This is a genomic window from Nonomuraea sp. NPDC052634, from assembly GCF_040678535.1.
Lineage (GTDB): Bacteria > Actinomycetota > Actinomycetes > Streptosporangiales > Streptosporangiaceae > Nonomuraea > Nonomuraea fastidiosa.
This window is the reverse complement of sequence record NZ_JBFATY010000005.1, coordinates 340,693-396,775: the sequence shown is the minus strand read 5'-3', so window position 1 is coordinate 396,775 and position 56,083 is coordinate 340,693. Positions and strand designations below refer to the sequence as shown.

Genomic DNA, 56,083 nt, shown 5'->3' with positions numbered 1-56,083 from the left:
CATGCGGCAGCTAGGCAAGTGGCTGGCCCTGTTCGCAGGGGCCGCGATCATCACGATGGTCTGGCGGGAACTGCCCGCCATCAAGCGCTACATCACCATGCGACGGATGTGAAAGGAAACGAGGCGGCCGATGTGCCTGGGCATTCCCGGCGAGATCGTCGAACTCATCCCCGGACAGCCCGAACTCGCCAAGGTCGAGGTCGCGGGCGTCCGCCGGGTCATCAACGTCGGGCTGGTCGACCAGGACGGCATACGTCCCGGCGAATGGGTGCTCGTGCACGTCGGCTTCGCCATGTCCAAGATCGACGAGCGGGAGGCGGCGGCCACGCTGGAGCTCCTGCGCGGTCTCGGGCAGGCGTACACCGATGAGCTCGAAGCGCTCGCGGAATCCGACATCACCTGAGAGGCGGGACAGTGCGGTTCGTCGATGAGTACCGCGACGCCGGCGAGGCCAGGAGGCTGGCCGCGCGCATCCGGGACCTGTGCGAGCCCGGACGGCGCTACACCTTCATGGAGGTGTGCGGCGGTCACACGCACACGATCTACAAGCACGGGCTAGAGGACTACCTGCCCGAGTCGGTGTCGCTGGTGCACGGCCCCGGCTGCCCGGTCTGCGTCATCCCGATGGGGCGGGTGGACGACGCGATCGCCATCGCCCGAGAGCCCGGCGTGATCATGACGTCGTTCGGCGACATGATGCGGGTGCCCGGCGGGCAGGGCTCGTTCTTCGACGCCAAGGCCGCGGGCGCGGACGTCCGCATGGTGTACTCGCCGCTGGACGCGCTCAAGATCGCCCGGCAGAACCCGGACCGCACGGTCGTCTTCATGGCCATCGGGTTCGAGACCACCGCGCCGTCCACGGCGATGACCGTGCTGCGCGCCGAGGCCGAGGGCATCGGCAACTTCGCGGTCTTCTGCAACCACGTGACGATCATCCCGGCGATCAAGGCCATCCTGGACTCGCCGGACCTGCGCCTCGACGGCTTCATCGGGCCGGGCCACGTCTCCACGGTCATCGGCTGCCGGCCGTACGAGTTCATCGCCCGCGACTACGGCAGGCCGCTGGTGTGCGCGGGGTTCGAGCCGCTCGACGTGCTGCAGTCGGTGTACATGCTGCTGCAACAGCTCGCCGACGGCCGGGCCGAGGTGGAGAACCAGTACACGCGGGTGGTGCCGTGGGACGGCAACCGGCGGGCGCTGTCGGCCATCTCCCGGGTGATGGAGCTGCGGCCGCACTTCGAGTGGCGCGGGCTGGGCTTCATCGCGAACTCCGCGCTGCGGATGCGGGAGGCGTACGCGCGCTACGACGCCGAGACGCGTTTCTCCGTGCCTGGCGTACGGGTGGCCGACCCCAAGGCGTGCCAGTGCGGCGAGGTGCTGAAGGGCGTGCTGAAGCCGTGGGAGTGCAAGGTGTTCGGCACCGCCTGCACGCCGGAGACGCCCATCGGCACCTGCATGGTGTCGTCGGAGGGCGCCTGCGCCGCGTACTACAACTTCGGCCGCTTCACCCGCAGGCGCGAGCCCGTGCCGGTGACCCTGGGGAGCCGCACATGAGCGACAGGGTCCCCACCACGGCGGCGTGGGCCGAACGGGCGCTGGCCGAGTCCGGCCGTCACGAGCCCGCCTCCCGCGAGGAGCAAGTCCTCGAACGGATCGAACGTGCCCGCAACCGCAAGCCGAAGATCACCGAGGAGCGGGTGACGCTGGCGCACGGCGCGGGCGGCAAGGCGTCAAGGACGCTGATCGAGGCCGTCTTCGTGGACGCCTTCAGCAACCCGGCGCTGCGGCCGCTGGACGACGGCGCGACGCTCGACCTCGGCACCGGCCGGCTGGTGTTCACGACCGACGCGTACGTGGTCTCCCCGCTGTTCTTCCCCGGCGGCGACATCGGCGATCTCGCGGTCAACGGCACCGTCAACGACCTGGCGGTCTGCGGGGCCAGGCCGATGGCGCTGTCGGCGGCGTTCGTCCTGGAGGAGGGCTTCCCGATCGCCGACCTGCGCAGGATCGCCGCCTCGATGGCCGCCGCCGCCGAGCGGGCCGGGGTGCGGGTGGTCACCGGCGACACCAAGGTGGTCCAGCGCGGCAAGGCCGACGGCTGCTACGTCACCACGGCCGGCGTCGGCGTGCTCGATCGGCCGGTCACGCTGGGCGAGCCGCAGGTCAGGCCGGGCGACGCGGTGATCGTGTCGGGGCCGATCGGCGAGCACGGCATCACCGTCATGATCGCCAGGGGCGACCTGGACATCGAGGCGGACCTGACCTCCGACACCGCGCCCGTGCACGACGCCGTCGCGGCGCTGCTCGACGCGGTACCGGTGCGGATGGTGCGCGACGCCACCAGGGGCGGGGTCGCGACCGTGCTGAACGAGGTCGCGCGCGGCGCGGGCGTGGCCGTGACGGTGGACGAGCGCGCCGTTCCCGTCCGCCCGATCGTGAGCGGCGCCTGCGAGCTGCTCGGCCTTGACCCGCTGTACGTGGCGTGCGAGGGCAGGTTCGTGGCCGTGGTGGACGGCGAGCACGCCGAGGCCGCGGTGGCGGCACTGCATGCTCACCCGGTGTGCGAGGGCGCGGCGGTGGTGGGCTCGATCGAGCCTGGACCGGCCGGGATGGTGCTGCTCAACACCGCCTTCGGCGGCACCAGGATCGTGGACATGCTGGTCGGCGACCCGCTGCCGCGCATCTGCTGACGCTGTAAGAGAAGACTCGCTGACGCCGTACAAGAAGACTCGCTGGGCCGTACGGGAGATCCGCTGTGGCCGTACGGGAAGATCAACGGCGGTCGTCGGCCGCGGCGACGACCGCCTGCCCGAGCGCGATGCCGCCGTCGCCCGGCGGCACCCGGGAGTGCGTCAGCACCCGGAAGCGCGCGCGTTCCAGGCCCGACACCACGGCCTCAAGCAGCACCATGTTCTGGAAGACACCGCCGGACAGCGCCACCGTGCGCAGCCCGGTCTCCTCGCCCAGCACCTCGACCGCGCGCACCACCGCATCGGCCAGCCCGCGATGGAAGCGCGCGGCGATCCGCCCCGCGTCCACCCCCGCCGCGGCGTCCTCGGCCGCCGCCGCGACCAGGTCGCCCGCCGCGATGACCAGAGGGTCGCCCGCCACCAGCCGGACGGGGTACGCGCCCCGCTCCCCGGCGTCCACCCTGGCCTCAAGCTCGGCGGCCGCCTGCCCCTCGTACCCGATCACGTCGCAGACGCCCGCGACCGCCGCGACCGCGTCGAACAGCCGCCCGGCGCTGGAGGTGAGCGGCGCGTTCAACCCCGTTCGCGCCATCTGGACGACCGCCGGCCACAGGTCCCGATGCCGCTCGGTCAACGCCGGGACATTCCCGTGCACGCGGTCGAGCCAGGCCGCCGCCATCCGCCACGGCTGCCGCACCGCCGCCGCGCCGCCCGGCATCGGCACCGTCTCCAGATGCCCCGCCCGCCGGAAGGAGGCGAGGTCGGCGACCAGCAGCTCGCCGCCCCACAGCGTGCCGTCGGTGCCCAGGCCGAGCCCGTCGAACGCCACCCCGATGACCGGCCCGCCGTGACCGTGCTCGGCCAGGCAGGAGGCGATGTGCGCGTGATGGTGCTGCACGCCGACCAGGTCCACGCCCTCGCGCTCGCGGGCGTACGCGGTGGACAGGTACTCCGGGTGCAGGTCGTGGGCGACCACGGCGGGGCGTACGCCGAAGAGCCGGCAGAAGCGCTCGACGCCCTCGGTGAAGCAGCGCAGCGTCTCGTAGCTCTCCAGGTCGCCGATGTGCTGCGACAGGAACGCCTGGTTCCCCTTGGCCACGCAGAAGGTGTTCTTGAGCTGGGCGCCGCAGGCCAGCACGTGGCGGGGGAAGCGCCAGGGCACGGCGATGGGGGCGGGCGCGTACCCTCTGGACCGGCGCAACGTCAGCGCGCGCCCGCGGAAGGCGCGCACCAGGGAGTCGTCCGCGGGGGCCTCGATGCGCCGGTCGTGCACGAGGAAGCCGTCGGCCACGCCCGCCAGCCGCCGCAGCGCCTCCTCGTCGCGGTAGGCGATCGGCTCGTCGGTGAGGTTGCCGCTGGTCAGCACGTACGGCGCGGACAGGCGGTCGGAGAGCAGGTGGTGCAGCGGCGTGTACGGCAGCATCACCCCGAGATCCCGCGCCCCCGGCGCCACCGCGTCGGCCACCGGCGCGCCGGGGCGGCGCGGAGCCAGCACGATCGGGCGGCTCGTGCCGGTGAGCAGCCGCTCGGCCGCCTGGTCCAGGTGGATCAGCGTCCCCGCCGCCGCGACGTCCGCCGCCATCACCGCGAACGGCCGCCGCTCGCGGCGCTTGCGTGCCCGCAGCGCGGCCACGGCGGCCTCGTCGGCGGCGAGCACGGCGAGGTGGTAGCCGCCCAGCCCCTTGACGGCCACGACCCGCCCCGACTCCAGCCACCGGGCCGCCACCTCGATCGGGTCGCCGTCCACCGGCCGGCCGTCCGCGTCTAGGGCGCGCAGCGCGGGACCGCACGCGGGGCAGCACACCGGCTGGGCGTGGAAGCGCCGGTCGGCGGGGTCGGCGTACTCGCGCGCGCAGGCGGCGCACATCGCGAAGCCGGCCATCGTCGTCGCGCACCGGTCGTACGGCACGCCGGTGACGATGGTGAAGCGCGGCCCGCAGTCGGTGCAGTTGGCGAACGCGTACCGGTAGCGGCGGTCACCGGGGTCGCGCAGCTCGCGCAGGCAGGCGGCGCACGTCCCCGCGTCCGGCGACACCAGCGCCACGCCCGCAGCGGGCCCCGCGCCGGACAGGGCACGCCGGCTGGGCACGATGCGGAAACCCGGCTCTCCGACGGGCTCGGCGGGCTCCACTCGTACGCGCTCGACCTGGGCGAGCGGCGGCGCCTTGCCGGTCAGCCCGGCGGTGAACGCCTCCAGCACGCCGGGCTCGCCCTCGGCCTCGATGAACACCCCGCCCGGGTCGTTGCCGACGAACCCCGACACCCCGTACGTACCGGCCAGACCGCACACGAACGGCCGGAACCCCACGCCCTGTACCAGCCCCTCAACCCGCACCCGGATGCGGCGCGTCCTCGCCTCGGACATCGGCCGTCACGTCTCGCCGGTCAGCACCCGCTGGGTCAGCTCCCACAGCACGTGGCAGAGGGTGATCTGCGCCTCCTGGATGCGGTGCACGGACGCCGACGGCACCACGAACAGGTACGACACCCGGTCGTCCTGCGCCATCGGCCCGCCGTCGTACCCGGCCAGGCCGACGGTGAGCATGCCGAGCCTGGACGCCTGCGCCATCGCGTTGAGCACGTTGGCCGAGCCGCCGCTGGTGGACAGCCCCATGGCCACGTCGCCGCGGCGGCCAAGCGCGGCGAGCTGCCGGGCGAAGACCAGCTCGTACCCGACGTCGTTCGACAGCGCCGTGAGCAGCGCGACGTCCTGGGCCAGCGGGATCGCGGCGACCGCGCGCCTTCGTGCCGGTGGTGCGGTGAAGAGCTGCGCGATCGCCTGGGCGTCGGTGCTGCTGCCGCCGTTGCCGAGGGCGAACAGCCGCCCGCCCGCCTCGAACGCCGCCGCCATCGCCCGCGCGCACGCCACCAGCCGCTCGCCGTGCAGATCGATGAGCGACCTGCGCAGCTCGACGATCTCGGCGGCCTTCCTCCGCGTGGACGCGCACAGGTCCGCGACGACGGCCTCCCGATCGGTGGGCGCGGGCGCGAGGAACGGATAAAGCGCCTCGATCCCGCCGGGCTCGCCGACCGTGCTCACGGCCGCCTCCTCGCGATGGCCTCCTTGGCGTGCACGAGCACGACGTCGCCGGGCCGCGCGTCCACCAGCGCCACGCTGACCTCCTCCTCGGTCCCCGCCTCTGTCTCGACCAGCGCCAGGTCGTCGCCGAGCAGCCGCAGCACGCGCACCGGCACGGCCACGTCGGAGCAGGTGACGCAGACCTCGTCGCCGCAGTGGCCCGTCATCGTCGGCTCGGGAGGCCGGTCGGCCGGTCCCGTGCGCTCGGCCGGCTCCGTCATCGGGCCGCCTCCAGCTCGTAGAAGACGTGCACCAGCTCCCACAGCACGTGATAGATCGTCATGTGCACCTCTTTGACGATCAGCGGGTCGTCGGAGTGTACGGCGAGCACGTGGTCCGCCTCGGGATCCGCCTGCCCGCCGGTGAGCGCCACCGTGAGCAGCCCCAGCTCGCGCGCCGCCGCCAGCCCTTCGCGTACGGCGGCGCAGTCGCCATCCGCCGAGAGGCCGAGCGCGATGTCGCGCGGCCCGGCCAGCAGTCTGAGCTGGGCGGCGAAGATCTCGTCCAGGCTCCGGGTGCGGGCGATCTCCGTAGTCACGGCCATGTCGGTGGCCAGGGAGACGGCGGGCAGCGCCGGCTTGCCCACGACGACCGGATGCGCGAACTCGACGGCGACGTGCTGCGCGTCCGCCACCGACCCGCCGGTGCCGAACACCAGCAGCGTGCCGCCGTCGCGGAACCGCTCCGCCATCTCCTGGCAGGCGCGGACGATCCGCTCGGAGTCCTCGCCGAGGGCGGTGGCCGGTGCGGTCCGCCGCTCGATCGCGGCGGACACGGCGGTCATGGCGATCATGTCAGGGGCCGTGCCCACGACGCCTCCTCCCACTCTTCGCGTCCGGCAGGGGAACGCTCGGAAAGCTCGGGGCCGCCCGCTTCGCCGCTGATCCGCGTCCACCTGTCCAGGCAGGTCTCCAGCAGCCCGCGTACCTCGGTCAGCCGCCGCATCCACGCCTGCAGCTCGGCCATGCCGCCGGTGGTCAGCTCGTAGCGCCTGCGCGCGGGGCCCGCCTCCGATGCGACCCAGTCGGAGGCCAGGTGGCCGGCGCGTTCGAGCGAGCGCAGCGCGCGATAGACCTGGCCGGGCTCGGCGTCGGACGCCCCCAGCCGGGCCAGCCGTTCGATCAGGTCGTACCCGTGACCCGGCCGCTCGCAGATGAGCAGCAGCAGGAACGGAGCGAGCAGACCGCGGACGTCACTGCCCGACATCGTCCCCCTCCTTCGCCACGGTCGTCAGGACAGGACGCTAGGCCGCCGCACGCCACGAGCAGGGGCGGCGCGTCCGGCGTTTGCCCGGATCTTCGCCGTACGCAGGCCGAGAATTGCCCAGCGGCTCAGGATCCCCCGCAGGCCGAGGGACAGAACCGCACCTCGGGGAAGCGCGGCGACGGCTCGTCCAGGAGCGGCTGCGGCCTCCCCTTCAGGTGCCGGTCGAGGAACGCGGCCACGTACGTACGGGTGATCTCGGCGGCGCGGGCGGCGGGCAGGACGGCGGCGGGTTCGACGCCGAGCGCGTCGCCCAGCAGCGGCGCGTCCGTGAACGACGCGTGCTCGGCCCCGGTCACCACGAGCCACCGCTTCCACCCGCCCAGCAGCTTCCAGTCGCGATCCCACGAGGTGTCGCGGCCCCCTGAGGCGTGCTGCGGCGAGCCCAGGAACATGAACGGCCGGGAGAAGCCCTTGGGGATCCTGGCGTAGGTGGTGCCGTCCATGTCGATCCCGGCACGTACCCGGGAGTCCTTCGCCATGGCGGCCAGAGCGCTCGCGCCGCCGATCGACTGCCCGACCATGGCGATCCTGGAGCGGTCGATCCGTTCTCCGCCCTTCCACGCCGTGGGGAGCCGGTCGAGCACGAAGGAGACGTCGGCCGCCCGGCCCGCCACCACGCCCGTGCCGAAGCCGGGGTCGGTGTCGCTGTCGCAGGCCAGGCATTCGGCGATGCGCCCGTCGGCGAGTGTCGTGGCGTGGCTCTCGTACGCGTGGTCGATGCCGGCCACCACGTACCCGCGGGCGGCCAGGTCCTCGGCGAGCGAGGTGAGCGTGCTGACCGGGTTGGTGAAGCCGGGGGAGAGCACGACCAGCGGCAGCCGCCTGCCCGCGGGCCGGGCGTTCTCGATGGCGTGGGTGCGGGTCCCGCTCAGCAGGTCCGCCGGCACGCCCGCGATCCGCCTGCCCTTGAGCAGCAGCTCCGCCTCCTTCCGCGTCATGTACGGCGCGCGCCGCCCGTCACCGCGCTCGGCCGGGTACCACAGGGTGACCTTCAGCTCCCTGGCCTCGGCGTCGAGGTTCCACGGGTCGGGGCGGGAGGCGTCCTTGAGATGCAGGACCGTGCTGCCGACCGGATGCCCGCCGGTGGGGGCGGGCAGTTCGGCGGGTGCGCTCGGAGCGGTCGGCCGGGCGGCGGATCGGGGCGGCGCGGGCCCAGAGCAGGCGGACACGGCGAGCACGGCGAGCACAGCGAGCACGGCCGGTCCGGCCGGCAGACGTCTCATCGGGAGGTCCTCTCACTCGTGCAGCAAGGTCAGGGCCTTGTCCAGGGCGGGGTCGCGCCCGGCGGCCGCGTCCTGCGGGGTCAGGGGCACGTGGTGGTCGGGGGCCACGCCGACCTTGTCGATCACCTCGCGGTTCGGGCCCAGGTGATGCCTGCTGGGGAAGGCGAGCGTGGTGTTGTCGCGCAGCAGGTAGCTCTGCGCAGGGCCGGAGATGGCCCCGGCGGTCCTGGTGCCGACCAGCGTGCCCGCGCGCAGGTCCTTGATCGCTGAGCTGAAGTGCTCGCACGCCGACGCACAGCCGCGGTCGGTGAGCACCGCAAGCGGCAGCCCGACCGGCTCCACGGTGTCGTCGGTACGCGAGGCCGAGCACGCGCCGTCCACCGTGCACTGGTAGGCGGTGACCTTGCCGTGCACGAACGCGCTCACCAGCCGGACCGCCTCCACGGGGCTGCCGCCGCCGTTGCCCCGCAGGTCCAGCACGACGCCGTGCAGCGTTCTGCCCTCGCGCAGCCTGGCGATCGCCCGCAGCACCCGGTCGGCGGAGTCGGGGGCGAACCCGCGCATCCGCACGTAGGCGACGACGCCGTCCACCAGCTTCGACCGCACCACCTGCAGGTCGGCCGGGTCCTGCGGGAACAGGCCGGGCTTGAGCGTCACGCTCCAGCGGCGGCCGGTGCTCGGCCGGTGCAGCCGCAGCCGGACCGGCCGCGCGTCCGGATACCGCGGATACAGCCCGGCGATCGCAGGGCCGGCCTTGCCGTCGATGAAGGGCGCCGAGTCGTTGACCGACTCGATGACGTCGCCGGGACGCAGCCCCGCCTTCCGCGCCGCGCCGCCCAGTACGGCGGTGACGAACAGCGGGGGCACGGCGGTCTCCGCGCTGCCGGTCGCCTGGGGGCGGGTGACGTTCGCTTCGAGGCCCAGGCCGTAGCCGTCGCCGTCGTAGGCGTCGGGCGGACGTTCGACGCCGTGCGTCCAGCGGGCGTGATCGTCCCCGAGCGCGGCCACGATGGCCTCCAGGGTGACGACCGCCAGCCGGTCGCGGAGGTCGTCCGGCACCTGGCCGGTGACCCTTCTGTAGGTGGTCTCGAAGGCGGTCCAGTCGGCTTTCCTGTCGCCGGTCAGCGCCGGCATGGTGGCGTCGGGCACGTCGCGCCCGTTCCGGATGATCTCCTGCGTCAGCGCGGCGAACCCGGCGGTCAGCAGCGTGCGCGCGTCCAGGGTGGCACCGGCGTAGTAGTTGCCGAGGATGCAGAAGTACGCCTGCTCGATCACGTCGATCGTGGTGGCCGTCTCCGGCCCCGGCTGTCCTTGGGGCGGCGCGCAGACCGTACCGGAAGCCGCGTTCGCGTGGCTGCGGGGCGGCGCGGGAGTCGTGCAGGCCATCGCGAGCAGGAGCGCGAGCCCGGCCGTTGCGGTTCTGACGGCGGTCATGACGTACGCCTGCGGACCCACCGGAAGGCCCACCAGGTCAGGCCGAGCGTGAGCAGGGCGTAGATGCCCGTCTCGATCCACTGGAACGGCCAGAAGCGCTCAAGCGGCTGGTACGTCGCCCGCTGCCGGTAGCCGAGCCGGTTGATCTCGGCCATGCAGGTGCCGGCCACCGGAGATCCCCCCGGCGCGCAGGGCCCCGAGGTCGTGGAGACCGGGACGGCCGCCTCGCCGCCGTCGGAGATCGTCCGTCCCGACGGGTCGATCAGCTCGTTCGACAGCACCCAGGCGCCCGCCTGCCCCGGCACGGCCGACCTCAGCAGGACCCGCACGGGCCCGCCGCCCCCGCGCTGGATGGCGAGGCTGTCCACGTTCTCCAGGCCGAGCTCCGAGGTCGCCACGGCCGGGGGCATCAGGTGCGGGCGGACCAGCAGCGGCATGCCGAGCTGGAGCGCGGCGAAGACGGCCAGCGTGAGCGCCATGGCGGGCAGCGTCCGGCGCGCCATCATGCCGGCCGTCGTGCCCAGGACGAACGCGAACGCCGCGTACCCCATCGGCGCGATGCCGCGCGCCCCGAACACCAGCGGAGCCATCAGCGCCAGGTTCTCCGATGCCGACTCGTCCAGAGGACCCGACCACCAGGTCACCATGAGCCCGCACAGACCGGCGGCGGCCACCGCGATCAGGCCGGTGAGCCCGAGCTTGACCGCCAGCCAGCGGCGGCGGGTGATGCTCTGGTTCCACACCAGCAGATGCGTGCCCGCCTCCAGCTCGCGGGCCACCAGCGGCGCACCCCAGAACAGCCCGATCAGCGCCGGCAGCACCAGCACCACGAGGCTCACCGCCAGGAACTCCAGCTCGTACGAGCCGAAGAACTCGTTGTAGAAGTCGGCGCAGGTGCCCTGACGGGTGCACTCGGCGATCCCGGAGGCGTAGCGGCCGGCCAGGCCGGGGCCGGTCGCGACCAGGACGGCGGCGAGCACCGCGAGCGCGGCGGCCGTCACCGCGACCGAGCCGCGCAGTTGCCGCCAGGTCAGCCAGATCATCACCGCACCTCCAGCGCTGCGGGCCGGTGGCCGCTCGCCTGCTCGTCCATGTAGGCGAGGACGAGGTCCTCCAGGCCGAGCCGGGTGACCGTCCACGCGGGGTCGAGGACCGGGTCTTCGGTGCGGATCACGTACGTGCTCTGCCGCTCGGTGTGCCGCGCCGAGACCACGTCCTGGCCTGCGGGCAGCCGGCCGGGATCGCGGCGCGGCCCGGTGATCCGGAAATGGGTGGCCAGCAGCTCATCGACCTCCCCGGCCACCCGCACCCGCGAGCCTGCCAGCACGATCAGGTAGTCGCAGATGCGTTCAAGATCGGAGACCAGGTGCGAGGAGAGCACCACGCTGAACCGCTGCTCGGCCGCGGCCTCCATCAGGCCCCTGCAGGAACTCGCGGCGGGCCAGCGGATCGAGCGCGGCCACGGGCTCGTCCAGGATCAGCAGGTCGGGCCGCTTGGCCAGGCCCAACGTGAGCGCGAGCTGCGCGCGCTGGCCGCCCGACAGCCTGCCCGCCCGATGCGCGGGGTCGAGACCGAGCCGCGCCACCCGCTCCCGCGCCAGCTCCTGATCCCAGCGTGGATTGAGCCTGGCACCGAGCCGCAGATGATCCTCGACGGTCAGGCCCCCGTAGACCGGGGTGTCCTGGGCCACGAACCCCACCCTGGCCAGCTGCGCCGGCGTGCTCGCCGGCCGGCCGCCGAGCACCGAGATCGCGCCCGCCGACGGTTCGAGCTGCCCGCAGGCCAGCTTCAGCAGCGTGGACTTGCCGGCCCCGTTGGGGCCCACCAGCCCGACGACGTGTCCGGCGGGGACGTCGAGTGTGCAGTCGCGCAGCGCCCAGCGCCTGCCGTACCTCCTGCCCAGGCCCTGGGCTCGCAGAACGGAAGTCACGCCATGTCCTCCTGTACGCCGGTGGTGCGGATGGCCGACTTTCTCCATTTATCTAATGTCCTAGTACATTAGACCGCTCAGCGTCAGAGGCGCATAAAAGAAAGAAGGGCTGAGGTGCACCACCTCAGCCCTTGGAAACCCGCTTACTCGGACGGCCGGGACCCACGACCTCTGGAGAGAGGTCCGCCCGCCTGGCACGCCATCGGAAGCGCTGGACTCGGCCAGGGCAGCCCGGGGCGGAGTCCGTCCCAGGGCTGATCGCGTCCGGTCAGCCTTAGGAAGCCGTGCGCTCGTACGCGGCCTCGCGGGTCTGCGCCGCGCGCACGCGCGACACGTCGAGCTTCGTCGACCGGTCGAACCGGTAGATGCCGTTCTCCTCCTGGAACACGTCGGTGAGCTGCGTGTAGCAGTAGCCGAACATGTCAGGGTCGTCGAGCAGCACCCCGGTCAGCCCGGCGAAGCGCTCGTGGAACTCCTCCTCGGTCCGCACCCGCTGGCCGTAGCCCCAGGAGGTCGAGCGGTCGGCGGCCTGCTCGGTGCCGGCGAGCTCGGGGTTCCACCAGATGCCGCCGTACTCGCTGACGAAGTACGGCTGCCCCCGGTACGGCACCGAGATCGGCCGGCCCTCGATGTCGTTGACGTACGGCCGGTCCTTGCTCAGGCCGCTGAGCTGCTCGGCGAACGCCTCGGGCTCCTGCTCGTAGTTGTGGGAGTCGTACACGTCGGTCTCGGGCACCCGGTGGCTGTAGCCGGAGGCGTCGATGACCGGGCGCGTGGGGTCGGCGAGCTTGGTCGCGAGGAACATGCCGCGCGTGACGTCGTCGAGGTGGGTGAGGTGGTCGTGGATCACCTGGCCGGTCTCGTTGAGCGGGCACCAGCCGATGACCGACGGGTGCGACACGTCGCGCTCCAGCACTTCGAGCCACTGGGTGACGAACGAGGCGGTGTGCTTGTGCTCGCCCTCGGCGTGGGAACCCCAGTCGCCGAACTCGCCCCACACCAGGTAGCCGAGGCGGTCGGCGTGGTAGAGGAAGCGCTCCTCGAAGACCTTCTGGTGCAGCCGCGCGCCGTTGAACCCGGCCGCGAGGCTCAGCTCGATGTCGCGCAGCAGGGCCTCGTCGCTGGGCGCGGTCATGAGGCCGTCGGGGTAGTAGCCCTGGTCGAGCACGAGCCGCTGGAAGACGGGCTTGCCGTTGATGAGCAGCCGCTTGCCGTCGATCGACACCGAGCGCAGGCCCGCGTAGCTGTCCACGGCGTCGATGACCGCGCCGGCGGCGTCGAGCAGCTCGATCTTCACGTCGTAGAGGAACCCGTCGCCCGGCTCCCACAGCCGTACCCGGCCGGCGGGCAGCTCCAGCCGCACGGTGGGGGAGAGGTCGATGTCGGCGCGCACGGTGCCGGCGACGACCACGCCGTCCGGGTCGGAGACCGTGACGCGCACGGAGTTGCCCGGCCGGTTGGCCGACAGCGGGGCCACGACGGTGAACGCCGAGCCGGCGACGTCCGGCGTGATCCGGGGGCGGCGCAGGTGCACGTCGGGCACCGGCTCCAGCCACACGGTCTGCCAGATCCCGGTCGTGCGGGTGTAGAGGCACTCGTAGTTGTGGTAGCGGGTGGACTGCTTGCCGCGCGCCTGCGGGCCGTGACGGGAGTCGCGGGCGCGCACGACGATCGTGGCCTCCTCGCCTGGCCGCGCCACGCCCGACAGGTCGGCGGTGAAGGGGGAGAAGCCGCCGCGGTGGCGCACCACCTCCACGCCGTTCACCCACACCGTGGCGTCATGGTCGACCGCGCCGAAGTGCAGCAGCGTGCGGCGTCCTGCCCACTCGGCGGGGATCGTCACCGTCCGGCGGTACCACACGGCGGGCATGAAGTCGGTGTTCCCGATGCCGGACAGCTCCGACTCGGGCGCGAACGGCACGGTGATCGTCCCGGCGAGGTCGCGCTCGCGCAATCCGCGCTCCAGCCCGGTGTCGCCGGCGTCGATCTCGAACTGCCAGGGGCCGTTCAGATTGAGCCAGTCCGGGCGGACCATCTGCGGGCGCGGGTATTCCGCGCGGGGGACGTCGGGGGCAACGGAACTCGGCATCTGGCAACCTCGGCAATCCCGGCACGCGGGCGGATCAGGCCTTTTACTACGTAGCAAAGAGGTCTTTTGCTACGTAGCAAAGTGTGCCACACTCCCTCCAACCGGAGTCAACATCCGGTCACCCCGAGCTGTGAGGGCGGCCGGATTTCTGCGAGGAACCACGTATGAACGAGTGGACCCATTCCCGCCTCTCCCGGCGCAGAATGCTGCAAGCCGCAGGAATTACCGCACTTCTGGCCGGCTGTGGCACGGGGATCGCCGGCCGGGATCCCCGGGAAATCGTCTTCTGGCACCTGCTCGGCGGCGGAGACGGCGAACGCATGGCCGAGATCCTGACCGGTATCGACAACAGCTGGGACGCCGCCCGCATCAAACCGGTCGTCCTCGCCTGGGGGCCTCCCTACTACACCAAACTCTCCATGGCCGCGGCCGGCGGGCGCGCCCCCGACCTCGCGATCGTGCACATGTCGCGGCTCGCCGGCTTCGCCCCGGGCGGCCTGCTCGACCCTTGGGACCTCAACCGGCTGGCCCGCTACGGGATCACCGAGCAGACGTTCACCGCCTCGGCCTGGCAGAGCTCCATCGTCAACGGCAAGGTCTACGCGATCGCGCTGGATTCGCACGCGTTCATCTCGTTCTACAACGCCACCCTGGCGAAGAAGGCCGGCGTGCTGGACTCGCAGGGCAAGCTGCCGGAGATCAAGAGCCTGGACGACCTGAAGCGGCTCGGCAAAGAGTTCAAGCGGGTCACCGGCAAGCCGTACGGCATCGCGTACGGATATCTCGGTGACGGTAGCCAGCTCTGGCGGCTTTTCTGGACTTTCTACTCGATGCACGGCGCCACGTTCGACCTGCAGGGCGACCGCTTCACGTACGACGCCGAGGCGTTCGGCGACTCCATCGAGACCATGCGCAAACTCGTGGACGGCGAGGTCGCCTCCAGGAGCGCCGAGGGCGGGACCGCCAACTCCTCCTTCATCAACGGCGAGTCCGGTCTCATCTTCTCCGGGGTGTGGGACCTGCCGCAGTTCCAGAAGGCGGACTTCGAGCTCGGCGCGATGCCGATCCCGAACCTGTTCGGCACCGGGATCAAGGCGGCCTGGGGCGACTCGCACACGTTCGTGCTTCCGCACCAGTCGCAGCCCGACGAGGCCAAACGCGAGCTGGCCTATGAGGCGGTGGCGAGAATCCTCAAGGCATCGCTGCCGTGGGGCGGCGCCGGGCACACGCCCGCCTACCTGCCCGTCGTCAACAGCCCCGAGTTCAAGACGATGCGGCCCAACAGCGACTACGCCGAGACCGCGTCGTACCTGAAGTACGACCCGCCGTCGTCGTTCACCGGAGGCGGCTCCGGCTTCCAGAACCAGTTCGGCAACTCGTTCCAGAACGTGATGCTCGGCCAGACCTCGGTCAAGGACGCCATCGCCGACTTCGCCGAGCGCGTCAATGTCCTCATGTCCAAGGCGGTGCAGCGATGACGTCGATCACTTTGCCCAAGGGCGCCGTCGCCGACGCCTCCAAGACCGCCACGAAGGTCGCGCGGAGCAAGGTCGGGCTGCTCTGGGTGGCTCCGTTCTTCGTGTTCTTCGTGCTCTTCCTGGTCTGGCCCACCGTCTACGGCTTGTGGATGAGCTTCACGAACCGGGACCTCGCCGCGGGCGGGCAGCCGGACATCGTCGGGCTCTCCAACTACGCCGAGGCGCTCACCGACCCGATGGTGTGGAAGACGTTCGGCAATACGGTGCTGTTCACCGTGCTCACCACGATCCCGCTGGTGGTGGTGGCGCTCGCCGCCGCGCTGCTGGTCAACATGGGGCTGCCGGGGCAGTGGGTGTGGCGGATGTCGTTCTTCCTGCCGTACCTGCTGGCCTCGACCGTGGTCAGCAAGTTCTGGGGCTGGCTCTACAACCCCGAGCTCGGGCTGATCAACACCGTGCTCGGCCGGCTGGGGTTCGAGAACCAGGCGTGGCTGCAGGATCCGGACACCGCCATGCCGGCGATCGCGGCCACCACGACCTGGTGGACGCTGGGCTTCAACTTCCTGCTCTACCTGGCCGCGCTGCAGAACATCCCCGCCACCGTCTACGAGGCGGCCGCGATCGACGGGGCCGGCAAGTGGCGGCAGCTGTTCTCCATCACGCTGCCGCTGCTGCGCAACATCACCGGGCTGATCCTGGTGCTCCAGGTGCTGGCCTCGCTCAAGGTCTTCGACCAGATCTACCAGATGACCGGCGGCGGGCCCGACGACTCGACCCGCTCGATCCTGATGTACATCTTCGACTCGGGCTTCACCGGCTACCGGCTCGGCTACGCCTCGGCGATCTCGTACGTCTTCTTCGCCATCATCCTCGTCCTGTCGCTGCTCCAGCTGCGGTTCGCCCGGAGGTCCGACTCATGAAAAGCAGCAACGCCGGGCGCGTCGTGGCCTTCGTGGTCCTCGCGCTGTTCAGCCTCCTGATGCTGACGCCGTTCCTGTGGGCGGTGAACACCTCGTTCAAGTCGGAGGCCGACGCGAGCGCCGCGCCCGTGACGATCCTGCCCGAGCACGGCTACACCTTCGAGATCTACTCCTACATCTTCCGGCTCGGCGAGATCCCCACCTGGATGATCAACAGCCTCATCGTGGCGACCGGCGTCACGCTCATCACGCTGGTGATCTCCACGATGGCCGGCTACGCCTTCTCCCGGCTGGACTTCACCGGGCGGAAGCTCCTGCTCGGCGTCACCGTCGCGTCGATCATGATCCCGGGCACGATCTTCATCGTGCCGCTGTTCGACGAGATGCTGGCCTTCAACATGGTGGACACGTACTGGGGGATCATCCTGCCGCAGGTGGTCGCGCCGGTCATGGTGTTCGTGCTCAAGCGCTTCTTCGACAGCATCCCGCGGGAGCTGGAGGACGCCGCCCGGGTCGACGGGGCCGGGTCGGTCCGCATCTTCCTCAGCATCGTGCTGCCGCTGTCGCGGCCGATCATCGCGGCGGTGTCGATCTTCACATTCGTCGGCGCGTGGAACAACTTCCTATGGCCGTACATCGTGGCGAACGATCCCGACCTCATGACCCTGCCGGTCGGCCTGCAGACCGTCACCACCGGCTACGGCGTCGTCTTCGCGCAGAACATGGCGGGCGCGGTCATGGCCGCGCTGCCGCTCATCGTGGTGTTCCTGTTCTTCCAGCGGCAGATCATCAGGGGCATCGCCACCACCGGCCTCGGCGGCCAGTAGACCGGCTCACCGGCTGGACTCGCGCACCTGGAGGCTGAAGTCGACCGTGACGCGCGAGCCCAGCCCGCTGGGCTTGCCGGTGATCTGCTCGTGCAGCATGGCCACCGCGTTGGAGGCCAGCGCCTCCACGTCGGGGGCCACGGACGTCAGCGACGGCGTCGAGTAGCGGGCCTCCTCGACGTCGTCGAAGCCGACCACCGCGACGTCCTCCGGCACCCGCACGCCGCGCTCGGCGAGCGCGCGGAGCGCGCCGAGCGCCAGCGAGTCGTTCATCGCGAAGATCGCATCCGGCATGGGCCGGCCCGCGCTCAGGTGCTCCTCCACCGCCTGCCGGCCCACCTTACGGCTCCAGTCGCCGCCCACCAGCAGCTCGTCCGGCACCTCCAGGCCCGCCTCGGCGAGCCCGTCGAGGAAGCCCTGGACGCGCATCCGGGCCGTGATGTGCACGTGCGGCCGGTAGCCGAGCACCATCGGCCGCCGCCGCCCGCCGGCCACCAGGTGCCGGGCCACCGCGAGCGAGGCCTCCCGGTTGGGGATCCCGACGTGGTGGATCGGACCCTCCAGCACCTCGTCGCCCACCAGCACGATCGGGTAGCCGGGGCGGCGCCGGCGGCCGTCGCCCGGCCGCAGCGCCACGGCCGACATGATCGCGCCGTCGGTGAGCTGGTTGAGCTCGCCGCTCAGCACCTTCAGCTCGCGCTCGCGGTCGGACTCGGTCAGCTCGATCAGCACCGTGTAGCCGAGCGGCTCGGCCGCGCGCACGACCTGCTCGGCCAGCTCGGCGAAATAGCGCGCGCGGAACTCGGGCACGACGAGCGCGATCAGCCCCGTACGGGCCGCGCGAAGGCTGCGCGCCGCCGCGTTGGGCACGTAGCCGAGCGCCTCCATGGCGGCCAGGACGCGCTGGCGCGTCTCCGGGCGGACGTAGGGGTAGTTGTTGACCACGTTGGAGACCGTGCGCTGGGAGACCCCCGCGGCGCGAGCCACGTCGTGCATGCTGACGGCCATCAGCGCCGCGCTCTGCCCGAAGTGGTTGCCATGGCGCTCATCGTAGTGTCGGCAACCGGACGTTCCCATCGATTATTCGCCGACCCCAACGCCTCATGACACCGGCCGCCCCGTGCTGTCCGCCGCCACCGGGCGGAGCCCGTTCGAGGCGTCCACTTGGCACCCGCGAAGAGACCGCTTGCTGAAAGACCGTCAGTTCGGCCGCCGAGACCCACGACTCTGGAGAGAGGTCCGCCCGCCTGACCCGCTGTCAGAAGCACTGGACTCGGCCAGGGAAGCGAGAATGTGGAGCTTCTCGGCGCTCTCACTGCCCTCATCGGCGTAGTAGAGGACGAGGAGCACCCCATCGACCGGCAGCTTCTCGCGATGCAGATGGAGCGTGCCGACCATCGGATGGTTCACCACGGCGGTGCCGCCTTCGAGGCGTCGCACGTCGTGGCGGGCCCACAGCGTACGGAAACGAGCGCTGGCCAGCGAGAGCTCGCCGACGAGCTCCACCACGCGCGCGTCGTCGGTGTCCTCCCCGATCGACTGGCGGAACGCCCCCACGAACTCCTCGGTGGCCCTTTCCCAGTCGGCGTGGAACTCGCGCTCCTCGGGATCCAGCAGCAGGGACCGCAGCCGGTTCTCACCCGGCCTCAACCGCGGTGACAGGGCGAGGGCGAGCGCGTTGGAGGCGAGGACGTCGTACGCGCGGCCCTCGATGAACGCCGGCACCCCGATGGTGGCGAGCAGGTGATGCAGCCGGGCGGGCACCCGTTCGGCCCGCCGGCGCCGCGGGGCCGCCGGCCGCGGCGGCGCGGCCAGGTCGAGCAGGTACTGCTGCTCCACCTCGTCGAGATGGAGGACGCGCGCCAGCGCCGTGAGGACCTGGACGGACGGATGCTTGTCGCGCCCGCGCTCCAGCCGCATGTAGTAGTCGGCGCTGATCCCGGCCAGCATCGCGACCTCCTCGCGCCGCAGCCCGGGCACCCGGCGGTTGGGCCCGGCAGGGATGCCGGCCCGCTCCGGCGTGACGAGCGCCCGCCGGGCACGCAGGTACTCGCCGAGCCGGTTGGCCTTCTCCCCGTCCATGACGTTCAGGCTAGCGAGCGGCGCCCGGCGGAGAGGGGGCCCTGCCAGACCCCAGGAACACCAGGGTCCTTCCGCGCTCGCGCACCCGCGACGACCGTGGGAAGCAGATCGGACACCAGGAAAGAGGTCAAGCCATGGACATCAGCGGCCGTACCGTCTTCATCGCGGGAGGCACGTACGGGATCGGGCGCGGGCTGGCGCAGCGCTTCATCGACGCCGGCAGCACCGTCGTCGTCGGCGGGCGCGACATCGACCGGGTCGAGGGCGTCGAGGCCGTACGGATCGACGTGACCGACCCCGCCTCCATCGCCGCCGCCCGCGACGAGGTGCTCGCCAAGCACCCCGACCTCGACGTGCTCGTCACCATGGCGGGCGTCATGCTCGCCGAGGACCTCCGCGACCCGGCCCACATCGCTCAGGCCGAGACCACGATCGCGGTCAACCTCCTCGGCACCATCCGGGTCATCGACGCCTTCACCCCGCACCTCCTCGGCCGCGGCGCCGGGGACATCATCACCGTCACCTCCGGCATCGCGTTCATGCCGTTCCCCCTGATGCCGACGTACGGCGCCACCAAGGCCGGCGTGCACTCGTACACCGAGTCCCTGCGCGCCCAGCTCGCCGGCACCGGCATCCACGTCACCGAGCTCATCCCGCCCGCCGTCGCCACCTCCGACCAGCAGGCCAAGCTCAACCCCGCCGCGCTCCCCCTCGACGGCTACCTCGACGAGGCCGTCGGCCTGCTCACCCAGAACCCGACCCCGAACGAGATCATCGTCGAGCGCGCCCTGCCCCTGCGCTGGGCCGAACGGGACGGCACCTACGCCGAGCTCCTCGCCCGCCGCTCCGAATCCCTCAAGAACCTCCCCGGCCGCTGACCCCAGCACCGGGCGGTGCCGACCGGCGTCATACGGCGGGACGAACGAGCGACCTGCCGTGCCGGGCGGAGTGTGGCCCTTGCATGATGGGACCATGCCGATCACCCAGCATTTCGCTAACGGTATGTACGGCGCGGTCGTCATCGACCCGCCCGGCCTGCCGATGGTCGATCGCGAGCACCTCCAAGGCCAGGGCGGCAGGCCAGGGCACCATACCGAGGTGAGCGTGTCATGACGTGGTGGACGGTGGTGCGTTTTCTGCACGTGCTCGGAGCCGCGCTCTGGGTCGGCGGGCAGCTGGCGGTGTCGCTGGTCGTGCTGCCGCTGGCGCGCCGCATGCTGGACGGTGAGCGGCGCGGACAGGTCATGACCGCTGTCGGGCGGCGTTTCGGGCTGCTCACCGCCGCCGTGTTCCTGCCCGTTCAGCTGGCCACGGGCGTGGCGATCGCCTGGCACCACGGCGTCACCTGGGCTTCGCTGGCCGAGCCCGGTTACGGGCGGATTCTCGCCGCCAAGCTGCTGCTGTTCTGCGTCGTCATGGCCGCGGCCGGGGTGCACGGGTGGGCGTCCGGGGCGGGGCGGCCCACACTGGCGCGGGTCATGGCGGTGGGCTCGCTGGTGGGGTCGGTCGGCGTCGTTCTGCTGGCCACCGCGCTGCCCGGCACATGATCTCGCTATAGGGACTGCTGTCCGGCCCGCTTGATCCCGCTTTAGGGACTTTCGACCCTGCGATGACCGACGTTCGCCTGGTGAGCGAGCCCGGCCTCGTCCGTAGCTTGGACCCCGGCCCACCGGGCCTCCGTAGTCCATCTGCGTTGGGGGTTTCATGCTGTCCGCGGAATCTGCGGCGATCGTCCGTGCCACGCTGCCCGTCGTCGGTGCCTCGCTCGACGCCATCACCGCGCGTTTCTACGAGACGATGTTCGCCGAACGGCCGGAGCTGCTCGACGGCCTGTTCAACCGGGGCAACCAGGCGAACGGCGAGCAGCGCAGGGCCCTGGCGGGGGCCATCGCCGCGTTCGCGACACATCTGCTCGATCATCCGGACGAGCGCCCCGACGAGCTGCTTTCGCGCATCGCGCACAAGCACGCCGCCGTGGGCGTCACCGACGACCAGTACGTGATCGTGCACAAGTACCTGTTCGCCGCGATCGCCCACGTATTGGGCGATGCCGTCACCCCGGAGGTCGCGGCGGCGTGGGACGAGGTGTACTGGCTGATGGCCGGGGCGCTGATCGCCCAGGAGGCCAGGATCTACGCGGCGGCGGGCGCGCGTAACGGCGACACGTGGCGGCAGTGGCGGGTGGTCGCCCGCCGGGAGGAGACGCCGCACGTGGCCTCCTTCCTGCTGCGTCCGCTCGGCGACGCGCCCGTTCCGCCCGCGCGTCCCGGCCAGTACGTCAGCGTCCGGGTACGCATGCCCGACGGCGTCCACCAGCTGCGCCAGTACACCCTGTCCAGCGCGGGCGAGCTGCGCAGGATCACCGTCAAGCGGGTGACCGGCGACCCCGCCGGCGAGGTGTCGACGCTGCTGCACGAGACCGTACGCCCGGGTGACGAGCTGACCCTGTCCGCGCCGTTCGGCGACGTCACCCTGGACGACGGCGACGCGCCCCTGGTGCTGGCCTCGGCGGGCATCGGCGCCACGCCGATCGTGGCGATGCTCCAGCACCTGGCCGCCACCGGCTCGGACCGCCGCGTCCTGCTGCTGCACGCCGACCGCTCACCGGCCGAGCACGCGCTCCGCGAGGACATGGCGAACCTCGCCGACGATCGCATCTTCTGGTACGAACGAGGCGCCGCAGCTCCCGACCGCGACGGCCTGATGGACCTGTCGGACGTCGAGATCCCCGAGGGCGCGATCGCCTACCTGTGCGGGCCGCTGCCGTTCATGCGCGATGTGCGCGGCCAGCTGCTGAAGGCCGGGGTGGCAGCACGCGACATCAAGTACGAGGTCTTCGGCCCGGACCTCTGGCTGGCCGCCGCCTGACGCCCCGGTCTATGGCCGGCCCCCGCGTGATCCCCGCCTGGCCTGGCCCGGCCTGGCCTGGCCCGGCCTGGCCCGGCTCCGGCGAGCGAGCAAGCGGCTTTCTCGCCGGGGGAGCGGGCCGATGACGTCGGCCAGGCCGTCGGTGCGGGCGCCGTCGGCAGCGCGAACGTGCGTTCGGTGAGCGATGCCGGCGCCGTCACCGCTGCTGCCGGCACTACTCCACAATGGCCAACTTCGTCGAGGAACTTGTCAGAAAAGGGCACTTGGCCGCGCTCGTCACACGGCACGAACCTTCCGTCATAGCTCTTCGGGAAGGAGAAGGAATGGACGGGCGCACTACCGGTTCCCCAGGTTCGGCCTCCCGCTTGGCCGGCTCCCTCGGCAAACGCCACCTCAGCATGATCGCGATCGCCGGCGTGATCGGAGCGGGCCTGTTCGTGGGCAGCGGGGCCGCCATCAGCCAGGCCGGCCCCGGCGTTCTGGTGTCCTATGCCGCCGCCGGCCTGCTCGTGGTGCTGGTCATGCGGATGCTCGGCGAGATGGCGGCCGCCAACCCCGACACCGGCTCGTTCTCCGCGTACGCCGAACGGGCGATCGGCCCTTGGGCCGGTTTCTCGATCGGTTGGCTGTACTGGTGGTTCTGGGTGGTCGTGCTCGGCGTGGAGGCCACGGCGGGCGCGGCGATCGTGCACCGCTGGCTGCCCGGGGTGCCGCAGTGGGGGTGGGCGCTCCTGCTCATGGTCGCGCTGACCGTCACCAACCTGGTCTCCGTCCGCTCGTACGGCGAGTTCGAGTTCTGGTTCGCCTCCATCAAGGTCGCCGCGATCACGGTGTTCCTGCTGGTCGGCGTGGTGGCGATCGCGGGACTGCTGCCCGGCTTCCCCGCGCCGGGCCTGTCGAACCTCACCGGGCACCAGGGCTTCTTCCCGAACGGACCGGGGCACGTGTTCGCCGCGATGCTCGTCGTGGTCTTCTCCTTCTTCGGCGCAGAGATCGCCACGGTCGCCGCGGGCGAGTCGGCCCACCCCGAGCAGGCGGTGCGCTCCGCGGTGCGTTCGGTGGTGTGGCGGATCCTGGTGTTCTACCTGGGCTCCATCGCGGTCGTGGTCACGCTGCTGCCCTGGAACGACGCGAGCGTGGTCAAGAGCCCGTACGTCGCGGTGCTGGACCGGATCGGGCTGCCGGCGGCCGGCGTGGTGATGGACGCGATCGTGCTGACCTCCGTGCTGTCGTGCCTGAACTCCGCGCTCTACACCGCCTCGCGGATGGCCTACTCGCTGGCGGTGCGCGGGGACGCGCCCAAGGCCTTCGGCAGGCTGTCGAACGCGAAGGTGCCGGTCGTGGCCGTGCTCGCGTCGACCGTCGTGGGGTTCGTCACGGTGTTCTTCAACTACGTGTCGCCCGACACGGTGTTCCTGTTCCTCACCAACTCCTCCGGCGCCGTCGCGGTGTTCGTCTGGCTGGTGATCGCGTTCTCCCAGCTGCGGATGCGCCGGGTGCTGGAGCGTGAGACCTCGGACAAGCTGACCCTGCGCATGTGGGGCTATCCGTACCTGACCTGGGCGTCGATCGCGGGCATGATCGCCCTGCTGCTCGGCATGCTCTTCGACGAAGGGAACCGGTCGCAGCTCGCGATCAGCGTGGCCGTGGCCGTCATCGTCGTAGGCGTCGGCGTCTGGCGCCAGCGCGCGGGACGGCGCGTGACGGTCGCGGAGGCCCTCGCCCCGGACGCCGCCGTGGCCGACCGATCCACCGCCCGCTGACCAGGAACGACCGGCGTGCGTCCTCCCCGCACGCCGGTCGTTTCCATGCGCGCCCGATTTCACGGCTGCTGCGGTCGCGGCGCGCATGCACAGAAACCCCGCCTGTCAGGCCGTCGGTCAGGCACGGCCCGACCGGCCGCGCCCGCCGCGAGGCCGGTTCTCGCGGTCAGTTCCCGTGCGGGCCGGGGGCGCTGCTGCCCGTGTAGGACGGGGAGGTCGGACACGAGCCGCGCGAGCGCGGGTCCTCCTCGTAGCGGCGCCGGTGCAGCGCGGCGATCTTCTCCGCGATCTCCGGGTCCTCGTCGTCGGTGACGTCGAACGAGACGAAGTTCTCGACCAGCGGGAGACCGATCTCGTCGGTGTGGCGGTGCGCGGGGTGCTTCAGGTACGCCCAGTAGCCGTCCAGGTCCTTGAGCACGAAGGTTGCGCCCCACGTGTACGCGCCGCCGACGTCGCGGCCGACCACGAACGAGACGACCTCCGGGATGACCCGCCCCTGGTTGCGCAGGCTGTCCAGCGCGGCCTCGACCTTGTCGGCGGGGGCGTCGGGGCGCAGCGTCAGGCGGATGGTGTGGTAGATCACCGGATTTCCTTTCCTCGGTGGCAACGACGGATCGTGACCGCGGCGGCGAGGACGCCCGCGAAGGCCACGAGCCCGGTCAAGGTGAAGGCGCCCGCGATGCCGGACACCTCGATCAGGGGTTGTGCGGCGAGCGGCGAGAGGAACTGCCCGAGGAACACGGAGGCGACGAGTCCGCTGAGAACCCGGCCGCGGCCTTCGGGCGGCGCCAGCTCGGTGAGCCGCAGGTTCAGGTTCGGTACGGCGAGCCCCACCCCGGTGCCGCCGACGAGCAGGCCCGCGACGACCAACGGGGTCGTGCCCGCGGTGCCGATGACCAGCCAACCGGCGGCCAGCAGGGCGACGCTCGCGGCGGTGATGGCCGCGCCGCCCAGCCGGCGGCGGGCCCGCGCCCGCGCACCCGGCGGGCGGGCGCGGGCGCGGTGCGCTGTTCGCGCACGGCGAGCATCGCGAACGGCACGATGACGACGGACACCGCATAGAGCCACGACGGCGCGCGGAAGTCCACCTCCGCCAGCAGCCCCTGCGAGGGCGGCCGAGCCGGTGGCGATGGTGCTGGCGACCCGCCACGGGCTCGACGACCTGCCCGGCGTCGAGCTGACCGGCCTCACCGACGACGACGCGCAACGGCTGCGGCCGGGTGGACGAGGCCAGGCCCATGATCGAGGCGTTCACCGCCGAGGCCACCGCGAGCGGCACCGGGCAGACGATCGCCAACGCCAACTGGGCGGCGGCGGTCCTCGACAACGGCCTCGCCGACTACCCGGCGGCACTCGCCGCCGCCAGGGCGGCCACCCGCCACGGCGACCTGTTCGTCACCGCGATCGCCCTGCCCGAACTGGTGGAGGCGGCGACCCGCAGCGGCGATCACGAGACGGCCAGGGCGGCGCTGGCCTCGCTCACCGAGCGCACGGAAGGCAGCGCCACACCGTGGGCGCTGGGGGTCGGCGCCTATGCCCGTGCGCTGGTCACCGGTGACGAGTCCGACCATCGCGCGGCGCTCGACCACCTCGAGGCGACCAGGCTCGCCCCGTACCTGGCCAGGGCGCACCTGCTCTACGGGGAATGGCTGCGCCGCCAGGGCAGGAAACGGGACGCGCGCACGCAGCTGCGTACCGCCCGCGAGCGGCTGGCGGACATCGGCATGACCGCCTTCGCCGACCGCGCCACCGCTGAACTGCGCGCGGCGGGCGAGGTCGTCCGCGGCCGCACGACGGGCGACATCGACGATCTCACCGCTCAGGAGACGCACATCGCCCGCCTGGTCGCGGGCGGCGCCACGTCCAAGGAGGTCGCGGGGCGGCTGTTCATCAGCCCGCGCACCGTCGACGCCCACCTGCGCAACATCTTCCACAAGCTCGGCATCACATCCCGCCGCCAGCTCAGGGAGCTGCCCGGACTGCGGTGACCACACCCGAGCCTTGGGCGCGGCCGGCCACCTTAGGCTCTTCATCCCGATACGGGGAAGTAGCCGCGCTTGCTCACAGGCACCCACCTCGCCCTTAGCCGGCAGAATCGCTCAATTGCACCGTTATGTCGTCCTATGCGAATTTTGGCCGCAAAGTGTTCGGTCAGAAGCGCTAGTAGGCACACATTGTGGCATGCATTGCTAATATCATTCCCCGTATGGATCGCACGCCGGCGGCGGGCGAGGGCTGTTTGCTCCGGCCGCACGTGTGCCGGTGCGGAGCGCATGACGGCCGAGGGATATGCGGCGGCATGAATGCGTCGTCGCGATTGGCGCATGCCCATGAATAATGATCACCTGTTCTCCCAAGCGTGGCCTCGCCTTCATTTGTCAGGCCGGTGATCGGGAAAGGGGCGGAGGTGCTGACTGATAAAAAGAAAGACGGTCATAAGCGCAGATTCGCGAGTTGGTGGAATCGTAAAACGCAGGCTGAGATCTGGACCATCATCGCCGGCGTAGTGGCTCTTGTGACCGTTATACCCCCTATATGGGGTCCAGACGAGTCGCCCACCACCGCTTCCTCGGCGACTCCGAGCCCGGGTCCTTCGGTCCTCTACGAAGGCGGGCTCCGCTTAGACGGTGACAGCAAAGATCTCGATGCCAGCCCGCCGGCATCACGACCCGACGTCAACGACATATGGTGGGTGGAAAAGCGCTACGAACTCGATCTGTACGACAACGGTCTTGTGGCTCTCTGGCGAGGGGCAGGCAAGCCGGGCTATGAGGAATGCTACGACGCCGCTTATGCCGAGGGCTCTAAGGAACTGGCAGTAAGCGTTGGACGGTGGTATTGCATCAAGACGGTGGAGTCACATTTCGGTGCCTTCTTCGTAGAAGAGGTCGGCAAGACGGTCAGGGGACGACTAACGGTCTGGGAGAAGTCTTGACGATCTCCGCTCGGTGACGACTCGGTTCACTGCTGCCGTCACGGTCAGGACGATCAGGCCCCACGTCATGATGACGGCTGAAGGCGCAGGAGCCTATCCTCCATGGGCGCGGGATGCTCGAGCCACTGCCGTGCGCACAGCCGCCCGGCAACCGCCTGGTGATCGACGGCTGGCACAGCATTCACCGTGCCCTCGACCTCGGCTTGGAGCAATTGCCGGCGATCCTGCTGAACCCGGGAGACGAACGCGCCTACCGCCTACGCGGCGGCGACATCTGACAGTGCTGCGCGCGCGGGGGCGGGGCCAGTCATGGCTGGCCCCGCCCCCGACTATTTATCACTGCCGGCCAAGCGCAACCGTCAGCTCCGCATGGCCCAATGCCGCGAGGGCTGGCACCTCGACCACGAACCGGCCAGCACCCCGAACGAGCCGGACGAGGAGCAGCGTCGGCTGGTCGAGTTCCGCGCCGACGTCCACGCCCAGCAAGAGGCCGCCGGACGAGCAGGCCAGGACAGCACCGGCCTCGACATCCTCGCCGAGGGCTTGGACGAAGAGATCACCAAGGCCGGGATGCGCGGTCACGTCACCGGTCGGACCACCGGCCGCCGCGTCCGCTCCACCAGACGACGCCAGGACGCCCCGGACCTGCCCAAGCGCAAGATGGCCGCCACCACGCTGGGCCGCACCTTCACCGCACCGGACGGCCGGGTCTACCGGCCCTCGATGTTCATCACCCTGACGCTCCCGTCCTACGGCAAGGTCCGCGACGGCGTACCCCTCGACCCGGACACCTACGACTACCGGCGCGGCGCCCGCGACGCCCTGCACTTCTCCAAGCTCATCGACCGCTTCGTGCAGAACCTGCGCCGGGTGGCCGGATACGATGTGCAGTACTTCGCCACCGTCGAGCCGCAGCAACGCCTCGCCCCGCACCTGCACATGGCCATCCGCGGCACACTGCCCCGCGCCGAACTCAAGCAGATCATCGCCGCCACCTACCACCAGGTCTGGTGGCCACCCACCGACACCATCCGCTTCGAGGGAGACCACCTGCCGCTCTGGCAGGACGGCGTCGGCTACCTCGACCCCGACACCGGCGAAGTCCTGCCCACCTGGGACCAGGCACTCGACCAGCTCGACGCCGACGATGATGCCCAACCCCTCCACGTGGTCGGCTTCGGCGAACAGCACAACATCCAAAGCGTGCTCGCCGGCACACCCGCCGCCGGCAAGTGGCTCGGCTACCTCACCAAGTACCTGACCAAGAGCCTCGCCGACCCGCTCGACGCCGCCACCGACGACCAGGCCCGCCGCGACCACGCGGCCCGGCTCGTCGAAGCCCTCCGCTTCGAGCCGTGCTCACCCACCTGCGCCAACTGGCTCCGCTACGGCATCCAGCCTAAGAACGCCAGGCCCGGCATGCAGCCCGGCCGCTGCCGTGGCAAGGCCCACAAGCCCGGACACCTCGGCTACGCCGGACGCCGCGTCCTGGTCTCGCGCAAGTGGTCCAACAAGACCCTCGCCGAGCACAGGCAGGACCGCCGCACCTGGGTCCTGGAAGCCCTCGGCCACCCCGACCAGCCCACCGACCCGCACCGCTACATCTGGAAGCCCGTCCCGGCCGGCGACGCGAACGTACCGCCCCTCGCCGTACGCCTCCTCCGCACCGTCGCCGAACGCCAACGCTGGCGAGCCCACATGAACCGGCTAGAGCAAGATCTTTCGGCAATGGGAGGGGAGGTGGCGGCATGAGGGGTGGGGGAGAGCTGGAAGTCGTCCTTCCCGCGCATGATCCTCACCTGACTCCCGGCGCGGCGATGGAGCTGCTTGCCATTCTGATGGAAGCGAGTCCTGAGCCGTTCAGCGGCCTTCTGGCCGACGCGGCGTGAAGGAGGACCATGAGTGCCACCCGCTTCGCTTTCTACGGCCGTGTGTCCACTGAGGACAACCAGGACCCGGAATCTTCGCGGGCCTGGCAGCTCACTCGCTCCCCGGCGCTCATCGAGCCCAGAGGGGGCGTGATCGTCGCCGAGTTCTTCGATGTGGACAAGTCACGCTCCATTCCCTGGCAGCGCCGTCCGCATGCCTCGGCGCTGCTGGCCGAGCTGCGCAGCCCTGATCGGGAATTCGAGGCCGTGGTGATCGGTGAGCCGCATCGGGCCTTCTATGGCAACCAGTACGGCCTGACATTTCCGCTCTTCGAGCACTTCGGGGTTCCGCTGTGGGTGCCTGAGGTCGGGGGCCGATCGACCCGTCGAACGAGGCGCACGACCTGGTGATGAGTGTGTTCGGTGGGATGAGCAAGGGGGAGCGCAACCGGGTCAAGATCCGTGTTCGCACCGCCATGTCGGCTCAGGCTCAGGTCGAAGGGCGTTTTCTGGGTGGGCGTCCGCCGTACGGCTACCGTCTGGTGGACGCCGGCCCGCATCCCAACCCTGCCAAGGCGGCAGATGGTCGGCGGCTGCACCGTCTCGAACTCGATCCCTTCGCCTCGGCGGTGGTCGCCCGGATCTTCGCCGACTTTCTGGCGGGCTATGGGCTGTTCGCCATCGCCGAGAGGCTGACGCGTGAAGGGATCCTCTGCCCCTCCGCTCACGACCCGGCGCGGAACCGCCACCGCTCCGGCGTGGCCTGGTCCAAGGGGGCCGTGCGCGCGATTCTGACGAACCCCCGCTACACGGGCTACCAGGTTTGGAACCGGCAGCGAAAGGACGAGGTCCTGATCGACATCGATGACGTCGGGCTCGGCCACACCACCAAGCTTCGATGGAATCCCCAGGACAAGTGGATCTGGTCCGATGCGCCTGCGCACCCGCCCATCGTGAGCCGCGAGGACTTCGAGGCGGTGCAGGAGGCGCTGGCGAGCCGGGGCCACCGCTACACGGACAAGACAGTCAGGCGGTCTCGGCATTACTACCAGCTCCGCAGTCTGCTGCGCTGCGGCATCTGCGGGCGCAGGATGCAGGGGGAGTGGAACAACGAGATGCCGTACTACCGGTGTCGCTTCCCGCAGGAATACGCGCTGGCCAATCACGTCACACATCCGCGCAACGTCTACGTCCGTGAGCGCGACATCACCCCGAAGCTTGAGCAGTGGCTCGCGCGGCTGTTCACGCCGTGGAACATCGAACGGACGCTGGACCAGATGGTCGGGGCCCATGGAGGCCCGGCGCCGGCGGCTCAGGAGAGCGAACTGCTCAAGCGGCAGCTCGCTGAGAGTGATCGGAAGCTCGGGCAGCACCGCGCGGCTCTGGAGGCGGGTGCTGATCCGGTGATCGTCGCCGGGTGGATGCGGGAGGAGCAGTCGCACCGGAGCGAGCTGGAGCGTCGGCTACGGCGCCTGCCGGCGGCCCGGAGCGCCCGCATGGATCGGGACGCTCTCGCGGCGTCCCTGCGCAAGCTGGGCGACCTGGTGGACGTTCTCCGTGACGCGAGGCCGTCCCGCAAGGCGAAGATATACGCCGAACTCGGTCTGGAACTGACCTACTACCCGTCACAACGAAAAGTCCTGGTTGCTGTTACCAGCAACCAGGACTCCATCGGGTCAGAGTGCGTGTCCGAGGGGGGACTTGAACCCCCATGCCCATCACTGGGCACTAGCACCTCAAGCTAGCGCGTCTGCCTATTCCGCCACCCGGACTTGGTGCCTGCACGCGGGACCGTCATCTCGCGTCGGCTCCGTAAGGTTAGCAAACTCTGAGCACTGCGTCATACCGAGAAAGCGCGGGCGCGCCGGCATGGGGTGAACGGGGTCTCCGGATGGGGGTTTCGTGGGGCGTGCAGGAGGGGGTTGGGGTGGTTCGCGTGGGTCTGCGTACGGGGGAGTTGAGGATTTTCTGGCCGTCGGCTGAAAAGTGCTTGCGGCAACCTTGGGTACTGCTACGGTTACGGACCGTTGAGGGGTGAGTCCACGGACCGGCCTCACGATGTGGGGCCGGTTCTGGAGCTTGGAGGGCACTATGACGCGCGTGGCGGAACGGCCGGCGGGGGCTGCGGCCCCGGCTGCCCGCCGCCCGCGTGTCGCCGTACCGACGCAGGGCGTGACCATCGACCGGGCGGACCGGATGGCGCGGTTCGCGGCCGGCGCCCGGCGTATCGCCCTTCGGGCAGCCGCCACCGGGGCCCTCGTGGCCGTCGGGTGGCTGTTCGCCGTTCTGTTCGGCATGCTCACCGCCGCTCCGGCGGCCGCGGACTCCACCGCGGCGACAGAAGCGGCATCTCAAGCTTCGGAGGCCGGCTCTCTCGGTGAGACCGCGTCCCAAGCTCATCACTCGCTCATCAGCCCCGATGGCGTGACGGCGTCCGACAACGCCGAGGCCATGGCGGGGCGCACGGTCGACGGCCTCAACAGCCAGCGGGATCCTGGTCTGCCGTCACCGTCCGACGCCAACAAGATCCTGAGCACCGATGGTCTGGTGCCCAACGGCGGTGGTAACGGGCCGTTCGGCCCGGTTGCAGGGGACGTCGCGAGGTCCGTTTTCGACCCGCGGCTCGAGGCCGGCCGCGCACCTCTGGCGCGCCTGCTTCCCCCCGTCGTCCGCACAGCGGCGGACGACCCTTCTTTCTCACCTGACTGATCCCGCGTAGGTCCGGGGCGCGGGCCGGCATCGAGCCCGGCCGCCCCCGGACGGCGAGGCGCGCGGCTTTCCGGATCCGGAGCCGGCGCTGCTTCCAGGTACGAACGCGGCGGCGAAGCGTGGCGACTCGATCCGACAGCGCCATCACGCACGGCCACGACGTGTCCGTCACGTCCTGACATGCCGGACGCCGCCCGCGGGTGACATCAACGTCAGTTCACACCGGTTCGCGGAGCCCATGGGCTCTCCCGCTGCACGCGGTCACAACGCGTGAAACGTACGGCACAGGGACAAACCAGAACGCTGTGCCAGGCCCCGGGCGAGGCCGCGAGACCGATCAAGTACATCCCCCCAAAATCACTAGGAGCATTCTCATGCGTACGTGGGCGAAGGCATCGAGCCCTGCGGCTCTGCTGGCCGTGGCCGTCATGTCGTTCGGCGGCGGCACCGCGCTCGCCGACACCTCCGGCAACGGGTCCGTCGGCGGCGGCAACCAGGTCGATCTGCCGATCTCCCTGCCGATCGACATCAGCGGCAACTCGATCGCGGCCATCGGCAAGTCGGAGGCCACCTCGCGGGGCGGCGCCGAGGTCGTCGACACCCGCCGCGGCGGCATTCCCAACAAGACGTCGGGCAACGGCAGCGTGCTGGGCGGCAACCAGGTCAACGCGCCGATCAGCGTCCCCATCAACGCCTGCGGCAACGCCGTCTCCCTGATCGGCAAGTCCGACGCCGGCTGCCAGGGCGGGTCCTCGGTCCGCACCTCCGGCAAGGGCGGGGCCGGCGGCAACCGTACGTCGGGTGACGGCAGCGTCCTCGGCGGCAACCAGATCACCGCGCCCATCTCGGCCCCGATCAACGCCTGCGGCAACGCGGTGGCGATCTTCGGCGACGCGACCGCGGGCTGCAAGGGCGGCGCGACCGTGCACAACACCGGCAAGGGTGCGGGCGGCAACCGTACGTCGGGCAACGGCAGCGTCCTCGGCGGCAACCAGGTGGTGGCGCCCATCAGTGTGCCGATCACCATCTGCGGCAACTCGGTCGCGGCGGTGGGCCGGGCGTTCGCCGGCTGCCAGGGCGGCTCGTCCGTCACCAACAACGGCGGGCCCGGCAAGCGCTACCACGTGCGGCACCACAAGCCCGGCTCGACGGGCAACGACACCGACGGGCGCTTCGGGGTCGGCAGCGGCAACCAGGTCATCGCGCCGATCACCCTGCCGATCGACGTCTGCGGCAACGCCGTGGGCAACGCGGCGGCCGGGTGCCGCGGCGGGGCCACGGTCCACCAGTCGGGCTCCGGCGGCGGCAACCGTACGTCCGGCAGGGGCGGCGTGCTGAGCGGCAACCAGGTCGTGGCGCCGGTCACCGCGCCCATCAACGTCTGCGGCAACGCGGTGGCGCTGATCGGGCAGGCGTTCGCCGGGTGCAAGGGCGGCGCGACAGCGAAGACCCCGTTGAAGGGCGCGGGTGGCAACCGTACGTCCGGGGCGGGCGGCGTGCTGTCCGGCAACCAGGTCGTGGCGCCGATCACGGCCCCGATCAACGCCTGCGGCAACGCGGCCGCCGTGGTCGGCCTGTCGCGGGCCGGCTGCCAGGGCGGCGCGTCGGTGCACCAGTCGGGCAAGGGGGCGGGCGGCAACCGCACCTCGGGCGCGGGCGGCGTGCTGAGCGGCAACCAGGTGGTCGCGCCGATCACCGCTCCGGTCAACGTCTGCGGCAACGCGGCCGCGGTCCTCGGTGACGCGGCTGCCGGGTGCCTCGGCGGCTCGCGGGTCGGCAAGCCCGTTCACCACGGGCCCAGCAAGTTCGGCCACTTCGGGCGTACCACCACGAAAGTCGCGGCCACCAAGGGCGGCGGGCTGCTGCCCGTCGCGCCCGCTCTGCCGGTGCTGGGCGGCGGCCAGGAGGTCGGAGCCGCGGCGGCCGGGCTGACCAAGCACCTGCCCGCCACCGACGTCACCAAGCACCTTCCCGGCGCGGGCGACCTGAGCGGGTTCACGCAGCACGTCGAGGGCGTCGGCAACGTCAGGGAGGCCACCGGGCCCGCCAAGGGCGTCACCACGCAGCTCCCGGTCGTCGACGACATCTCCAAGACCCTCGGCCTGCCCGCGCTCCCCGAGCTGCCCGGCCTGACCCAGGCCCCGGCCACGCCGCCGAAGCGGACCGCCACCCCGCCGAAGCGCAGGGTCCACCACGCGGCCGCCGCCGACAGCAAGAGTCGCGCTTCGTCCGCCGACCGCAAGCGCCGTACCGCTTCGTCGAGCCCGATCTCGGCACTCTCTCCGGCGACCGACCTGGTCGCCTCCACCCCGGCCGGCAGCGCCGTCACTTCGGCCACCCGCAGCCTGCCGATCGGCGACATCGGCCTCATGAGCGCCGAGCAGCCGGCCGGCGTCACCGGAATGAACAGCGGTTCCCTGCTCGCCCTCGCGTTCGGCGGCATGCTGGCCGCCGCCGCGACGCTGTTCGCTTCCGCCCGCCGGTTCCGGTTCGGCCGTAAGTAGCCGTAAGTAACAGAAAGGAGGCTCTTATCTGAGGTACTTCGAGGTTCACCGACTACCTTGATGCACTTTGCCCGTTCCGGGGGCGCGGCCCGGGACGGGCAAAGCCATGCCCGCAGGGTGCCGGCCAGGGCGGGCAAAGTCACCCCCCCGCGAGGTGCCGCCTGACGCGGGCGAAGGCGTGTTCGCGGGTGTCGGCAAGGATGGGGAAGGCGTGCTCGCGGGTGTCGGCCGAGGGGGGCGAAGGGGTGCCGGCCGAGGTGGGCGAAGGGGTGCCGGCCGAGGTGGGCGAAGGGGTGCCGGCCGAGGTGGGCACAGGGGTGCCCGCGGCGTGCCGCCCGAGGTCGCCCGCAAAGGGGCTGCTCGGACGGGCGAGAACGTCCGTGACGAGCAGCGACGGGTTCGTCACGTACAAGACGCCCGTGCCGGGCGGGGTCAGGCCCGCAGCGTGCTCCGGACGCGCATGATCTTCCTGCGCAGACGTACGTGGCGGCTGCCGTCAGGGTGCACTCGGACGCGCGCGAGCTCCCACTGCCCGTACTCGGCGTGTTCGGTCAGCAGCTGACGTGCTGCTTCGCGAGTGAGATCGCGCGGAATGAAGATATCCATGTAGGAGTAGTCGAGCACAACGATTAGTCTCCATGTGAGTCAGGGCGCCATGCCGCTCGATGGGCCTTATTCTGCGTGCTTGTGGGTGGACCCGGAAGCTAGTGGGTAGCCCCGGGGGAAGGAAAATTCCGCGAGTCGGGTTACCTTTCAGTCTGTGCCGACTCCCGGCAGGGGGATTTTGCAAGCGAACAGCGAGGTAGGAAGCAGCGTGCCAGCCAAGAACGGCAGCGCCGGTGGAACACGCCTGGTGATCGTCGAGTCGCCCGCCAAGGCGAAGACGATCGCCGGGTACCTGGGGCGCGGCTACATCGTCGAATCGAGCATCGGTCACATCCGCGACCTGCCGGAGAAGGCCGATGACATCCCCGACAAGTACAAGAGGGCGCCCTGGGCACGCCTCGGCGTGAACGTCGAGCAGGGGTTCGAGCCGCTGTACGTCGTCAACCCCGACAAGCGTTCGCAGGTGGCCAAGCTGCGGCAGCTGCTCAAGGACGCCGACGAGCTCTACCTCGCCACTGACGAAGACCGCGAGGGCGAGGCCATCGCCTGGCACCTGCGCGAGGTGCTCAAGCCGAAGGTCCCCGTCCACCGCATGGTCTTCCACGAGATCACCCCTCAGGCCATCCGGGAGGCCGTGGCCAACCCGCGCGACCTCAACCTCCGCCTGGTCGACGCCCAGGAGACGCGCCGCATCCTCGACCGGCTCTACGGCTACGAGGTCAGCCCCGTGCTGTGGAAGAAGGTCAAGCCGAAGCTGTCGGCGGGCCGGGTGCAGTCGGTGGCGACGCGGCTGGTCGTGGAGCGCGAGCGCGAGCGCATCGCGTTCACCCCTGCCCACTACTGGGACCTGCAGGCGCTGTTCGACACCGGCAAGGCCGAGGAGCGGCCGCGCGACTTCACCGCCACGCTGACCACCGTCGACGGCAGGCGGGTGGCCCAGGGCCGCGACTTCGCCAGCACCGGGCAGCTCAAGGGCGGCGCCGACGTGCTGCACCTGTCGGAGCAGGCCGCGGGCGAGCTGGCCGGGCGGCTGTCCGGAGCCTCGTTCACGGTCAAGACGGTCGAGCGCAAGCCGTACACGCGTAAGCCGTACGCGCCTTTCCGGACGACCACATTGCAGCAGGAGGCCAGCCGGAAGCTGGGCTTCTCCGCGAAGTACACGATGCAGGTGGCGCAGCGGCTGTACGAGAACGGCTTCATCACCTACATGCGTACCGACAGCATCACGCTGTCGGAGACGGCGGTGGCCGCCGCGCGGTCGCAGGCGCTCAAGCTGTACGGCCCCGACTACGTGCCCGCCAAGCCGCGCGTCTACTCCAGCAAGGTCAAGAGCGCCCAGGAGGCGCACGAGGCGATCAGGCCCGCCGGCGAGGAGTTCCGCACGCCGGGCGAGACCGGTCTTTCCGGCGACATGTTCCGGCTGTACGAGCTGATCTGGCAGCGTACGGTCTCGTCGCAGATGAAGGACGCGGTCGGTGAGTCGATCAGCGTGAAGGTGGGCGGCAGGTCGTCGTCCGGGGAGGACGTCGAGTTCAGCGCGTCCGGCCGGACCATCACGTTCTACGGGTTCCTGAAGGCGTACGTCGAGGGCGCCGACGACCCGTCGACCGACCGCGACGACTCCGAGAAGCGGCTGCCCAACCTGGAGGAGGGCGACCCGCTCAGCGTGACCCGCCTCGACGTGGCCGGCCACTCCACCAAGCCGCCCGCGCGCTACACCGAGGCGTCGCTGGTCAAGGAGCTGGAGGACCGCGAGATCGGGCGGCCGTCCACGTACGCCTCGATCATCGGCACGATTCTCGACCGGGGCTACGTCTTCAAGAAGGGCACGGCGCTGGTGCCGTCGTTCCTGGCGTTCGCCGTGGTCAATCTGCTGGAGCGGCATTTCGGCAACCTGGTCGACTACGACTTCACCGCCGAAATGGAGAAGGTGCTCGACGACATCGCCAACGACCGGGCCGAGCGGGTGCCCGAGCTGCGGCGTTTCTATTACGGCTCCGACGGCGACGAGGGCCTGAAGGAGATGGTCACCGACCTCGGCGAGATCGACGCCAAGGAGATCAGCTCCTTCCCGATCAAGGGCACCGACATCGTGCTGCGGGTCGGCCGTTACGGCCCCTACCTCGAACGCAACGGCGCCAGGGTCAACGTCCCCGAGGACATGACGCCCGACGAGCTGACGGCGGAGAAGGCCGAGGAGCTGTTCTCGCGGCCGACCGGCGACCGTGAGCTCGGGCACGACCCGGTGACCGGTCACCTGATCGTGGCCAAGGACGGGCGTTACGGGCCTTACGTGACGGAGGTCCTGCCGGAGCCGCCCGCCGACGAGGACGCGCCCAAGCGGCGTACGAAGAAGGCCGACGCGCCCAAGCCCCGTACGTCGTCGCTGTTCAAGTCGATGTCCCTGGACACGATCACCCTGGAGGACGCGCTCAAGCTGCTGTCGATCCCGCGGGTCGTCGGCGAGCTGGAGGGCGAGGAGGTCGTGGCGCACAACGGGAAGTTCGGCCCGTACCTGAAGAAGGGCACCGACTCCCGCTCGCTCGCCTCGGAAGAGGAGCTGCTGACGGTCACGATCGAGCAGGCCAAGGAGCTGTTCGCGCAGCCCAAGCAGCGCGGCAGGGGGCGGGCCGCGGCGGCGGCGCCGCTGCGCGAGCTGGGCGACGACCCCAACTCGAAGAAGCCCGTGGTGGTCAAGGAGGGGCGTTTCGGCCCTTACGTGACCGACGGCGAGACCAACGCGTCCCTGCGCAAGGGCGACACGGTCGAGGACATCACCATCGAGCGTGCCGCCGAGCTGCTGGCCGAGCGGCGTGAGCGGGCGCCCGCGCCGAAGAAGACCACGCGCAAGACGACCGCGAAGAAGACCACGGCGAAGAAGACGGCGACCAAGTCATAACGTCAGATTCCCGGCGGTCATCGCGCGGTGGCCGCCGGACGTAGCATCGTCAGTGTGTTCGTCCTGATCTTCGTGGGCGGCGTGCTGCTCGCGCACTTCTACCTATGGCACCGGCTCGTCCGGGGCACCACCGGGCCCGGCCGGCTGCGCAAGGCGCTGACGTTGACGCTGGCGCTGCTGCTCGCGGTCCTCGTAGGGACGTTCCTGGGCACCCGCCTGGGGATTGAGAGCTGGATCGCCTGGGCCGGATACGTCTGGCTCGCGGTGATGTTCTACCTCGTGATCATCCTGGCGGTCCTGGAGATCCCGCGGGCCATCGTGGGGACGGTGCTGCGCAGGAGGGCCGCCTCGCGCGCCCCCGCGCCCGAGCCCGAGCCGGCCGCCGTGCCCGAGCTGGTCGGGGCGGCGCCCGCCGCGGGAGCCGTGGAGGCTCCGCAGGAGGAGGCCGAGCGTCCGGCGTCCGGCGACATGAGCAGGCGGCTCTTCCTCGGGCGGGCCACCGCCGCGATCGCCGGGGTCAGCGCGGTCGGCACGGTCGCGTACGGCATGACGAGCGCGCTCGGCGACCCCGTGATCGAACCGGTCAAGATCACTCTGCCGAAGCTCGACCCGCGGCTGAACGGCCTGCGGTTCGCCGTGGTCAGCGACATCCACCTCGGGCCGCTGACCGGGATCGGGCACACCGAGCGCATCGTCCGCATGATCAACGGACTTGAGGCCGACGTGGTGGCGATCGTGGGCGACCTGGTGGACGGCTCGGTGGCCCGGCTCGGCCGGCTGGCGCGGCCCTTGAAGGACCTGGAGTCCCGATACGGGGCCTTTTTCGTGACCGGCAACCACGAGTACTTCGCGCCCGAGGGGCCGGAGGAGTGGATCGAGGAGCTGGGCGAGCTGGGCGTTCGCTCGCTGCGTAACGAGCGGGTGGAGATCAGGCATCAGGGGGCCGTGCTCGACCTGGCCGGCGTCAACGACGTCGGCGGCGCCTCCAGCGGCGACGGCCCCGACTTCGCCAAGGCGCTCGGCGGGCGCGAGGAGGGGCGCTCCACGGTGCTGCTCGCGCACCAGCCGATCCAGGTGGCGCAGGCCGCCCGCCACGGGGTCGACCTGCAGCTCTCCGGCCACACCCACGGCGGGCAGATCGCGCCGTTCAACCTGGTCGTGGGGCTGCAGCAGCCGGTGGTCTCGGGCCTTGCCACGGTGGACGGCGTGCAGGTGTACGTCACGCGCGGCGCCGGGTTCTGGGGCCCGCCGGTACGCGTGGGCGCGCCGCCGGAGATCAGTCTGGTGGAATTGCGGAGCTGACTTCGGGTAATGAAGTGGTCACGTGACGCTTTGATGGCGTAGAGTATCCGCGCGGATACTCACGGAGGGCGGTCATGGCATCTTCCCCGGTGGAGCGGGCGTTCCGGCAGGAGGTCGCCTCCTGGGCCAGGCGCGGCGGGCAGCTGTTCAAGCAGGCCAGGCGGGCCGCGAGCCTCAACCAGGCGGCGCTGGCCAGCGTGAGCGGCACCTCGCGCACCACGTTGTCGGCCTATGAGCACGGCAGGAAGTCGCCGACGCTGGAGACCGCGGGGCGCATTCTCGACGCCGCCGGGTTCGAGCTGGTGCTGCAGGCGAAGGTCGAGTGCTCGGCCCGCACGACGAGTGACGGGCGCACGTTCCACGTGCCCACCCGCCTGCGGCGGCTGCCCGTGGCGGCGGCGCTGGGCGTCGTGCGCGTCGGCGGGCGGGCCTACGATCTGGCCGACCGTGACGAGCGGCGGGCCGCCTACACCGCGCTGCTGTGCGAGGGCGGGCCCGATGAGCTGCTCGGCCATATCGACGCGGTGCTGCTGATCGATCTGTGGGACGAGCTGGTTTTGCCCGAGGAGATCGCCGCGGCCTGGCGGCCGGTGGTGGAAGCGGCGCGGCACGAGGCCGGAGTGGCGCACCAATGACGCTTTCTGGGGCCTATTCGGGGTGTGTCCCCTGCGCCCGGCTATGCCGACGTATTACCCTCAGCCACGGACGACCGGGGAGATCCGGGCCGTCTTTTGACCACACCCTTCCGGTCGACACCTGGATACGCTGAAATCATGATTGCCCCTGGCCGGAGCCGCCCGGCCCACGTGCTGGCCAATGCGCCGTTCCGACGGCTCTGGACGGCCATGTCGGTGTGCAGCCTGGGCGACTGGCTCAACCTGCTGGCACTGACCGCCCTCGCGGGCAACCTCACCCAGGGTGACTACCGCGTGCAGTCGCTGGCCGTCGGCGGCGTCTTCGTCGCCAAGATGCTGCCCGCGGTGCTGCTCGGGCCGCTCGCCGGGGTCTTCGCCGACCGGTTCGACCGGCGGCTGACGATGTTCGCGGCCGACCTGCTCAGGTTCGCGGTCGTGCTGTCGATCCCGTTCGTCAACGCCTACCAGTGGGTCATCGTCGCGACCGTCCTGGTCGAGTGCATCAACCTGTTCTGGGTGCCGGCCAAGGACGCCACGGTGCCCAACCTCGTGCCCAAGGCGCAGCTCGAGTCGGCCAACCGGCTCAACCTGCTGGTCACGTACGGCACCGCACCGGTCGCCGCCATGCTCTTCGCGGCGCTGTCGGTGGCGGGCGACCTCATCGGCGGCCTGCTGCCGTTCCTGCCGGGCCACGGCGCGACCAGCATGGCGCTCATCGCCAACGCCTGCGCCTACCTCGTCTCGGCCGTCCTCATCTTCACGCTGCGCGACATCCCCAAGCGTGACGGGGCGATCTCCACGCCGTCGGTGCTCAAGCAGATCGTCGAGGGCTGGCGGTTCGTGGGCGGTAACCGCGTGGTGCGCGGGCTGATCATCGGCATGCTGGGCGCGTTCGCGGCGGGCGGCGCCGTGGTCGGCGTGGCCAAGATCTACGTCGAGGCGCTGGGCGGCGGCGACGCCGCTTACGGCGTGGTGTTCGGCGCCGTCTTCACCGGCATGGCGCTGGGCATGTTCTTCGGGCTCAGGCTGCTGCGCGAGCTGTCGCGGCGGCGGCTGTTCGGGCTGGCCATCACGGTCGCGGGCCTGGTGCTGGTCGCGATCGCGCTGGTGCACAACCTCGTCATCGTGGTCATGCTGACCGTGCTGCTCGGGGCGTGCGCGGGCATCGCCTGGATCATCGGCTACACGCTGATCGGGCTCGAGGTCGAAGACGCGCTGCGCGGGCGCACGTTCGCGTTCCTGCAGTCCACGGCCCGGGTGACGCTGCTGTTCGTGGTGGCCGTGGCCAACCCGCTGGCGGCGCTGTTCGGAGTCCACGTCATCGGCATGGGGCAGTTCAGCTACCGCTTCGACGGCACCAACCTCGTGCTGGTGATCGCCGGTGCGCTGGCGATGGTGGTCGGGGTGCTGGCGCTGCGTCACATGGACGACAGGAAGGGCGTCCCGCTCGCCGCCGACCTGATCGCGGCGGTGCGCGGCCAGCGCTACCCGGCCCAGGCGGCCGAGCAGGTGCCGGGGCTGTTCATCGCGTTCGAGGGCGGCGAGGGCTCGGGCAAGACCACCCAGGCGCGGGTGATCGCCATCTGGCTGCGCGACCAGGGCTACGACGTCGTGCAGACGCGCGAGCCCGGCGCTACCAAGATCGGCATGCGGCTGCGGGCCATCCTGCTCGACGCCGCCGAGCGCGGCCTGTCGGCGCGGGCCGAGGCGCTGCTGTACGCCGCCGACCGGGCCGAGCACGTCGAGAAGGTGATCAGGCCGGCGCTCTACCGGGGCTCGCTCGTGGTGACCGACCGCTACGTCGACTCCTCGCTGGCGTACCAGGGGGCGGGGCGCACCCTCGACCCCGAAGACGTCTCCAAGCTCAACGCCTGGGCGACCGGCGGGCTGGTGCCCCACCTGACCGTCCTCATCGACACCCCGCCCGAGGTGGGCCTGGCCCGGCTGGGCGGTGCCGCCGATCGCATCGAGTCCGAGCCGCTGGAGTTCCACGAGCGCGTACGCAAGGAGTTCCGCGCGCTGGCGGCGGCGTCCCCCGACCGCTACCTCGTGGTCGACGGCACGCTGCCGCAGGAGACGATCACCCGGCAGATCCAGGACCGCATCAGGGAGATCCTGCCCGACCCGGTTCCTCGCGAGTCCGAGGACGCCACGGGCACCATGCCCGCCATCCGCGACTGGTGAGCCACGCTCTGACCCGCCGCCCGTGGCCTCGCCACCAGGTGCGCAGCCACAGCAGTTCGGGCGCTACGACGAGGACCAGCACGACGAGCGCCTCGGCCATGGCCAGGGGATCGTCCGCGTGCAGCAGGTGTTGCGCCGCCTGCGCGATCAGCGTGCCCAGCAAGGGCAGCATCACCAGCGCGGCCAGCGCCAGGCAGGCGAGGGTTCCGGCGGCCTGGAGCAGCGCGTAGCAGCGCACGGCGGCCCGTTCGCGGGGCGGCAGCCCGTTCAGCGTGCCGCGCCTGCCGCGCGTCAGGGCGAGCATGTACGCGCGGCCGTCGCCGTACAGGTTCCGGCAGCCGGTGAGGTCCTGCAGCAGGAAGTACAGGTCGGTACGCGTGAACACCAGGAGCTGGTAGGCCACGCGGGCGAGCTGGATGAGGATGATCCACGCGGCGAGCGGATGTGGTCCGGCGACGTACGTCCAGGTCAGAGCCGCGCCGCAGATGGCGAGGTCGAGGGCGATGCCGGAGAGGTAGACGGTGACGCGGACCCGGGTGGGGGCCGCCCACACGCCGGAGACGTCGGTCTGGGCGACCAGGAACTGCAGGCGCGTTCCGAGGCTCATCCGCGCGGGCACGCCCGCCGCGCGCGCGGTGACCAGGTGCGCCAGCTCGTGCAGCCCGGTCGTCAGCCACGCGAGGACCGTCCACGACAGCAGCACTAAGGCGCCGTGGCCGGTCCAGAGCGCCGTCTGCAGGTCGGGGAAGACGGCGGGCCGGGCGATGAGGCAGGCGATGCCCGCGCAGATCGGTGCGAGCAGGGCCAGGTGGAGTGCGGGGTGCAGGGCCCAGCGCAGGTGCCGGGGCTCGAGCCGGGGAAAGGTCGGCCGGAGCGGCGGCGGGCTCGCGACCGGGCGTCCGTCGATCTCCGCGACCAGGCCCGCCTCCGACAGATCGGCCACGAAGTCCGCCACGTCGAGATCGGCGCCCGCTTCCGTCAGCAGGCGGGCCCGTACCTGATCGACGCTCAGCCCGTCCTGCAGCAGCCGGATCGCCCGCATGCCCTCCTCGGGCACGACGACGAAGTCGCCGGAGTCGACGCGCCCGACGATCCACTCCGCGCCGTCCTGGCGGACGCCGAGAGGGTGGAAGGCGACGATCAAGCGCGCCTCGTCCTGGCGCAATAGGCACGCAGGTCCTCGCCCTCGTCGAACAGGGACGCAAGGACCGGAATGCAGGGCTCGATGACCTCAGGGTCGGTGATCTTGCGGGCGCCGGTGTGCCGTCCCTTCTCGTCGTACAGCACTTCGTACAGCACGGTCGGGTTGAACAGCACGAGCTCGGGGACCGGGCCGGCGGCCTCGTACGGGCGCACCGCGGAGACCGTCACCACCCGGTTGTTCTCGCCTTCCTCGGCGCGTATCGCCAGCACCTCCAGCTCCCAGCGGAGGTATCGGCTGAGCGGCTCCTCCACCACTCTGATACGCCGGAAGTCCATTCGGTCGGGATTGTCGGCGCGGAAACCGGGGCGCATCTGGTCCGCCAGTTTCATCGAGCGTTCCCAGTCGCCCTCCAGCATCGCCTTATAGCTGGGGAGATCCCCCTCGTCGAAATGCTGGGCGCGTTCGAGCTTCCACACGATTCCGGCGGCGGCCTCGAACTCCTTGCCGAAGTCGGTCCCGTACTCGGCCGCGTCCATGGTGGTCGCGGGTGCGGTTCGTACGCGGCTCAGCACATCACTCATCAAAGCCTCCGAAAGTGCGGGCAGGTCGCCCTGCCCGCAGGTGGATCAGTTGGAGTTGCCGTGACTCGGCGTCCACGTGGTCGGCTCGATCTTCTCCAGCCGGCGGACGACGATCTTCTTCTTGCGCGGCTTCTGCTCGTGCTGCGGTTCCTGCGCGGATGTGTTGCTCATGACACTCCTTGTCGAATCGCAGTGAAGAAGGGCAGTTTTAGATTCCCCTCTTTTTCGCTATCGATCAAGAACAGAATTCGCAGCCGGGTAATGACGGATTGTGTGCGTACACATGCCCGTTCGGATCCAATAGCGCCACACCGTGGAAATAGCCGGGTGGTGCGGGCAAGATCCCGGTGATGAGCGCCAGCACGTCATGGGCGACCAGTTGCCCGGAAAGCCCGGCCGACGCGGCCATCACACCCGGCCAGGCGTAGTCCGCGCCGGGCTGCGGCGGGATGCCGGCGCGGACGCATTCGTAACAGGGGCCGCCGGGACCGAAGACCCCCACGCTGACGAGGGGGCCGTTGTATCCGCCGCTGACCCAGGGGATGCCCTTGCGCGCGCAGACCCGGTTCGCCCAGGTCTGGATGCCGCCCGGCTCGCGCGGGTGATCCGCGCACAGCGCGAGGACGTCGAACCCGTCGACCAGCCGATCCAGATCATCGGGGCCGGCCACCGTGGCGCTCTCCCCGGTGATCTCGATGTCGGAGTTGAGCCGGCGCAGCCTGTCCAGCGCCACCTCGACCTTGGGACGCCCGATGTCCGCCTCGGTGTAGAGCAACTGCCGGTTGAGGTTGGACAGCTCCACGACGTCCGGATCGACCAGGTGCAGCCGGCCCACGCCGGAGGCGGCCAGCGACCAGGCCACATGGCCGCCCGTACCGCCGAGGCCGATGACCAGCACCCGCGCGGCCTTGATCCGCAGCTGCGGCTCCCAGCCGTGGTCGCGCGGGGTGAGGTCGATCCAGCGATAGAAGTCCCTGCTCCGGCTGTAGCGTTCCTTCTCCCGTTCGCTCAGCTCCGCGCAGGGGCCCGGGTCGGCCTCCTCCACATGGCCGGAGGACAGCAGCGTGGCGACGATGTCGCCGGCCTCCTCGGGGGTCAGCTCGGTGAAGCGCTTGGCGAGCTCGGCGGTGATCTCGTCGGTGGGGCGCGTGCCGTCCATGAGCGTCAGCGCGGCCCAGGCCCAGCCGTCGGGGTCCTCGATCTCCGAGGCGATGCCGTACATGACGCCGCCGAGGCGGATGGTGCCGTCGGATGAGCGGCTCGGGGCGTGCTCGGGTTTGACGCGAGGGAAGCGCACTGTTCCGATGGTCGGCAACCGCCGGCCGGAGGTCAAGATCGGGTCGAGCGTACGCACGTGGCGGGCGGCGGCGGCGACTAGCCTTGGGCCGTGACGGTTTTCGATGACCTCGTGGGGCAGGACCAGGCGATCGCCGTGCTGTCGCGGGCCGCGGCCGCGGCCGGAGAGGTCGTCGCGGGCGGGCGCGGCGCGGGCATGACGCACGCCTGGCTGTTCACCGGCCCGCCGGGCGCCGGACGCGAGGACGCCGCGCGCGCCTTCGCCGCCGCCCTGCTCTGCCCCGACGGCGGCTGCGGCCACTGCGAGCAGTGCCACCAGGTGCTCATCGGCTCGCATCCCGACCTGGAGTCCGTACGTCCCGAAGGGCTGTCGTACAGCGTCAAGCAGACCCGCGAGCTGATCCTGCGCGCGGCCGGCGCGCCCACGCAGGGGCGGTGGCGGGTCATCCTGTTCGAGGACGCCGACCGGGCCACGGAGTCGGCCGCGAACGCGCTGCTCAAGGCCATCGAGGAGCCGCCGCCGCGTACGGTGTGGCTGCTCTGCGCGCCCGCACCCGACGACCTGATGATCACCATCAGGTCCCGCTGCCGCCTGGTGAACCTCGTCACGCCCACCACCGAGGCCGTCGCCCACGTACTGGCCACCCGCGACAACGTGCCATGGGAGACCGCCAGATTCGCCGCCAGGGCCGCACAGGGCCACATCAGCCGCGCCCGTGCGCTGGCGCTCGACGAGGGCGTCAGGAAGCGGCGTGAGGCCGTACTCGGCATCCCGCGCACGCTCACCGGCGTCGGCGAGTGCATCGCCGCGGCCGAACGCCTCGTGAAGACCGCCGAGGAGGAGGCCGCCGCCGCCACGGCCGCGCTCAACGAGAGCGAGACGGCCGAGCTGCGCAAGCTGTACGGCGAGGGATCATCAGGCAAGGGGCTCAACCGCGGGCTGGTCCGCGGCGGGGCCGGGGCGCTGAAGGAGCTGGAGGACCGGCAGAAGTCGCGCGCCACCCGCATCAAGCGCGACTCGCTCGACGCCGCCCTGCTGGAGCTCGTGTCGTTCTACCGGGACGTGCTGGCCATGCAGCTCGGGGCGACGGAGGTCGAGCTGGCCAACGACGACCTGCGCTTCGACCTCGACCAGCTCGCCAAGTCGTCCACGCCGGAGGAGACGCTGCGGCGCATCGACGCGATCATGCAGTGCCGTGAACGGCTGGCGGCCAGCGTCAACCCGCAGATGGCCGTCGAGGCGATGATGCTCGCCCTGCGCTGAAAATACTCGCGTGACCGGAGCAGCAGATGAGCCGGTCAGGCGTCTCTGTTGCGTGGAAACCGAACTGCTCACCCGGCAGGAAGACCTGTCGCGGCGCCGGGCCGACGTCGCCTCGATCTTCGCCGAGCACCACGTCGGCCTCGTCCGGCTGGCCCTCATCATGGTCGGCGACCAGGCGAGCGCCGAAGACGTCGTGCAGGAGGCGTTCGAGCGCACGTGCGCCCGCCGCGGCCGGCTGCGCGACGACGGCAAGCTGCTCGCCTACGTGCGGTCCGCGGTGCTCAACGGGTGCCGATCGGTCCTGCGGCGGCGGGCCACGGTGTTCAGGAAGACGCCGCCGTACGATCCGCCCGTCTGGTCGGCGGAGAGCGCCGCGCTGCTGGGGGAGGAGCGCCGGGCGGTCCTGCTCGCGCTGCGCGGGCTGCCCGGCAGGCAGCGCGAGGCGCTCACGCTGCGCTACTACTTCGATCTCACAGACCAGGAGATCGCCGAGACGATGAAGATCAGTGCGAGCACCGTGCGGTCCACGGTCGCGCGAGGGTTGGCGGCTCTCGGCCGGGCTCTCGGGGAGGACTCATGAACAGCCCTATCGAACAACGGTTGCGCGAGGCCCTGGAAGAGGCCGGGGCGGCGCTCGACCCCCACACCCTTCGGCCCCTGCGCACTCCCGAGCGGCGGCGGGTGCGGGTGGATCTGCGGCTGGTGGGCGTGGCGGCGGCCGCGGTGGCGATCGCGGGCGCGGCGACCGCCGTGGCGCTGGGCACCGGCGGCGACGAGCACGTGGCGGCGGTGGAGCCCGCGCAGAGCGAGGCGGCCGAGATGGTCGTCTTCCTGTGCACGAAGTCGGCGAAGAGGCCGCCCTGCCGCGGGCAGGAGGCCACCCCGGCGCAGGTCGAGGCCATCGAGACCGCGTTGCGGAGGCTTCCTCAGGTCAACGAGCTGTCCTTCGAGGACCAGGCGGCGGCCTATGAGCGGTTCAAGAAGAGCTTCGCGGGCGACACCGCGATGCTCGGCGCGGTCAAGGCCGAGGACCTGCCGGCGGCGTACCGGCTGAAGATCAAGAAGGGCGGGGACCGGAAGCAGGTGGAGGACGCCGTCATCTCGCTGGCGGGGCTCGCCGGGATCGTGAACCGCGCTTCGCCGGAGGTCACCCGGCAGCCGACCGCTGAAGAGACCAGGTGGCAGATCACCGCCTTCCTGTGCCAGCGGGGTTCGCGCGAGTCCGCATGCGGCTCGGGACCCGCCAAGGCCGTGACGGCCGCGCAGAGGCAGGCGATCGAGCGGCTGATCCGCCGGATGCCGCAGGTGGCGGAGTACGTCTATGAGAGCAAGGAGGCGGCGTACGCGAAGTTCAAGAAGACGTTCGCCGACGATGCGGCCCTCATGCGCCACACGGCGGTGGAGGACATGCCGGAGTCGTTCAGGATCGCGCTGAAGGATGAGAGGAAGGGGGCCGAGGTGATCGAGAAGCTGGAGCGGCAGCCCGGGGTGGCGGAGGTGGTGTACCAGCGGTGTGTGGCGGAGCGGCGGGCGCTGTACGTCGACTTCGGCCTGGAGCTCCCTGCGGGGAGGGTGTGCTCCTGAGGCGGCCGAGACGGTGGGCCGGCGGGACGGCGGCCTTGGGCAAGGCGGCGGAATAAGGAGCTCGGTGGGGGTGGCCTTCCAGGCATGCGCACGTAGTGTGGCGGGGAAGGCCGTAAGTGACCGACCCCGAGGCCGTCAGGAGGCGAGCTCGAGCCCATGGGAATGATCATGGCCGTGAGCTTCACCCGCTACGGGAGGCTCTACTACCTCGATCCCGGCGATCGCACGTACAAGGTGGGCGACAAAGTCCTCGTACCGACCAACGCGGGGCCCGAGGTGGCGGAGTGCGTCTGGGCGCCGCAGTACACGAGCGAGGACATCGAGGGCCTGCCGGTGTGCGCCGGACCGGCCGGCGAAGAGCACCTGTCACGTGACGAGTCGAACAAGCGGCGCCGAGCCGAGGCCCGCAGCGTGTCCAAGCGGCTGATCAAACGGCACTCGCTGCCGATGAAGGTCGTCGGCGTCGACTACCTCGACAAGGACAACGTCTACACGGTCTACTTCTCGGCGCCGCACCGGGTCGACTTCCGCGCCCTCGTTCGCGACCTGGCCCGCAACCTCCGGGCCCGGGTCGAGCTGCGCCAGATCGGCCCCCGTGACGAGGCCCGTCTCCAGGGCGGCATCGGCCCCTGCGGCCGCGACCTGTGCTGCGCGACCTTCCTCAAGGACTTCGAGCCGGTCTCCGTACGCATGGCCAAAGACCAGGACCTCCCGGTCAACCCGCTGCGGATCGCCGGCGCGTGCGGGCGCCTCATGTGCTGCCTCAAGTACGAACACCCCCTCTACCAGGAGTTCCGCGCCACAGCCCCACGCACGGGCACGAGTGTGGAGACGCCCGAGGGGCCCGGCACGGTGGTGGGGCACAACGTGCCCTCCGACTCGGTCGTGGTCCGCCTCAACGACGGCGGGAGGCGGTGCTCGTGCTCCCGTGCGAGCGTGTGCGGGCCCCGGAAGGCGTACGACTCGGCGTACGGGGGCGGCGGGGAGCCGGGAGGCGCGAACTAGACCGCAGGCGGCCCATGGGCGCGAGCGGCCTCGGGGCACGGACAGCGTGCCCCGAGGCTCGGCGGAGTGACCCGACCCGGGCCGTGGGTGGCGCGAACCCGGGTGCTTTGCGGGGATCGGAGATCGATGGGAGCGAGAACCCCTCAGGCTCCTGTAGACTCTTTCACGCTGCACGGCAGATGCCGCCTTAGCTCAGTCGGCCAGAGCACTTCACTCGTAATGAAGGGGTCTGGGGTTCGAATCCCCAAGGCGGCTCCCAGTTGAAAGGGCCTCTCGCGATCGTCGCGGGAGGCCCTTTGCTAACGCCCTCGCTCACCGCAGGTCGCTGCATGTTCCTGCATGACCTCACGCGAGCCGAACTGATCGGCTCTGGTGGCTCATTCGGGAGGGCGGGTTCGCGTCTGGCTTGATGAACGGCTCACTTGCTGTCATCAAGCCTTTGGTATCCAGGCGGACGGTCTCTGTGCATCCTGCGTACGGCATGGCCGAAGGTTGACGCGTGGGACAGGCCGAGTGGCGACCAGGTGCTAAGGACAAGGTGTTCCACGGGCCAGGCACGCCGACTTGACGTCTAGATCGTCGTAAGCAGCGTCAGCTTGCGCTCTCGTGCAGGGCGGTGCGTCTACTGCCGGCCTTGGCCACGCCGATCTTCGCGGCATTGAGGGCGAGCATGACCGGGGGTAATAGGGCGTCATCGTCCGCCCCGGTGCCGAAGGTCCCGTGCTAGATGTACTTGGTCATGAACTTGGTGTCAGTCGGCTGATGGGTGGCTGGCCGCCGAGGTGTGTGCGGTGCTGGTTGCTGGTGTAGGGCCGGCGGTAGGCCCATTCGGTGGCCAGCGTGCGGTTGAAGCGTTCGGCTTTGCCGTTGGTCCAGGGGCAGTGCGGGCGTGTGAACTTCTGGCGGGCGCCCAGTTCGGCGCAGGCTTGCTGGAAGGCGCGGCTGCTGCGGTAGTTCTTGGCGTTGTCGGTCAGGATCTGGCGGATGCGGTCGATGCCGTGGGCGGCGAAGAAGGCGGCGGCGCGGGTCAGAAAGGCGGCGCAGGTGGTGCCCTTTTCGTCGGTGAGGACTTCGGCGTAGGCCAGGCGACTGTGGTCGTCGACGGCGGTGTGCAGGTAGTCGTAGCCGATGCCGCGGCCGCGGACCTGCTCGCTACGGCCATGCGCGCGCCAGCCGCCGCCGTCGGGGATGCGGCCGAGTTTCTTGACGTCCAGGTGAATCATGTCGCCGGGCGCGGCGTGCTCGTAGCGGTTGGCGCTTTTGCGGTGGGCGCGGATGGGGGTGCCGGTGAGGGGGCGCAGGCGGCCGGAGCGGCACGCCGTGGCGGCGCAGGATGCGGGTGACGGTTCTGGCCGGTACGCCGGTGACCCGGGCGATGTGGTCGGGGCCGGAGCGCAGCTGGGCACGGGCGGTGAGCACCCGCTGTTCGGTGGCGGCGGGGGTGCGGCGGGGGCAAAAGCGGGGGCCGCTGCGCCGCTCGTGCAGCCCGTCCCAGCCCTCGGTCCGGAACCGGCGCACCCATCGGTGTCCGCATTGCCGGGAGATACCGAGTTCGGCGGCGACATGCGCTACCGGCCGGCCGTCGAACACGACACGGCGAATCAGCAGGCATCTGCCATGAAACGTCAGCCGCGCGTTAGCGTGACCCATCAAGACCTCCGGGTGGTGGTGAAGCGGCAAACTCCACTACGCCCGGAGGTCTTCTGCGTGATCAACTACCTGCGACCGCGTGTCACCAAGACTTTGGCCAAGTACAGCTAGACGCATGCGCCGATGCCAGTGTGCTTGATGTCGTCTAATGTCGGTTTGATCTCGGCCGGCAACGGCTGACAAGTTCGAGGCTCCTTCGCGCTTCGTTCGTGTTCCTTGGGTCGTAGTTCCGCTTGCTGTCGTTCTTGTACGCGATTGGCAATGCCGAACCGTAATTCCTCTCTTGCGGATGGGTTGACGGTGGTAGGTTACTGGTGTGGAGTATGTCCGGACTGCGCTCTATCTCGACTTTGACAATGTCTTCACCGGCATGTTCAACTTGGATCCAGAGGTGGCTATCCAGTTCGCGAGCGATCCGGGCGCTTGGCTTCGCCGTCTGTCTACGACATCCACTACGGATGCTTCACGACGCTGGCTGATTCTGCGTTGTTACCTGAATCCATCCGGATGGGTGAACCATCGCGACCCGGATGGGAAGGCGGAGCGGCTGTACTTCTCTCGGTTCAGGCCGTCGTTCGTTCGCGCCGGCTTCGAGGTGATCGACTGTCCGCGTTACAGCGCTACGAAGAACGGCGCCGATATCAGGATTGTCATCGATGCCGTTGATGCACTGTCGGCCGACACTTTATATGAGGAGTTCGTCATCGCCTCCGGTGACTCCGATATGGCGCCTCTACTGCAACGACTGCGTCGCGCAGACCGGCGCACAGTGATCGTGTCACCGGCAGATGCCGCCGAGGCGTTCACCTCAATCGCCGATCAAGTCCTGGGCAGTCGGCAGCTGCTGGCGCTGGTTTCGGGTGAACATGTTGACTTCGATGACGATGCGGACATGACCGCGGACACCGAGGGTGAGGACTGCGACGGTGGGGTCACGCATTCCGATGGCGTGTCGGTCGACCACGATGAGGCGTACATGTCGTTCCGCTCGAAGGTCCTCAGGGAGTATAACGAGGCGCCCGCGCCGATAAACATGGCTACTCTAGCGGGGCAGCTGCGCAGCGAGCTGGGTGACGTGATCGCTCACACCGACTGGTTTGGTCATGGCGGGTTCGCTCGAGCGGTGGAAAGTCTCAATCTGCCCAACCTATGTATGTCGCAGCACTATTTGTGGGACAAGATCCGTCACACGCCCCCTGATGCCGTAGGGCAGGTTGTCGCTCTGCCGGAGCCTGTCGAGCGCTTGACCGAACTATTCAGCCTGCCTCGGCTGCCATCTGGGTGGTGGCCGGCCATATATCAAACGCTTTCCGCCTACGCCCATTCCCATCAGTTCAATCTCGCTCATTGTATTAGCTGGTCGCGCGACCAGCTTCAGACTCAAGGACTTGCTGTAAGCCGCAAGGTCATCGAAGTCGTCCTGCATGGCACGGCAAATGGTGGTTGCCCTCTGTATCGCCAACCTTCGCCAACTGAAGTGGAGATCGGCATGGCGTTTGTGAAGAGCATGCTCAGCCGGGCCGATCAGGTGGGATTGGCCTTCACGTACGAAGAAGAAGCAGCAGTTCGGGCCTGGCTGGGGGCGCAGTTGGAGGACAATGCCGGGGGTGCTAGCTGAGCCGTCACCTCGACCGCGGCGTTTCTGCTGAGGTAGACACCATGGCGGCGACACGCGCTCCGGATGAGAGGTCGATTGTTCGCCGAGCATGGGTGGTCGCGAAGGTTTGGGGTGTGGGGCCGCAGGTTGAGGTGAGTCGGCGGGTGTTCGCCCAGATCGCTCGGCAGTCTTTGCCGTTCGCTACGCCGCTGATCCTGGTGTGCGTGAGCGGGACGGGATTGTGGTGACGTTAGAGCGGGAGCTTTCCGGGGTTCCGGTGCAGGCTGAGTCTTTCGCATGGCTTCGCCGGTTGGAGCCGGGCTTGTGGATACGCGGTTGGCGGGGGCGGGTGAGGCGAGCATGATGGCGGGAAAGGGGGTGCGGCAGGGGTGAACGATCGGGGATGCTGGATCGTTCTCGTACCAAATGGGTCGGTGTCATGGGGAAGGGGGCATGCGTCCGTGTCAGGGATCTTCTGGGCCTTTGTTCTCTGCTTGAGGCGCCTGCTGCGCTTATTCCGGTGATTCGGTCGCCAGTAGTCCGGTGATCCGGCCGGCGACGGCTGCCCAGGAAAGCCGGTGGCGGTGGGGATCGTGGGGCGGGACGATGTGCCGGTGGCGGCGCGAATCGGGATGCGTCCCGTCACGTCGGCCGAGGCTGGCGGGCGGGTGGCTGGAGCGGGTCATGCGGGCAAAGGCGGCCGGTGTGAGTGAGGCGGAGGCTTCGAGCGGGGCTGGTCCGGTCGGTGGTGGCGGGGGTTCTGTGAGTAGCGCGGGGGTTGCCGGTGGGCGGCGGTTTGCGGGGCGGGACCGGCTGGCCGGGCTGGTACGTGAGGTGTTCGGCCCCGGAACCCGGCTCGACGGGGTGGAGCGGTTGCGGGGTGGGACCAGGAAAGGGGTCTATCGGCTGACGTTCGGTCGGGGGCCCGGTGCTGTTCTTTACTCCTGGGCGGTTGAAGAGAACTTCTGGGGTGATGAAGGGGGGCCTTCGGGGCTGCAGACCTTTCTCGCGGCTCATCAGGAGTTCAGTGCGCTGGGCGTGCGGGTGCCGCGGCTGCTGTTCGCCGACGGGAGCGGGCGGCACTACCCGGGTGAGGTGGCGGTCGTTGAGGATGTGCGCGGTGGCACGCTTGAGGAGCGGCTTCGAAGGAACGACCTCAGAGGTCTGAGCCCGCTGGCGGCTTACCTCGAAACGATGGCGGGGCGGCGGTCGGCGGGGCTCGGCAGGGTCGGGCAGGTCGAGGCGGGGGTGTGCCCGGATGTCGTGCTGGGGTGGGCGGTCAAGGATCTGGCGGAGGCGGCGGGACGGGTCGAGGCCATCAGGCGGGAGCGGGACGCGTTCGAGGAGCTGCTGCGGGAGATGGCGGCCGGCGTCGAGCCGCGTACGGAACACGCGCTGATCCACGGCGAGCTGGGGCCCGACCACGTGCTGATGGACGACGGCGGCGAGCCGGTGCTCATCGACATCGACGGGGCGAAGTTCTTCGACGTCGAGTGGGAGCACGTCTTCCTGCGGCTCAGGTTCGGGGAGCACTACCCGCGGCTGCGGATCGAAGGGCTGGACGAGGCCAGAATGCGCTTCTACCGGCTGGCCCAGAGCCTGGCGCTGGTGGCCGGGCCGTTGCGGCTGCTCGATGGGGACTTCCCGGATCGGGAGGCGATGATGGCGATCGTCCGGCACCACATCGGGCAGGCGCTCGGCTTCGTACGGGGTGGGTGACAGACCTTGCGCAGGTGGGCAATCCTCCAATAGGAAGGTTTCCTGGCTGATAAGCGGGAGTTGAGGCGGTTGCGTACGGTCTTAGCGGTCCTCGGGCTCCTGCTCATCACGGCCTGCGGCCAGCGGAAGGACGAGCCGCCGGTGAACGCCGACGACGTGATGTTCGTCCAGATGATGGTGCAGCACCATCGGCAGGGCATCGAGATCGCCCAGATCGGCGCGGCGCAGGCGACCGACCCCGAGATCAAGACGCTGACCTCGGCCATCGTGGCCACACAGCGGGACGAGGTCGAGATGCTGAAACGCTGGCTGCGCGACTGGGACCAGCCGGTCACGCCGCCGAGCAGCGCCCACGACCACCACGGCGGCATGCCGGAGACCGACGCCAAGCGCATCCAGGCGCTGAAGGTGTCGAAGAACTTCGAGTACGACCTGCTCAACCTGCTCATCGCCCACCAGGACGACGCCGTGCAGATGGCCTCGGCCGAGGTGGCGGGCGGGGCCCACCCCGAGGTGCAGAAGTGGGCGGCCCAGGTGCAGAGCTCCCGTAAGGGGCAGATCGATCTGATGCTCAAGCTGCTCAAGAGTTAGGCCGCCCCGCTGTTCGCTGGGCGCCGCGGTTGCTCTTCCGGGCTCTCGCGCGTCCCCGGCTCGCCTGCGGACCGGGGGTTCGGCGGGTCGTCGTGTGCGGGGTGGTCCGGGGAGAACCTGCTCGGAGCGGTACGGGCCTCACATGGCGATCTGTGACGAATCGATATCCCTCATAGACGCCACACCTGAAAAGTGATTAGATCACTTGATATGTCCGAGGTAACGCGGCCCTCGCTTTCCGACGCTCTCACCGAGCGCATGCTGGAGCTCATCCGTACGGGCGGGCACCGGCCCGGCGACAGGCTGCCCTCGACCAGGGAGCTCTCCCAGCGCTTCGCCGTCACGACTCCGACGTTGCGCGAGGCGCTGCGCAGGCTCGAGGCCACCGGGGCCATCGAGATGCGGCACGGTTCCGGCATCTACGTCGGAGCCGCCATAGAGCGGCTGGTGCTGCCCAATCCGAACATGCGTGAGATGCACGCCCCTCAGCTCCTGGACCTGCTCGGCGCGCGGATCGTCATCGAGCCGCCGCTGGCGGCGATGGCCGCCGAGCACGCCGGCGAGGAGGAGATCGCGGCGCTCAGGCAGGTGCTCGACGAGGCGGGCAGGCATCTGCGGGGCGAGGACGCCGAGTTGCACGAGGCGAACATGACCTTCCACCGGGCGACCGCCCGGATGGCGGGCAACAGCGTCCTGCATGAGGTGGTCGACTCGCTGCTGACCGTGCACGGCCCGGAGCAGCGCGAGATCCTGCATCTCTTCGACGACCGGCGCCGCGACTACGAGGAGCACCTGGCGATCCTGGGGGCCATCGAAGCTCGCGACGCGGCGCAGGCCGAGGAGCGGATGCGGGCCCACCTGGTCGATGTGAAGACCGTTATCGAGCACAGGTTGCAATCCCCCCGATGAGAACCAAGGAGGCCGGCCCATGTTCCGGTCACGTGTGGCCACGCTCGGCGTGGCGGCGCTCGTCCTGGCCGCCTGCGGTGGCAACGGCGCCGGCGAGCAGCAGAAGAAGACGGAGCTGACCCTCTACAACGACAAGGGCGCGTGGTCGAAGTACTTCGACGAGATGGGCGCGCTGTCCAAGCAGAAGATCGGCCTGGGCATGAAGCCGACGGGCTACACGGACTCGGCGCAGTACCAGGCGTTCATCAAGGCGTCGTTCCGCACGAACGTCAAGCCCGACCTGTTCACCTGGCAGACCGGGGGGATGCTGGAGGAGATCGTCAAGCAGAAGCAGGTGGCCGACACCTCGGCCATCTGGCAGGAGGCGATCAAGGCGGGTGACCTGTCGGAGGACCTGCTGCCGTACTACACGGTCGGCGGCAAGCAGTACTGCGTGCCGATGAACGTCGCCTACTGGGGGATGTTCTACAACAAGAAGATCTTCGACAAGTACGACCTGAAGCCGCCGCAGACGTGGGACGAGCTGGTCCAGATCGCCGAGACCTTGAAGAAGAACGGGGTCAAGGCGTTCTACCACACCAGCGTGCTGTTCTCGTTCGTCTGGTTCGAGCAGCTCCTGGCCGGCACCGACCCCGACCTGTACGACCGGCTCTCCACCGGCAAGGCGAAGTACACCGACCCGGGCGTGGTGCAGGTGATGGAGCGGTGGAAGCAGCTCATCGACGCCGGATATTTCATTAATCCGGGGGATAAGACGGACCCGGGCGACGTCCTGAAGAACGGCAAGGCCGCGATGGTCACGTTCGGCACCTGGTTCAACACCAGCATGACCAGCCGCGACATGAAGGCCGGCACGGACTACGACTTCTTCGTCATCCCGAACGTCAACCCGTCGCTGCCGAAGACGTCGATGATCTTCGAGAGCGGCCCGCTGTGCTCGCTCGCCAAGGCGGCCGACCCCGAGGCCAGCATGAAGTACCTCAAGTGGTGGACCACCGCCGAGGCGCAGGAGAAGTGGGCCAAGAGCCGCGGTGACGTCAGCGCCAACCCGAAGGTGACGATCGACGACAAGGCGCTCGGCACGGTCACCAAGGACGCGGGCAGCGGCAAGTACCGCCTGGTCAACCGCTACTTCGAGGCGACGCCGCCGCCCATTCTGAACGCCGCGCTCGACGGGTTCGGCAAGTTCGTCACCGAGCCGGGCTCGTACATGGAGGTCCTGCAGACCATCCAGAAGGCCGCCGACGAGTACTGGAGCACGCACCAGTGAGTGCGGCCCCAACTCAGGTGAAAGCCCCGCTGCTCGGCCGGTTCAGGCATGGGTACGTGGCGCCCGCCGCCCTCCTGGTCGCGGTGCTGCTGTACGCGCCGTTCCTGTGGACCGCGTACCTGAGCCTGACCCGCTACGACGGCCTTGAGCCGCCCGCCTGGACCGGCCTGGCCAACTTCGG

General features: G+C 70.2%; 53 protein-coding genes, 2 tRNA genes and 2 pseudogenes (1 of these 57 cut by a window edge). 34 read left to right on the top strand and 23 right to left on the bottom strand.

What is annotated here, in order from left to right; all coding sequences use genetic code 11:
* Positions 1-130: 130 nt before the first annotated feature.
* Genes AB0K67_RS24270 through hypE form a run of 3 tightly spaced genes read left to right on the top strand, consistent with a single transcriptional unit; the run spans position 131 to position 2,690 of the window.
* Positions 131-403, top strand: coding sequence for a HypC/HybG/HupF family hydrogenase formation chaperone (locus AB0K67_RS24270; RefSeq protein ID WP_364064228.1), 273 nt, complete (start codon positions 131-133; stop codon positions 401-403).
* An 11-nt stretch (positions 404-414) separates the two neighbouring features.
* Positions 415-1,554 carry a hydrogenase formation protein HypD gene (gene hypD / locus AB0K67_RS24265; protein ID WP_364064226.1) on the top strand — a complete coding sequence of 380 codons (1,140 nt, stop codon included), beginning with the start codon at positions 415-417 and terminating at the stop codon, positions 1,552-1,554.
* Positions 1,551-2,690 carry a hydrogenase expression/formation protein HypE gene (gene hypE, locus AB0K67_RS24260; RefSeq protein WP_364064223.1) on the top strand — a complete coding sequence of 380 codons (1,140 nt, stop codon included), beginning with the start codon at positions 1,551-1,553 and terminating at the stop codon, positions 2,688-2,690. Before hypD ends, hypE begins: the two co-directional genes overlap by 4 nt.
* A gap of 82 nt (positions 2,691-2,772) precedes the next feature.
* Here hypE and hypF read toward each other — a convergent pair whose 3' ends face one another.
* The 11 genes from hypF to AB0K67_RS24205 all read right to left on the bottom strand — a co-directional run bounded on the left by hypF (position 2,773) and on the right by AB0K67_RS24205 (position 13,712).
* A complete protein-coding gene (gene hypF, locus AB0K67_RS24255) occupies positions 2,773-5,055 on the bottom strand; it encodes a carbamoyltransferase HypF (protein WP_364064220.1) in 2,283 nt (760 codons plus the stop codon).
* A gap of 6 nt (positions 5,056-5,061) precedes the next feature.
* Positions 5,062-5,730, bottom strand: coding sequence for an SIS domain-containing protein (locus AB0K67_RS24250; RefSeq protein ID WP_364064217.1), 669 nt, complete (start codon positions 5,728-5,730; stop codon positions 5,062-5,064).
* Complete coding sequence (locus AB0K67_RS24245) at positions 5,727-5,990, bottom strand: HypC/HybG/HupF family hydrogenase formation chaperone (RefSeq protein WP_364064214.1); 264 nt, start codon at positions 5,988-5,990, stop codon at positions 5,727-5,729. The genes AB0K67_RS24250 and AB0K67_RS24245 overlap by 4 nt, the downstream gene beginning before the upstream one ends.
* Positions 5,987-6,580, bottom strand: coding sequence for an SIS domain-containing protein (locus AB0K67_RS24240; protein WP_364064211.1), 594 nt, complete (start codon positions 6,578-6,580; stop codon positions 5,987-5,989). Before AB0K67_RS24240 ends, AB0K67_RS24245 begins: the two co-directional genes overlap by 4 nt.
* Positions 6,559-6,975 (bottom strand): helix-turn-helix transcriptional regulator, encoded by a 417-nt coding sequence (locus tag AB0K67_RS24235; RefSeq protein ID WP_364064209.1) that lies wholly within the window; start codon positions 6,973-6,975, stop codon positions 6,559-6,561. The genes AB0K67_RS24240 and AB0K67_RS24235 overlap by 22 nt, the downstream gene beginning before the upstream one ends.
* 125 nt (positions 6,976-7,100) lie before the next feature.
* Complete coding sequence (locus tag AB0K67_RS24230) at positions 7,101-8,258, bottom strand: alpha/beta hydrolase (protein WP_364064206.1); 1,158 nt, start codon at positions 8,256-8,258, stop codon at positions 7,101-7,103.
* A gap of 12 nt (positions 8,259-8,270) precedes the next feature.
* Positions 8,271-9,692: a S41 family peptidase gene (locus tag AB0K67_RS24225; RefSeq protein ID WP_364064204.1), complete on the bottom strand. Its 1,422-nt coding sequence runs from the start codon at positions 9,690-9,692 to the stop codon at positions 8,271-8,273.
* Positions 9,689-10,735, bottom strand: coding sequence for an ABC transporter permease (locus tag AB0K67_RS24220; protein WP_364064202.1), 1,047 nt, complete (start codon positions 10,733-10,735; stop codon positions 9,689-9,691). Before AB0K67_RS24220 ends, AB0K67_RS24225 begins: the two co-directional genes overlap by 4 nt.
* Complete coding sequence (locus tag AB0K67_RS24215; RefSeq protein WP_364064199.1) at positions 10,735-11,076, bottom strand: hypothetical protein; 342 nt, start codon at positions 11,074-11,076, stop codon at positions 10,735-10,737. Before AB0K67_RS24215 ends, AB0K67_RS24220 begins: the two co-directional genes overlap by 1 nt.
* Entirely contained in the window at positions 11,042-11,623 is a 582-nt protein-coding gene (locus AB0K67_RS24210; protein WP_364064196.1) for an ABC transporter ATP-binding protein, read from the bottom strand. The genes AB0K67_RS24215 and AB0K67_RS24210 overlap by 35 nt, the downstream gene beginning before the upstream one ends.
* A 274-nt stretch (positions 11,624-11,897) precedes the next feature.
* On the bottom strand, positions 11,898-13,712 hold the full coding sequence (locus AB0K67_RS24205; protein WP_364064194.1) for a sugar-binding domain-containing protein: 1,815 nt from the start codon (positions 13,710-13,712) through the stop codon (positions 11,898-11,900).
* A gap of 320 nt (positions 13,713-14,032) precedes the next feature.
* Here AB0K67_RS24205 and AB0K67_RS24200 point away from each other — a divergent pair, with 320 nt between their 5' ends.
* Genes AB0K67_RS24200 through AB0K67_RS24190 form a run of 3 tightly spaced genes read left to right on the top strand, consistent with a single transcriptional unit; the run spans position 14,033 to position 16,937 of the window.
* Positions 14,033-15,190 carry an extracellular solute-binding protein gene (locus AB0K67_RS24200; protein ID WP_364064192.1) on the top strand — a complete coding sequence of 386 codons (1,158 nt, stop codon included), beginning with the start codon at positions 14,033-14,035 and terminating at the stop codon, positions 15,188-15,190.
* The gene (locus tag AB0K67_RS24195; RefSeq protein WP_364064189.1) at positions 15,187-16,110 is read left to right on the top strand and encodes a sugar ABC transporter permease; all 924 of its coding nucleotides are present in this window, start codon (positions 15,187-15,189) and stop codon (positions 16,108-16,110) included. The genes AB0K67_RS24200 and AB0K67_RS24195 overlap by 4 nt, the downstream gene beginning before the upstream one ends.
* The gene (locus AB0K67_RS24190; RefSeq protein WP_364064186.1) at positions 16,107-16,937 is read left to right on the top strand and encodes a carbohydrate ABC transporter permease; all 831 of its coding nucleotides are present in this window, start codon (positions 16,107-16,109) and stop codon (positions 16,935-16,937) included. The genes AB0K67_RS24195 and AB0K67_RS24190 overlap by 4 nt, the downstream gene beginning before the upstream one ends.
* Before the next feature lie 6 nt (positions 16,938-16,943).
* Here the strand turns inward: AB0K67_RS24190 and AB0K67_RS24185 are convergent, their stop codons facing one another.
* Both AB0K67_RS24185 and AB0K67_RS24180 read right to left on the bottom strand, forming a co-directional pair.
* Positions 16,944-17,924: a LacI family DNA-binding transcriptional regulator gene (locus AB0K67_RS24185; protein WP_364064183.1), complete on the bottom strand. Its 981-nt coding sequence runs from the start codon at positions 17,922-17,924 to the stop codon at positions 16,944-16,946.
* Positions 17,925-18,137: 213 nt separating this feature from the next.
* Positions 18,138-19,019 carry a helix-turn-helix transcriptional regulator gene (locus AB0K67_RS24180; protein WP_364064180.1) on the bottom strand — a complete coding sequence of 294 codons (882 nt, stop codon included), beginning with the start codon at positions 19,017-19,019 and terminating at the stop codon, positions 18,138-18,140.
* Between the two features lie 134 nt (positions 19,020-19,153).
* On the opposite strand from AB0K67_RS24180, the gene AB0K67_RS24175 reads away from it, so the two are divergent.
* From AB0K67_RS24175 to AB0K67_RS24155, 5 genes are all read left to right on the top strand, one after another.
* Complete coding sequence (locus AB0K67_RS24175) at positions 19,154-19,897, top strand: SDR family NAD(P)-dependent oxidoreductase (RefSeq protein ID WP_364064177.1); 744 nt, start codon at positions 19,154-19,156, stop codon at positions 19,895-19,897.
* Between the two features lie 94 nt (positions 19,898-19,991).
* Positions 19,992-20,132 carry a hypothetical protein gene (locus AB0K67_RS24170; protein ID WP_364064175.1) on the top strand — a complete coding sequence of 47 codons (141 nt, stop codon included), beginning with the start codon at positions 19,992-19,994 and terminating at the stop codon, positions 20,130-20,132.
* Complete coding sequence (locus tag AB0K67_RS24165; RefSeq protein ID WP_364064172.1) at positions 20,129-20,566, top strand: hypothetical protein; 438 nt, start codon at positions 20,129-20,131, stop codon at positions 20,564-20,566. The genes AB0K67_RS24170 and AB0K67_RS24165 overlap by 4 nt, the downstream gene beginning before the upstream one ends.
* 157 nt (positions 20,567-20,723) lie before the next feature.
* The gene (locus AB0K67_RS24160; RefSeq protein ID WP_364064169.1) at positions 20,724-21,887 is read left to right on the top strand and encodes a globin domain-containing protein; all 1,164 of its coding nucleotides are present in this window, start codon (positions 20,724-20,726) and stop codon (positions 21,885-21,887) included.
* A 323-nt stretch (positions 21,888-22,210) separates the two neighbouring features.
* A complete protein-coding gene (locus AB0K67_RS24155; protein ID WP_364064166.1) occupies positions 22,211-23,650 on the top strand; it encodes an amino acid permease in 1,440 nt (479 codons plus the stop codon).
* A 166-nt stretch (positions 23,651-23,816) separates the two neighbouring features.
* Here AB0K67_RS24155 and AB0K67_RS24150 read toward each other — a convergent pair whose 3' ends face one another.
* On the bottom strand, positions 23,817-24,233 hold the full coding sequence (locus AB0K67_RS24150) for a Dabb family protein (RefSeq protein WP_364064163.1): 417 nt from the start codon (positions 24,231-24,233) through the stop codon (positions 23,817-23,819).
* On the bottom strand, positions 24,230-24,718 hold the full coding sequence (locus tag AB0K67_RS24145; RefSeq protein WP_364064160.1) for an MFS transporter: 489 nt from the start codon (positions 24,716-24,718) through the stop codon (positions 24,230-24,232). Before AB0K67_RS24145 ends, AB0K67_RS24150 begins: the two co-directional genes overlap by 4 nt.
* A gap of 170 nt (positions 24,719-24,888) precedes the next feature.
* Here AB0K67_RS24145 and AB0K67_RS24140 point away from each other — a divergent pair, with 170 nt between their 5' ends.
* The 6 genes and pseudogenes from AB0K67_RS24140 to AB0K67_RS24115 all read left to right on the top strand — a co-directional run.
* Positions 24,889-25,638 (top strand): LuxR C-terminal-related transcriptional regulator, encoded by a 750-nt coding sequence (locus AB0K67_RS24140; RefSeq protein WP_364064157.1) that lies wholly within the window; start codon positions 24,889-24,891, stop codon positions 25,636-25,638.
* 371 nt (positions 25,639-26,009) lie between these two features.
* Entirely contained in the window at positions 26,010-26,585 is a 576-nt protein-coding gene (locus AB0K67_RS24135) for a hypothetical protein (protein ID WP_364064154.1), read from the top strand.
* 113 nt (positions 26,586-26,698) lie between these two features.
* Entirely contained in the window at positions 26,699-26,863 is a 165-nt protein-coding gene (locus AB0K67_RS24130) for a hypothetical protein (RefSeq protein ID WP_364064151.1), read from the top strand.
* Positions 26,864-26,894: 31 nt separating this feature from the next.
* Positions 26,895-28,337: a replication initiator gene (locus tag AB0K67_RS24125; RefSeq protein WP_364064148.1), complete on the top strand. Its 1,443-nt coding sequence runs from the start codon at positions 26,895-26,897 to the stop codon at positions 28,335-28,337.
* 146 nt (positions 28,338-28,483) lie between these two features.
* The gene (locus AB0K67_RS24120) at positions 28,484-28,864 is read left to right on the top strand and encodes a recombinase family protein (RefSeq protein ID WP_364064145.1); all 381 of its coding nucleotides are present in this window, start codon (positions 28,484-28,486) and stop codon (positions 28,862-28,864) included.
* Positions 28,864-29,646: pseudogene (locus tag AB0K67_RS24115) on the top strand (recombinase family protein); the annotation flags it as partial. The gene AB0K67_RS24120 and the pseudogene AB0K67_RS24115, both read left to right, overlap by 1 nt.
* A gap of 493 nt (positions 29,647-30,139) precedes the next feature.
* Here AB0K67_RS24115 and AB0K67_RS24110 read toward each other — a convergent pair.
* Positions 30,140-30,225: transfer RNA gene (locus AB0K67_RS24110), tRNA-Leu, on the bottom strand.
* Between the two features lie 400 nt (positions 30,226-30,625).
* Here AB0K67_RS24110 and AB0K67_RS24105 point away from each other — a divergent pair.
* Positions 30,626-31,162, top strand: coding sequence for a hypothetical protein (locus tag AB0K67_RS24105; protein WP_364064142.1), 537 nt, complete (start codon positions 30,626-30,628; stop codon positions 31,160-31,162).
* A gap of 374 nt (positions 31,163-31,536) precedes the next feature.
* Positions 31,537-33,666: a chaplin family protein gene (locus AB0K67_RS24100; protein WP_364064139.1), complete on the top strand. Its 2,130-nt coding sequence runs from the start codon at positions 31,537-31,539 to the stop codon at positions 33,664-33,666.
* A 139-nt stretch (positions 33,667-33,805) separates the two neighbouring features.
* On the opposite strand, the gene AB0K67_RS24095 is transcribed toward AB0K67_RS24100, so the two are convergent.
* Both AB0K67_RS24095 and AB0K67_RS24090 read right to left on the bottom strand, forming a co-directional pair.
* Positions 33,806-34,072: a hypothetical protein gene (locus AB0K67_RS24095; RefSeq protein WP_364064137.1), complete on the bottom strand. Its 267-nt coding sequence runs from the start codon at positions 34,070-34,072 to the stop codon at positions 33,806-33,808.
* 26 nt (positions 34,073-34,098) lie between these two features.
* Positions 34,099-34,290, bottom strand: coding sequence for a DUF5703 family protein (locus AB0K67_RS24090; RefSeq protein WP_364064136.1), 192 nt, complete (start codon positions 34,288-34,290; stop codon positions 34,099-34,101).
* 190 nt (positions 34,291-34,480) lie between these two features.
* On the opposite strand from AB0K67_RS24090, the gene topA reads away from it, so the two are divergent.
* The 4 genes from topA to tmk all read left to right on the top strand — a co-directional run bounded on the left by topA (position 34,481) and on the right by tmk (position 41,292).
* The gene (gene topA / locus AB0K67_RS24085) at positions 34,481-37,171 is read left to right on the top strand and encodes a type I DNA topoisomerase (RefSeq protein WP_364064134.1); all 2,691 of its coding nucleotides are present in this window, start codon (positions 34,481-34,483) and stop codon (positions 37,169-37,171) included.
* A 54-nt stretch (positions 37,172-37,225) separates the two neighbouring features.
* Complete coding sequence (locus AB0K67_RS24080; protein WP_364064131.1) at positions 37,226-38,473, top strand: metallophosphoesterase; 1,248 nt, start codon at positions 37,226-37,228, stop codon at positions 38,471-38,473.
* 74 nt (positions 38,474-38,547) lie between these two features.
* A complete protein-coding gene (locus AB0K67_RS24075; RefSeq protein ID WP_364064129.1) occupies positions 38,548-39,108 on the top strand; it encodes a helix-turn-helix domain-containing protein in 561 nt (186 codons plus the stop codon).
* A 138-nt stretch (positions 39,109-39,246) separates the two neighbouring features.
* A complete protein-coding gene (gene tmk / locus AB0K67_RS24070) occupies positions 39,247-41,292 on the top strand; it encodes a dTMP kinase (RefSeq protein ID WP_364064127.1) in 2,046 nt (681 codons plus the stop codon).
* Here the strand turns inward: tmk and AB0K67_RS24065 are convergent.
* From AB0K67_RS24065 to AB0K67_RS24050, 4 genes are all read right to left on the bottom strand, one after another.
* On the bottom strand, positions 41,213-42,436 hold the full coding sequence (locus tag AB0K67_RS24065) for a hypothetical protein (RefSeq protein ID WP_364064125.1): 1,224 nt from the start codon (positions 42,434-42,436) through the stop codon (positions 41,213-41,215). The genes tmk and AB0K67_RS24065 overlap by 80 nt on opposite strands.
* Positions 42,433-43,017: a DUF6879 family protein gene (locus AB0K67_RS24060; RefSeq protein WP_364064122.1), complete on the bottom strand. Its 585-nt coding sequence runs from the start codon at positions 43,015-43,017 to the stop codon at positions 42,433-42,435. Before AB0K67_RS24060 ends, AB0K67_RS24065 begins: the two co-directional genes overlap by 4 nt.
* Positions 43,018-43,062: 45 nt before the next feature.
* Entirely contained in the window at positions 43,063-43,188 is a 126-nt protein-coding gene (locus AB0K67_RS24055; protein ID WP_364064120.1) for a hypothetical protein, read from the bottom strand.
* Between the two features lie 64 nt (positions 43,189-43,252).
* Positions 43,253-44,314, bottom strand: a complete 1,062-nt coding sequence (locus AB0K67_RS24050) for a ThiF family adenylyltransferase (RefSeq protein ID WP_364064118.1) — start codon at positions 44,312-44,314, stop codon at positions 43,253-43,255.
* A gap of 90 nt (positions 44,315-44,404) precedes the next feature.
* Between AB0K67_RS24050 and AB0K67_RS24045 the strand changes: the two genes are divergently transcribed.
* From AB0K67_RS24045 to AB0K67_RS24025, 5 genes are all read left to right on the top strand, one after another.
* A complete protein-coding gene (locus tag AB0K67_RS24045) occupies positions 44,405-45,577 on the top strand; it encodes a DNA polymerase III subunit delta' (RefSeq protein WP_364064115.1) in 1,173 nt (390 codons plus the stop codon).
* A gap of 52 nt (positions 45,578-45,629) precedes the next feature.
* Positions 45,630-46,157 (top strand): SigE family RNA polymerase sigma factor, encoded by a 528-nt coding sequence (locus AB0K67_RS24040; protein WP_364064113.1) that lies wholly within the window; start codon positions 45,630-45,632, stop codon positions 46,155-46,157.
* Complete coding sequence (locus AB0K67_RS24035; RefSeq protein ID WP_364064111.1) at positions 46,154-47,161, top strand: permease-like cell division protein FtsX; 1,008 nt, start codon at positions 46,154-46,156, stop codon at positions 47,159-47,161. Before AB0K67_RS24040 ends, AB0K67_RS24035 begins: the two co-directional genes overlap by 4 nt.
* Positions 47,162-47,323: 162 nt before the next feature.
* Positions 47,324-48,166 (top strand): regulatory iron-sulfur-containing complex subunit RicT, encoded by an 843-nt coding sequence (ricT, locus tag AB0K67_RS24030; protein WP_364064750.1) that lies wholly within the window; start codon positions 47,324-47,326, stop codon positions 48,164-48,166.
* A 181-nt stretch (positions 48,167-48,347) separates the two neighbouring features.
* A tRNA-Thr gene (locus AB0K67_RS24025) sits at positions 48,348-48,421 on the top strand.
* Between the two features lie 482 nt (positions 48,422-48,903).
* On the opposite strand, the pseudogene AB0K67_RS24020 reads toward AB0K67_RS24025, so the two are convergent.
* A pseudogene (locus tag AB0K67_RS24020) lies at positions 48,904-49,816 on the bottom strand (IS481 family transposase).
* A gap of 316 nt (positions 49,817-50,132) precedes the next feature.
* Between AB0K67_RS24020 and AB0K67_RS24015 the strand changes: the two are divergent.
* The 6 genes from AB0K67_RS24015 to AB0K67_RS23990 form a co-directional block, all read left to right on the top strand.
* Positions 50,133-51,434 (top strand): NYN domain-containing protein, encoded by a 1,302-nt coding sequence (locus AB0K67_RS24015; protein ID WP_364064109.1) that lies wholly within the window; start codon positions 50,133-50,135, stop codon positions 51,432-51,434.
* Positions 51,435-52,019: 585 nt separating this feature from the next.
* Positions 52,020-53,132, top strand: a complete 1,113-nt coding sequence (locus AB0K67_RS24010) for a phosphotransferase (protein WP_364064106.1) — start codon at positions 52,020-52,022, stop codon at positions 53,130-53,132.
* Between the two features lie 69 nt (positions 53,133-53,201).
* Positions 53,202-53,723, top strand: a complete 522-nt coding sequence (locus AB0K67_RS24005; RefSeq protein WP_364064103.1) for a DUF305 domain-containing protein — start codon at positions 53,202-53,204, stop codon at positions 53,721-53,723.
* Positions 53,724-53,933: 210 nt separating this feature from the next.
* Complete coding sequence (locus AB0K67_RS24000) at positions 53,934-54,632, top strand: FadR/GntR family transcriptional regulator (RefSeq protein ID WP_364064100.1); 699 nt, start codon at positions 53,934-53,936, stop codon at positions 54,630-54,632.
* A 19-nt stretch (positions 54,633-54,651) separates the two neighbouring features.
* On the top strand, positions 54,652-55,902 hold the full coding sequence (locus tag AB0K67_RS23995) for an ABC transporter substrate-binding protein (RefSeq protein WP_364064097.1): 1,251 nt from the start codon (positions 54,652-54,654) through the stop codon (positions 55,900-55,902).
* A 56-nt stretch (positions 55,903-55,958) separates the two neighbouring features.
* Positions 55,959-56,083 carry the 5' portion of a sugar ABC transporter permease gene (locus AB0K67_RS23990; protein ID WP_364064094.1) on the top strand. 682 nt of this gene lie beyond the right edge of the window, so only the first 125 of its 807 coding nucleotides appear in the window; its start codon is at positions 55,959-55,961; its stop codon lies off the right edge, out of view.

What these genes read in the sequence shown, in the direction of transcription:
- AB0K67_RS24225 (WP_364064204.1), bottom strand. Translation starts at nt 9,692, where the DNA reads ATGACCGCCGTCAGAACCGCAACGGCCGGGCTCGCGCTCCTGCTCGCG.
- AB0K67_RS24190 (WP_364064186.1), top strand. Translation starts at nt 16,107, where the DNA reads ATGAAAAGCAGCAACGCCGGGCGCGTCGTGGCCTTCGTGGTCCTCGCG.
- AB0K67_RS24200 (WP_364064192.1), top strand. Translation starts at nt 14,033, where the DNA reads ATGGCCGAGATCCTGACCGGTATCGACAACAGCTGGGACGCCGCCCGC.
- AB0K67_RS24245 (WP_364064214.1), bottom strand. Translation starts at nt 5,990, where the DNA reads ATGACGGAGCCGGCCGAGCGCACGGGACCGGCCGACCGGCCTCCCGAG.
- hypF (WP_364064220.1), bottom strand. Translation starts at nt 5,055, where the DNA reads ATGTCCGAGGCGAGGACGCGCCGCATCCGGGTGCGGGTTGAGGGGCTG.
- AB0K67_RS24270 (WP_364064228.1), top strand. Translation starts at nt 131, where the DNA reads ATGTGCCTGGGCATTCCCGGCGAGATCGTCGAACTCATCCCCGGACAG.
- AB0K67_RS24175 (WP_364064177.1), top strand. Translation starts at nt 19,154, where the DNA reads ATGGACATCAGCGGCCGTACCGTCTTCATCGCGGGAGGCACGTACGGG.
- AB0K67_RS24130 (WP_364064151.1), top strand. Translation starts at nt 26,699, where the DNA reads ATGCTCGAGCCACTGCCGTGCGCACAGCCGCCCGGCAACCGCCTGGTG.
- AB0K67_RS24165 (WP_364064172.1), top strand. Translation starts at nt 20,129, where the DNA reads ATGACGTGGTGGACGGTGGTGCGTTTTCTGCACGTGCTCGGAGCCGCG.
- AB0K67_RS24155 (WP_364064166.1), top strand. Translation starts at nt 22,211, where the DNA reads ATGGACGGGCGCACTACCGGTTCCCCAGGTTCGGCCTCCCGCTTGGCC.
- AB0K67_RS24075 (WP_364064129.1), top strand. Translation starts at nt 38,548, where the DNA reads ATGGCATCTTCCCCGGTGGAGCGGGCGTTCCGGCAGGAGGTCGCCTCC.
- AB0K67_RS24230 (WP_364064206.1), bottom strand. Translation starts at nt 8,258, where the DNA reads ATGAGACGTCTGCCGGCCGGACCGGCCGTGCTCGCTGTGCTCGCCGTG.
- AB0K67_RS24055 (WP_364064120.1), bottom strand. Translation starts at nt 43,188, where the DNA reads ATGAGCAACACATCCGCGCAGGAACCGCAGCACGAGCAGAAGCCGCGC.
- AB0K67_RS24170 (WP_364064175.1), top strand. Translation starts at nt 19,992, where the DNA reads ATGCCGATCACCCAGCATTTCGCTAACGGTATGTACGGCGCGGTCGTC.
- AB0K67_RS24205 (WP_364064194.1), bottom strand. Translation starts at nt 13,712, where the DNA reads ATGCCGAGTTCCGTTGCCCCCGACGTCCCCCGCGCGGAATACCCGCGC.
- AB0K67_RS24195 (WP_364064189.1), top strand. Translation starts at nt 15,187, where the DNA reads ATGACGTCGATCACTTTGCCCAAGGGCGCCGTCGCCGACGCCTCCAAG.
- AB0K67_RS24180 (WP_364064180.1), bottom strand. Translation starts at nt 19,019, where the DNA reads ATGGACGGGGAGAAGGCCAACCGGCTCGGCGAGTACCTGCGTGCCCGG.
- AB0K67_RS24035 (WP_364064111.1), top strand. Translation starts at nt 46,154, where the DNA reads ATGAACAGCCCTATCGAACAACGGTTGCGCGAGGCCCTGGAAGAGGCC.
- AB0K67_RS24125 (WP_364064148.1), top strand. Translation starts at nt 26,895, where the DNA reads ATGGCTGGCCCCGCCCCCGACTATTTATCACTGCCGGCCAAGCGCAAC.
- AB0K67_RS24010 (WP_364064106.1), top strand. Translation starts at nt 52,020, where the DNA reads ATGTGCCGGTGGCGGCGCGAATCGGGATGCGTCCCGTCACGTCGGCCG.
- tmk (WP_364064127.1), top strand. Translation starts at nt 39,247, where the DNA reads ATGATTGCCCCTGGCCGGAGCCGCCCGGCCCACGTGCTGGCCAATGCG.
- AB0K67_RS24120 (WP_364064145.1), top strand. Translation starts at nt 28,484, where the DNA reads ATGAGTGCCACCCGCTTCGCTTTCTACGGCCGTGTGTCCACTGAGGAC.
- AB0K67_RS24235 (WP_364064209.1), bottom strand. Translation starts at nt 6,975, where the DNA reads ATGTCGGGCAGTGACGTCCGCGGTCTGCTCGCTCCGTTCCTGCTGCTG.
- AB0K67_RS24220 (WP_364064202.1), bottom strand. Translation starts at nt 10,735, where the DNA reads ATGATCTGGCTGACCTGGCGGCAACTGCGCGGCTCGGTCGCGGTGACG.
- AB0K67_RS24160 (WP_364064169.1), top strand. Translation starts at nt 20,724, where the DNA reads ATGCTGTCCGCGGAATCTGCGGCGATCGTCCGTGCCACGCTGCCCGTC.
- AB0K67_RS24140 (WP_364064157.1), top strand. Translation starts at nt 24,889, where the DNA reads ATGATCGAGGCGTTCACCGCCGAGGCCACCGCGAGCGGCACCGGGCAG.
- AB0K67_RS23995 (WP_364064097.1), top strand. Translation starts at nt 54,652, where the DNA reads ATGTTCCGGTCACGTGTGGCCACGCTCGGCGTGGCGGCGCTCGTCCTG.
- AB0K67_RS24060 (WP_364064122.1), bottom strand. Translation starts at nt 43,017, where the DNA reads ATGAGTGATGTGCTGAGCCGCGTACGAACCGCACCCGCGACCACCATG.
- AB0K67_RS24000 (WP_364064100.1), top strand. Translation starts at nt 53,934, where the DNA reads ATGTCCGAGGTAACGCGGCCCTCGCTTTCCGACGCTCTCACCGAGCGC.
- AB0K67_RS24100 (WP_364064139.1), top strand. Translation starts at nt 31,537, where the DNA reads ATGCGTACGTGGGCGAAGGCATCGAGCCCTGCGGCTCTGCTGGCCGTG.
- ricT (WP_364064750.1), top strand. Translation starts at nt 47,324, where the DNA reads ATGATCATGGCCGTGAGCTTCACCCGCTACGGGAGGCTCTACTACCTC.
- hypE (WP_364064223.1), top strand. Translation starts at nt 1,551, where the DNA reads ATGAGCGACAGGGTCCCCACCACGGCGGCGTGGGCCGAACGGGCGCTG.